52 protein-coding genes and 1 tRNA gene (2 of these 53 running past the window's edge) are annotated in these 56,560 nt (G+C 74.5%); 16 read left to right on the top strand and 37 right to left on the bottom strand.

All coding sequences use genetic code 11. The features are described from left to right. The 8 genes from rsmA to rsmI all read right to left on the bottom strand — a co-directional run. Positions 1-290: the start of a 16S rRNA (adenine(1518)-N(6)/adenine(1519)-N(6))-dimethyltransferase RsmA gene (gene rsmA / locus ACIQGZ_RS04715; RefSeq protein WP_402599983.1), read on the bottom strand. Its footprint begins 553 nt before the window's first position; the window shows 290 of its 843 coding nt (coding positions 1-290); it begins with the start codon at positions 288-290; its stop codon lies off the left edge, out of view. A 184-nt stretch (positions 291-474) separates the two neighbouring features. Continuing rightward, complete coding sequence (locus tag ACIQGZ_RS04710; RefSeq protein WP_402599354.1) at positions 475-792, bottom strand: hypothetical protein; 318 nt, start codon at positions 790-792, stop codon at positions 475-477. A 93-nt stretch (positions 793-885) separates the two neighbouring features. Then, positions 886-1,407: a hypothetical protein gene (locus ACIQGZ_RS04705; protein WP_402599352.1), complete on the bottom strand. Its 522-nt coding sequence runs from the start codon at positions 1,405-1,407 to the stop codon at positions 886-888. A gap of 28 nt (positions 1,408-1,435) precedes the next feature. Further along, positions 1,436-3,079, bottom strand: coding sequence for an alpha/beta hydrolase (locus tag ACIQGZ_RS04700; RefSeq protein WP_402599351.1), 1,644 nt, complete (start codon positions 3,077-3,079; stop codon positions 1,436-1,438). A gap of 107 nt (positions 3,080-3,186) precedes the next feature. Further along, positions 3,187-4,053, bottom strand: coding sequence for a TatD family hydrolase (locus ACIQGZ_RS04695; RefSeq protein WP_402599349.1), 867 nt, complete (start codon positions 4,051-4,053; stop codon positions 3,187-3,189). Between the two features lie 54 nt (positions 4,054-4,107). Then, on the bottom strand, positions 4,108-5,724 hold the full coding sequence (metG, locus tag ACIQGZ_RS04690; RefSeq protein ID WP_402599348.1) for a methionine--tRNA ligase: 1,617 nt from the start codon (positions 5,722-5,724) through the stop codon (positions 4,108-4,110). Between the two features lie 144 nt (positions 5,725-5,868). Beyond that, complete coding sequence (locus ACIQGZ_RS04685) at positions 5,869-6,360, bottom strand: hypothetical protein (protein ID WP_402599347.1); 492 nt, start codon at positions 6,358-6,360, stop codon at positions 5,869-5,871. 284 nt (positions 6,361-6,644) lie between these two features. Further along, positions 6,645-7,505, bottom strand: coding sequence for a 16S rRNA (cytidine(1402)-2'-O)-methyltransferase (gene rsmI / locus ACIQGZ_RS04680; RefSeq protein ID WP_402599346.1), 861 nt, complete (start codon positions 7,503-7,505; stop codon positions 6,645-6,647). Between the two features lie 91 nt (positions 7,506-7,596). Between rsmI and ACIQGZ_RS04675 the strand changes: the two genes are divergently transcribed. After that, positions 7,597-9,546: a phospholipid carrier-dependent glycosyltransferase gene (locus ACIQGZ_RS04675; protein WP_402599982.1), complete on the top strand. Its 1,950-nt coding sequence runs from the start codon at positions 7,597-7,599 to the stop codon at positions 9,544-9,546. Positions 9,547-9,559: 13 nt separating this feature from the next. On the opposite strand, the gene ACIQGZ_RS04670 is transcribed toward ACIQGZ_RS04675, so the two are convergent. The 5 genes from ACIQGZ_RS04670 to ACIQGZ_RS04650 form a co-directional block, all read right to left on the bottom strand. Continuing rightward, positions 9,560-11,179 carry a N,N-dimethylformamidase beta subunit family domain-containing protein gene (locus ACIQGZ_RS04670; RefSeq protein WP_402599345.1) on the bottom strand — a complete coding sequence of 540 codons (1,620 nt, stop codon included), beginning with the start codon at positions 11,177-11,179 and terminating at the stop codon, positions 9,560-9,562. Between the two features lie 110 nt (positions 11,180-11,289). Beyond that, on the bottom strand, positions 11,290-12,729 hold the full coding sequence (locus ACIQGZ_RS04665) for a glycosyltransferase 87 family protein (RefSeq protein WP_402599343.1): 1,440 nt from the start codon (positions 12,727-12,729) through the stop codon (positions 11,290-11,292). A gap of 171 nt (positions 12,730-12,900) precedes the next feature. Next, positions 12,901-13,608: a response regulator gene (locus tag ACIQGZ_RS04660; RefSeq protein ID WP_402599342.1), complete on the bottom strand. Its 708-nt coding sequence runs from the start codon at positions 13,606-13,608 to the stop codon at positions 12,901-12,903. Further along, positions 13,608-14,966, bottom strand: a complete 1,359-nt coding sequence (locus tag ACIQGZ_RS04655) for a sensor histidine kinase (RefSeq protein WP_402599341.1) — start codon at positions 14,964-14,966, stop codon at positions 13,608-13,610. Before ACIQGZ_RS04655 ends, ACIQGZ_RS04660 begins: the two co-directional genes overlap by 1 nt. 75 nt (positions 14,967-15,041) lie before the next feature. Continuing rightward, positions 15,042-16,463 (bottom strand): APC family permease, encoded by a 1,422-nt coding sequence (locus ACIQGZ_RS04650; RefSeq protein ID WP_402599339.1) that lies wholly within the window; start codon positions 16,461-16,463, stop codon positions 15,042-15,044. A gap of 204 nt (positions 16,464-16,667) precedes the next feature. Between ACIQGZ_RS04650 and ACIQGZ_RS04645 the strand changes: the two genes are divergently transcribed. Further along, entirely contained in the window at positions 16,668-18,188 is a 1,521-nt protein-coding gene (locus tag ACIQGZ_RS04645; RefSeq protein WP_402599337.1) for a DUF2079 domain-containing protein, read from the top strand. A gap of 5 nt (positions 18,189-18,193) precedes the next feature. Here ACIQGZ_RS04645 and ACIQGZ_RS04640 read toward each other — a convergent pair whose 3' ends face one another. From ACIQGZ_RS04640 to ACIQGZ_RS04625, 4 genes are all read right to left on the bottom strand, one after another. After that, positions 18,194-19,648, bottom strand: coding sequence for a penicillin-binding transpeptidase domain-containing protein (locus tag ACIQGZ_RS04640; RefSeq protein ID WP_402599981.1), 1,455 nt, complete (start codon positions 19,646-19,648; stop codon positions 18,194-18,196). A 26-nt stretch (positions 19,649-19,674) separates the two neighbouring features. Then, positions 19,675-20,997: an FtsW/RodA/SpoVE family cell cycle protein gene (locus tag ACIQGZ_RS04635; RefSeq protein ID WP_402599336.1), complete on the bottom strand. Its 1,323-nt coding sequence runs from the start codon at positions 20,995-20,997 to the stop codon at positions 19,675-19,677. A gap of 115 nt (positions 20,998-21,112) precedes the next feature. Beyond that, positions 21,113-21,790 (bottom strand): ABC transporter, encoded by a 678-nt coding sequence (locus ACIQGZ_RS04630; RefSeq protein ID WP_402599334.1) that lies wholly within the window; start codon positions 21,788-21,790, stop codon positions 21,113-21,115. Further along, a complete protein-coding gene (locus tag ACIQGZ_RS04625; protein ID WP_402599980.1) occupies positions 21,787-22,632 on the bottom strand; it encodes an ATP-binding cassette domain-containing protein in 846 nt (281 codons plus the stop codon). The genes ACIQGZ_RS04630 and ACIQGZ_RS04625 overlap by 4 nt, the downstream gene beginning before the upstream one ends. Before the next feature lie 362 nt (positions 22,633-22,994). Here ACIQGZ_RS04625 and ACIQGZ_RS04620 point away from each other — a divergent pair, with 362 nt between their 5' ends. The 5 genes from ACIQGZ_RS04620 (at position 22,995) to ACIQGZ_RS04600 (ending at position 28,139) form a co-directional block, all read left to right on the top strand. Beyond that, entirely contained in the window at positions 22,995-24,341 is a 1,347-nt protein-coding gene (locus tag ACIQGZ_RS04620; RefSeq protein WP_402599333.1) for a DUF2786 domain-containing protein, read from the top strand. Between the two features lie 19 nt (positions 24,342-24,360). Further along, entirely contained in the window at positions 24,361-25,701 is a 1,341-nt protein-coding gene (locus ACIQGZ_RS04615) for a VWA domain-containing protein (RefSeq protein WP_402599332.1), read from the top strand. A gap of 2 nt (positions 25,702-25,703) precedes the next feature. Beyond that, on the top strand, positions 25,704-26,588 hold the full coding sequence (locus tag ACIQGZ_RS04610; RefSeq protein ID WP_402599331.1) for a peptidase: 885 nt from the start codon (positions 25,704-25,706) through the stop codon (positions 26,586-26,588). 186 nt (positions 26,589-26,774) lie between these two features. Next, positions 26,775-27,605, top strand: coding sequence for a class II glutamine amidotransferase (locus tag ACIQGZ_RS04605; RefSeq protein WP_402599330.1), 831 nt, complete (start codon positions 26,775-26,777; stop codon positions 27,603-27,605). A gap of 114 nt (positions 27,606-27,719) precedes the next feature. Continuing rightward, the gene (locus tag ACIQGZ_RS04600; protein WP_402599329.1) at positions 27,720-28,139 is read left to right on the top strand and encodes a hypothetical protein; all 420 of its coding nucleotides are present in this window, start codon (positions 27,720-27,722) and stop codon (positions 28,137-28,139) included. Between the two features lie 45 nt (positions 28,140-28,184). On the opposite strand, the gene ACIQGZ_RS04595 is transcribed toward ACIQGZ_RS04600, so the two are convergent. The 11 genes from ACIQGZ_RS04595 to ACIQGZ_RS04545 form a co-directional block, all read right to left on the bottom strand. Then, positions 28,185-29,684, bottom strand: a complete 1,500-nt coding sequence (locus ACIQGZ_RS04595; RefSeq protein ID WP_402599328.1) for a SulP family inorganic anion transporter — start codon at positions 29,682-29,684, stop codon at positions 28,185-28,187. Positions 29,685-29,765: 81 nt separating this feature from the next. After that, positions 29,766-30,083, bottom strand: coding sequence for a hypothetical protein (locus tag ACIQGZ_RS04590; RefSeq protein ID WP_402599327.1), 318 nt, complete (start codon positions 30,081-30,083; stop codon positions 29,766-29,768). A 212-nt stretch (positions 30,084-30,295) separates the two neighbouring features. Then, a complete protein-coding gene (locus tag ACIQGZ_RS04585) occupies positions 30,296-31,069 on the bottom strand; it encodes an SDR family NAD(P)-dependent oxidoreductase (RefSeq protein WP_402599326.1) in 774 nt (257 codons plus the stop codon). A 399-nt stretch (positions 31,070-31,468) separates the two neighbouring features. Continuing rightward, positions 31,469-31,542 (bottom strand) — tRNA-Ala (locus ACIQGZ_RS04580). Positions 31,543-31,623: 81 nt separating this feature from the next. Then, positions 31,624-32,835: a gephyrin-like molybdotransferase receptor GlpR gene (glpR, locus tag ACIQGZ_RS04575; protein WP_402599324.1), complete on the bottom strand. Its 1,212-nt coding sequence runs from the start codon at positions 32,833-32,835 to the stop codon at positions 31,624-31,626. 154 nt (positions 32,836-32,989) lie between these two features. Continuing rightward, positions 32,990-33,592, bottom strand: a complete 603-nt coding sequence (locus ACIQGZ_RS04570; protein ID WP_402599323.1) for a GNAT family N-acetyltransferase — start codon at positions 33,590-33,592, stop codon at positions 32,990-32,992. A 14-nt stretch (positions 33,593-33,606) separates the two neighbouring features. Continuing rightward, the gene (locus ACIQGZ_RS04565) at positions 33,607-34,167 is read right to left on the bottom strand and encodes a molybdenum cofactor biosynthesis protein B (protein WP_402599322.1); all 561 of its coding nucleotides are present in this window, start codon (positions 34,165-34,167) and stop codon (positions 33,607-33,609) included. Continuing rightward, a complete protein-coding gene (moaC, locus tag ACIQGZ_RS04560) occupies positions 34,164-34,601 on the bottom strand; it encodes a cyclic pyranopterin monophosphate synthase MoaC (RefSeq protein WP_402599979.1) in 438 nt (145 codons plus the stop codon). Before moaC ends, ACIQGZ_RS04565 begins: the two co-directional genes overlap by 4 nt. Before the next feature lie 146 nt (positions 34,602-34,747). Next, positions 34,748-36,106 carry a gephyrin-like molybdotransferase Glp gene (gene glp, locus ACIQGZ_RS04555; RefSeq protein WP_402599321.1) on the bottom strand — a complete coding sequence of 453 codons (1,359 nt, stop codon included), beginning with the start codon at positions 36,104-36,106 and terminating at the stop codon, positions 34,748-34,750. 69 nt (positions 36,107-36,175) lie between these two features. Continuing rightward, positions 36,176-37,105 (bottom strand): UTP--glucose-1-phosphate uridylyltransferase GalU, encoded by a 930-nt coding sequence (galU, locus tag ACIQGZ_RS04550; protein WP_402599319.1) that lies wholly within the window; start codon positions 37,103-37,105, stop codon positions 36,176-36,178. Positions 37,106-37,115: 10 nt separating this feature from the next. Beyond that, entirely contained in the window at positions 37,116-38,033 is a 918-nt protein-coding gene (locus ACIQGZ_RS04545) for a GGDEF domain-containing protein (RefSeq protein ID WP_402599318.1), read from the bottom strand. Between the two features lie 93 nt (positions 38,034-38,126). Between ACIQGZ_RS04545 and ACIQGZ_RS04540 the strand changes: the two genes are divergently transcribed. Then, positions 38,127-38,774, top strand: a complete 648-nt coding sequence (locus ACIQGZ_RS04540) for a 5-formyltetrahydrofolate cyclo-ligase (RefSeq protein WP_402599317.1) — start codon at positions 38,127-38,129, stop codon at positions 38,772-38,774. 28 nt (positions 38,775-38,802) lie between these two features. Here the strand turns inward: ACIQGZ_RS04540 and ACIQGZ_RS04535 are convergent, their stop codons facing one another. Beyond that, positions 38,803-41,541, bottom strand: coding sequence for a penicillin acylase family protein (locus tag ACIQGZ_RS04535; protein WP_402599316.1), 2,739 nt, complete (start codon positions 41,539-41,541; stop codon positions 38,803-38,805). Positions 41,542-41,800: 259 nt separating this feature from the next. Here ACIQGZ_RS04535 and ACIQGZ_RS04530 point away from each other — a divergent pair, with 259 nt between their 5' ends. Continuing rightward, on the top strand, positions 41,801-43,288 hold the full coding sequence (locus ACIQGZ_RS04530) for a potassium/proton antiporter (protein ID WP_402599314.1): 1,488 nt from the start codon (positions 41,801-41,803) through the stop codon (positions 43,286-43,288). Positions 43,289-43,322: 34 nt separating this feature from the next. On the opposite strand, the gene ACIQGZ_RS04525 is transcribed toward ACIQGZ_RS04530, so the two are convergent. From ACIQGZ_RS04525 to ACIQGZ_RS04515, 3 genes are all read right to left on the bottom strand, one after another. After that, positions 43,323-43,727, bottom strand: a complete 405-nt coding sequence (locus ACIQGZ_RS04525; protein WP_402599313.1) for a RidA family protein — start codon at positions 43,725-43,727, stop codon at positions 43,323-43,325. A gap of 109 nt (positions 43,728-43,836) precedes the next feature. Continuing rightward, positions 43,837-44,583 (bottom strand): IclR family transcriptional regulator, encoded by a 747-nt coding sequence (locus tag ACIQGZ_RS04520; protein WP_402599312.1) that lies wholly within the window; start codon positions 44,581-44,583, stop codon positions 43,837-43,839. After that, entirely contained in the window at positions 44,580-45,683 is a 1,104-nt protein-coding gene (locus tag ACIQGZ_RS04515; RefSeq protein WP_402599311.1) for a sugar kinase, read from the bottom strand. The genes ACIQGZ_RS04520 and ACIQGZ_RS04515 overlap by 4 nt, the downstream gene beginning before the upstream one ends. A gap of 142 nt (positions 45,684-45,825) precedes the next feature. Here ACIQGZ_RS04515 and ACIQGZ_RS04510 point away from each other — a divergent pair, with 142 nt between their 5' ends. The 7 genes from ACIQGZ_RS04510 (at position 45,826) to ACIQGZ_RS04480 (ending at position 52,947) form a co-directional block, all read left to right on the top strand. Continuing rightward, positions 45,826-47,100, top strand: coding sequence for an alanine racemase (locus tag ACIQGZ_RS04510; RefSeq protein WP_402599309.1), 1,275 nt, complete (start codon positions 45,826-45,828; stop codon positions 47,098-47,100). Then, positions 47,100-48,710 carry an amidohydrolase family protein gene (locus tag ACIQGZ_RS04505; protein ID WP_402599307.1) on the top strand — a complete coding sequence of 537 codons (1,611 nt, stop codon included), beginning with the start codon at positions 47,100-47,102 and terminating at the stop codon, positions 48,708-48,710. Before ACIQGZ_RS04510 ends, ACIQGZ_RS04505 begins: the two co-directional genes overlap by 1 nt. Positions 48,711-48,805: 95 nt before the next feature. After that, a complete protein-coding gene (locus tag ACIQGZ_RS04500; protein ID WP_402599306.1) occupies positions 48,806-49,468 on the top strand; it encodes a bifunctional 4-hydroxy-2-oxoglutarate aldolase/2-dehydro-3-deoxy-phosphogluconate aldolase in 663 nt (220 codons plus the stop codon). Positions 49,469-49,725: 257 nt separating this feature from the next. After that, on the top strand, positions 49,726-51,033 hold the full coding sequence (locus tag ACIQGZ_RS04495; protein ID WP_402599305.1) for an MFS transporter: 1,308 nt from the start codon (positions 49,726-49,728) through the stop codon (positions 51,031-51,033). A gap of 67 nt (positions 51,034-51,100) precedes the next feature. Further along, positions 51,101-51,445: an FmdB family zinc ribbon protein gene (locus ACIQGZ_RS04490; protein ID WP_402599304.1), complete on the top strand. Its 345-nt coding sequence runs from the start codon at positions 51,101-51,103 to the stop codon at positions 51,443-51,445. A 105-nt stretch (positions 51,446-51,550) separates the two neighbouring features. Then, the gene (locus ACIQGZ_RS04485) at positions 51,551-52,420 is read left to right on the top strand and encodes an S-methyl-5'-thioadenosine phosphorylase (protein ID WP_402599303.1); all 870 of its coding nucleotides are present in this window, start codon (positions 51,551-51,553) and stop codon (positions 52,418-52,420) included. A gap of 182 nt (positions 52,421-52,602) precedes the next feature. After that, on the top strand, positions 52,603-52,947 hold the full coding sequence (locus ACIQGZ_RS04480) for a hypothetical protein (protein ID WP_402599302.1): 345 nt from the start codon (positions 52,603-52,605) through the stop codon (positions 52,945-52,947). Positions 52,948-52,961: 14 nt separating this feature from the next. Here the strand turns inward: ACIQGZ_RS04480 and ACIQGZ_RS04475 are convergent, their stop codons facing one another. The 5 genes from ACIQGZ_RS04475 to ACIQGZ_RS04455 form a co-directional block, all read right to left on the bottom strand. Next, entirely contained in the window at positions 52,962-53,216 is a 255-nt protein-coding gene (locus ACIQGZ_RS04475; RefSeq protein ID WP_402599300.1) for a hypothetical protein, read from the bottom strand. A gap of 135 nt (positions 53,217-53,351) precedes the next feature. After that, on the bottom strand, positions 53,352-54,323 hold the full coding sequence (locus tag ACIQGZ_RS04470) for a sigma-70 family RNA polymerase sigma factor (RefSeq protein ID WP_402599299.1): 972 nt from the start codon (positions 54,321-54,323) through the stop codon (positions 53,352-53,354). Positions 54,324-54,587: 264 nt separating this feature from the next. Further along, the gene (locus ACIQGZ_RS04465) at positions 54,588-55,241 is read right to left on the bottom strand and encodes a class II aldolase/adducin family protein (protein ID WP_402599298.1); all 654 of its coding nucleotides are present in this window, start codon (positions 55,239-55,241) and stop codon (positions 54,588-54,590) included. Between the two features lie 84 nt (positions 55,242-55,325). Beyond that, entirely contained in the window at positions 55,326-56,021 is a 696-nt protein-coding gene (locus ACIQGZ_RS04460) for a TetR/AcrR family transcriptional regulator (RefSeq protein WP_402599296.1), read from the bottom strand. 48 nt (positions 56,022-56,069) lie between these two features. Continuing rightward, positions 56,070-56,560, bottom strand: partial view of an MFS transporter gene (locus ACIQGZ_RS04455; RefSeq protein ID WP_402599295.1) — the 3' end only. It continues 727 nt past the right edge of the window; the window shows 491 of its 1,218 coding nt (coding positions 728-1,218); its start codon lies off the right edge, out of view — the gene reads right to left on this strand; its stop codon occupies positions 56,070-56,072.

Below are 56,560 nucleotides of genomic sequence, written 5' to 3'. Positions count from 1 at the left end.
AAGCGGTCGGCCCGCTCCGGCAGTCGGGCGGCGACGGTGCTGGGCAGGTGCTGGGCGAGGACCGGGTCGATCTCCACGGCGGTGACCCGGTCGGCGGCCTCCAGCAGGGCCAGGGTGAGCGAGCCGAGCCCGGGGCCGACCTCCAGCACCACATCGTCCGGCCGGACCTCGGCGGCCCGCACGATGCGGCGCACGGTGTTGGCGTCGATGACGAAGTTCTGGCCGCGCTGCTTGGTGGGCCGTACGCCGAGGACCCTGGCCAGCTCCCGGATGTCGGCGGGGCCGAGCAGGCGGCTGTTGTCCGGCTGCTGCTCGGCTCCGGACTGGTCGGCTGCGGGCTGGTCGGCGGCGGGGGGCGGCGTGTCGCCGGTGCGGCTGGGGCTGGTGCTCACCCCCCTAGGGTACGGACCTTCGCGGGGGCGCCCGTCCAGCCGCCCGTCCGGCCGCCCGTCCTGCGCCGCCGCCGCTACCGCCTCAGTCCGGGTAGCCGTCGTCGATGTGCTCGAAGTTCCGGGTGCCCAGGTCCTCGTTCCACTCATGGCCGTCGGCGCAGGCCCGGAGGTTGGCGGCACCGGTGGTGACCCGGTCGTGCATGCCCTGGAGGGCGGGCTTCCAGCCGGTGGCGACCTGGTCGAGGGCCGGGCCGATGGTCCAGCCGGTCATGGCCTGCGCCGCGGCGGCGGTCTCCCGGACGGCCTTGTCGTCCGGGGCCGCCATGTCCTGTGCGATGGCGTCGGCCGCGTGTGCGGACGCCCGCAGCTCGGCCGGGTCGACGTCGATGCCCTGCGACACGGTGGGTGCTCCTCTCGCTCCCGGGGCTCCCGCCCCCGGATCTGCTGCTCGGGGCTGTCTTCGGCCCCCGGCCGGCTCCTGCGGCTCCTGCGGCTACTGCGGCTGCTGGGTGGTGCCGGGCGGGATCACGCAGGGCGTACGGACGGAGAAGAGGTACCGGGTGGGGCTCACGGAGCCGGTGGCGAACGTGAACCGGGTCTCGTCGTCCCGGGCGTCCACCAGGGCGGTGCGGTAGTCGTCCTCGTACTCGCGGTACCCGGTGATCCGGTACCCCTCCTTCTCGAAGTCGGCCCGCAGCCTGCGGGCGACCTCCGTGTGCCGTGCCCGGGGCACCGGTGCGTAGACGGTGTAGTAGAGCGAGTAGCGCCCGTCGTGCGCCACCTCGTCGTTCCGCCCGACGCAGTCCTCGAAGACCGGATCGGCGCTCTGCCGGTCGAGCTCCACCCCGGACGCCTCGGCCATGCGGGCGGTGTGCTCCTCGGCCCACTGGACGGCGCGCTCCTTGCTCAGCTGCGGCAGCGGGTCGTTCTTTCCGTTGTCGGACATGCAGGCTCCGGTGGTGAGGAGGAGGACGGTGGCGCTCAGCACGCACCAGGCGGGCCTGACGTCGGCCATTGCGGGCTCCCGGCGGTGGAAGGGGCGGTCACCAGGGGACCAGCGGGATGTCGTTGCCCTGCTTGGGGACCTCGGTGGGAGGCACTCCCGCGATGATCCGCCCCTGGTTGTCGAGGCTTTCGCTGCCCTGGTCCCAGTAGCCGCTGTGGCCGTGGGTGTCGACGGTGAAGTTCCGGCCGCCGAAGGGCTCCTCGGCGGGGTTGTCGCCGAGGGTGAGGTCGGAGAAGTCGTCGATGATCGGGTCGTCGGACGCGGCGCCGACCCAGACGTGCGAGGGGTCCATGTGGAGGTCGTCCGCGTGGTCGACCGTCATGCCGGGGCTGCCGACGACCGCGATGTCATCGGCTCCGAGGCCGTCGCCGCCCGCCGCGGCCGCGCCGACCGCGGTCGAGCCGTAGCTGTGCCCGATCACGGTGATGTGGCCGTGGCGGTCGCCCTGGGCGGCGCGGGTGCCGGCGATGAAGTGCCGCAGGTCGGGGGCGGCGTCCTCGGCGCGCCCCTTACCGGCGACGCTGAGGTTGAGGTCGCCGCCGGACGCCTCGGGGGCGTCGTAGCCGAGCCACATCACCGTGGCGACCGGCTCGCCGTCGCTCCACTTCGTGGCGCTGTTCTGGAGTCTCCCGACCCGGTTGAGCTGGCCGTCGACGGAGTCCATCGTGGTGTTGGTGCCGGGGACGAGCACTCCGGTGTGGGCGGCGGTGTCCGGATTGCCCATCGCGATCACGGCCTGGCCGTCGCCGGCGGCCTTGTAGTCGAGGAGGTAGAGCCGCTTGCCGGGGTCGGTCTCACCGTCCCCCTGGTCCAGCCGGTCCTTGAGGACGTGGAGGTTCTGCAGCCGCTTGTTGCGGTCGTCCTGGGAGATGTGCTCGAAGTCCTCGGGGCCGCCGAACTCCAGGTCGTTGAGCTCCTGGTCCAGGGCGAGGCGGTTGGCGTCGTCGCGGACGTCGGTGGGCAGGCCGTCGGTGGCGCCGATCCGGGCCGGGTACAGGGTGCTGTACTCGGCGCGCTCGTCGGGGCTGAGGGCCTGCCACCACTCGGCGGCGTCCTGGGGGTCGTCGGGAATCTGGGGGTCCTGGAGCCCCAGCACCTTCATGGCGTCCCCGACGTCATGGGCCGCGTCGGAGGAGGCGCGGTCGTTGAACCGGTCGAGGATGTTGCTCTCCAGCGACGACAGGGCCTTGACCCCGTCGTCGCTGGCCTTGCGGGCGTCGTGCAGGGCGGTGTCGATCCAGCCCTGGATCTCGATCCGCAGGCCGCCGCGCTCCCGGGCGATCTCCCGGGCGTCCGGGTCGTTGTGCGGCAGCGAGGCGGCCCGCGCGTCGATGACCGTGCCGTCGTCCCTGACGGCGTAGCCGTTCTCCTCGGCCCGGCTCACCGCGTTGCGCAGGTCGGTCTGGGCCTGCTCCATCCGGAAGCGGGTGGTCTCCATGACCGTGCTGATGGTCATGGCCTCGGTCTGCACGATGCCGAGCCGGCTCTCGACGTCCTCCAGGTAGAACAGGGCGCTGTCCGCGTCGTCGCCCTTCCACCGCGCGTGCAGCGGGCCGGTCACCCGGGTGCGGTGGCGGGCCACGAGCCCGTCCATCTCCTCGGAGACCTTCAGCCATGCCTTGGCCGCGGACTCGAAGTCCACGAAGTCCTGCTTCATCAGGCGTGTGAAGTCGCTTCCCACCGTCAGGCTCCCCCGTCTCTCCCGCAGCCGCAGGGTCCGGTCGATCCTAGGTGGCGGCCGGTCAGTAGTCGAAGGCGCGGCCGGTCAGTAGTCGAAAGCACGGCCGATCAGTAGTCGAAAGCACGGGCTGTGTTGGCGGCGACGGCGGCGGCCAGCTCCTCCTCGGGGACGCCCTTGACCTGGGCCATCGCCCGCAGGGTGACCGGGATCAGATAGGGCGCGTTGGGGCGGCCCCGGTACGGCGCCGGGGTGAGGAAGGGCGCGTCGGTCTCGACCAGCAGCCGGTCCAGCGGGGCGGCGGCGAGCGCGTCGCGCAGCGGCTGGGCGGAGCCGAAGGTGACATTGCCCGCGAAGGACAGGTAGTAGCCGCGCGCGGCGCAGGTCCTGGCCATCTCGGCGTCGCCGGAGTAGCAGTGGAAGACGGTCCGCTCGGGGGCACCCTCCTCCAGCAGGATGCGCAGCACATCGTCGTGGGCCTCCCGGTCGTGGATGACCAGGGCCTTGCCGTGCCGCTTGGCGATGGCGATGTGGCGGCGGAAGGACTCCTGCTGGATCTCCACGCCCTCCGGGCCGGTGCGGAAGTAGTCCAGGCCGGTCTCGCCGACCGCGCGGACCTGCGGCAGCGCGGCCAGCGCCTCGATCTCCGCGAGGGCCTCCTCCAGGGCGCTGGTGCCGCCGGGGGCCCTGCGCTGCCCGCTCCAGCCGTCGGGGTCCCCGAGCACGATCCTGGGTGCCTCGTTGGGGTGCAGGGCGACGGCCGCCCAGACGGACTCGTGCCGGGCGGCGAGGTCGGCGGCCCAGCGGGAGCCGGGGATGTCGCAGCCGACCTGGACGACGGTGGTGACGCCGACGGCGGCGGCCTTGGCCAGGCCCTCCTCCGGGGTGCCGTCCTGCATGTCCAGGTGGGTGTGGGAGTCGGCGACCGCGACGGCCAGCGGCTCCGGCAGCGGCGGCGGCGCGGACTTGCTGCTCATGGGTGTGGGGTCCTTAGGGAGGGCGGTCCCGGGGGACCGGGCAGCCAGGCTTCCTTACTGGTCTTCCGACCGGGGCTTCTCCTCCAGGCGGGGGAAGAGGATGTCGCCCTTGGTGACGGTGGCGCCGGCCGGCAGCTGGCCCCAGCCGGCCGCCTCGGCGGTGCGCTGGGCGGCCAGCGGGCCAAGCGCGGCCTCGGCGCCCAGGGAGTCCCACAGCTTGCCGGCGGCGGTCGGCATCACCGGGTTGAGCAGCACGGCGAGGCCGCGCAGCGACTCGGCGGCGGTGTAGAGGACGGTGGCGAGGCGGGCCTGGCCCTCGGGCGAGGCGTCCTTGGCGACCTTCCAGGGCTCCTGCTCGGTGAGGTAGCCGTTGACCTGCTTGACGAAGTCGAAGACGGCCGCGATGCCGCCGGCGAAGTCGATCTGCTCACCGATCCGCTGGTCGGCCTCGGTGACGGCCTTGGCGAGGCCCGCCGCGACGGCCTGCTCGGCGGCGCCGGCCGCGGTGGCGGCGGGCAGCTGCCCGTCGAAGTACCGGCCGACCATGGCGGCCACCCGGGAGGCGAGGTTGCCGAAGTCGTTGGCCAGCTCGGAGGTGTACCGGGCGGTGAAGTCCTCCCAGGAGAAGGCGCCGTCCTGGCCGAACTGGATGGCCCGCAGGAAGTACCAGCGGTAGGCGTCCACGCCGAAGTGCGAGGTGAGGTCCTGCGGGGCGATGCCGGTGAGGTTGGACTTGCTCATCTTCTCGCCGCCGACCATCAGCCAGCCGTTGGCGACGACCCGCTTGGGCAGCGGCAGGCCCTGGGCCATCAGCATGGCGGGCCAGATCACCGCGTGGAAGCGCAGGATGTCCTTGCCGACCAGGTGCACATCGGCCGGGAAGGTGGCGTCGAACTTCTCCGGGTCGGCGCCGTAGCCGACGGCGGTGGCGTAGTTGAGCAGCGCGTCCACCCAGACGTAGATCACATGCGCCGGGTCCCACGGGATGGGGATGCCCCAGTCGAAGGTGGACCGGGAGATCGACAGGTCCTGGAGGCCCTGCCGGACGAACTGAAGCACCTCGTTGCGCGCCGACTCGGGCTGGATGAAGTCGGGGTTGGCCTCGTAGAACTCCAGCAGCCGGGGGCCGTACGCGCTGAGCTTGAAGAAGTAGTTCTCCTCCTTCAGCATCTCCACCGGGCGCTTGTGGATGGGGCACAGCTTGGCGCCGCCCTCGCCGTCCAGCAGCTCGCCGGGGGTCTTGTACTCCTCGCAGCCGACGCAGTACGGGCCCTCGTAGCCGCCCTGGTAGATCTCGCCCTTGTCGTACAGGTCCTGGACGAACTCCTGCACCCGCTGGGTGTGCCGCTCCTGGGTGGTGCGGATGAAGTCGTCGTTGGCGATGCCCAGGTGCTCCCAGAGCGGCTTCCAGGCCTCCTCGACGAGCTGGTCGCACCACTCCTGCGGGGTGACGCCGTTGGCCTCGGCGGTACGCATGATCTTCTGGCCGTGCTCGTCGGTGCCGGTGAGGTACCACACCCGCTCGCCGCGCTGGCGGTGCCAGCGGGTGAGCACATCGCCCGCGACGGTCGTGTAGGCGTGGCCCAGGTGGGGGCGGTCGTTGACGTAGTAGATCGGCGTGGTGACGAAGTACGCCGACGCCCCGTTGCTGTTGGTTCCAGTGGCCGCCATGACAGGAATCCTATCCGGGGCGGCGGGAATCCCCTCCGGCGGCCGGAGCGGCCCGCCTCCCCCGCAGAACGCCCCGGAACCGGTCCGCGCCCCGCTCCGCGCGCCGGGGAGGAGGGCGCGGAGCGGGGCGTGGACCAGCAGGTGTCAGCCCTCGGGGGTGCTGTGCATCCGGCGCTGGCGGCGGTGGAAGGGCAGGTGCAGCCAGCCGCGCCGCAGCCGCCGCGCGGCGGCCCGGTCCCGGCGGGCGCCCGCGGTGCGGCGGCCCTCGTCGGCGTCGGTGCCCGGGTGCGGGCCGGGGGCGGCCGGGTTGCGGGTCCAGGAGCGGCCGACCGCCGCCACCCGACCGGCGGCCATGATGCGGACGGTGTGGCCGCCGCAGCCGGGGCAGCTCGGCTTGAGCAGCGGCGAGGGGACGCGCACGCCGTTGGCGCGGTACTGACAAGTCAGGTGTCCGTCGCGGTCTGCGCGGTGCTCGATGTCGTACTCCTGCTCCCAGCCGTAGCCGCAGCTGAGGCAGGCGAAGGAGTACGCCTCGTGGGCGGTCTCGACCGGGCTCCCGGCGGCAGCGGTGATGGCGGCCGCCGGCTGCGGGTCCGCATCCGGCCTGCTCACAGGGTTACCGATGGTCTCGCTCATGACGGTCTCCCAGTGCCCTCCGGACGTTCGTCCGGTGCGGGTCTTTCCTCTTCATGCAATCCCCGGGGCGGGCCTCCGGATTCCCCGGTTGCCGAGACTTGGCCCGATGTTGGGAATTCCTGTACGAACCGCCCCTCGCGCCGCGTGGTTCCTTGGCCTTACCGGCCTCCGCTTTACCTTGCGGGCGCCCCACCGGCCCCTCGGCCCCGCTCCGCCGGGGGGCGCGTACCGGCGCGGAGGCCCGGTGCCGCCCGCGCACGCGCACCCGCCCCCGGCGTCACCGGTCAGGGGCGCGGGCCGCCGGCCGCGTTCTTGGCCGCCACCACGGCGTCGAACACCTCGCGCTTGGGCAGTCCGGCCGCCGCCGCCACCGCCGCGATGGCCTCCTTGCGGCGCTCCCCGGCCTCCTCGCGCACCAGGACCCGGCGGACCAGCTCCTCCGGGGCCAGCAGCGCCGGATCGACCGGCGGCGCACCCGCCACCACCACGGTGATCTCGCCGCGCACCCCGGCCGCCGCCCATTCGGCCAGCTCACCGAGCGGGCCGCGCCTGACCTCCTCGTACGTCTTGGTCAGCTCCCGGCAGACCGCCGCAGGCCGCTCGGCGCCGAACGCCTCCGCCATCGCGGCCAGCGCCTCGGCCAGCCGGTGCGGCGCCTCGAAGAAGACCATGGTGCGCGGCTCGGCGGCCACCTCCCGCAGCCGCCCGGCCCGCTCCCCGGCCTTGCGCGGCAGGAAGCCCTCGAAGCAGAACCGGTCCACCGGCAGCCCGGAGACCGCCAGCGCGGTCAGCACCGCACTCGGCCCCGGCACCGCCGTGACCCGCACCCCCGCCCGCACCGCCGCCGCGACCAGCCGGTAGCCCGGGTCGGAGACCGACGGCATGCCCGCGTCGGTGACCAGCAGCACCCGGGCGCCGCCGGTCAGCGCCTCCACCAGCTCGGCGGTGCGGGCCACCTCATTGCCCTCGAAGTACGACACCACCCGGCCGGCCGGGGTGATGTCGAGCGCCTGGGTGAGGCGGCGCAGCCGACGGGTGTCCTCCGCCGCGACCACGTCCGCCGTCGCCAGCTCCCGCGCCAGCCGGGGCGGCGCGTCCCCGACGTCGCCGATGGGGGTTCCTGCCAGTACGAGTAGACCTGTCACCTCCCCATCCTCGCAGCCCGGCCGGATCGGTCCGGACGGGACGGGTCCGGCTCTCATGACCCACCCCTACGATGTGCGGGTGAGCGGTGACATGGCGACAGGCGCCCGAGCGGGCGGGGACCCCACCGGCGGCGACGGCGCGGGCCCGGCGGACGTGCGTCCGGCCGGGGGCGCGGAGCTGCCCGGCGACGCGCCCGGCGGCGCGGTGCTCCTCGACGAGCGGACCGACCCGCCGGACGCCGGCGGCGAGGACCCCGCGCCGACCGGGCCGCCGGTCTCGGTGTGGCAGCGCGGCCTGGCCCGGTTCGGGTATGTCGCGCCGGACCGCAGCCCGCTGCGGGACCGGCTGGTGCCGCCGATGCCCGACGGCCCCGACCGGCAGCCGTCCGGCGCGCCGTCCCCGGTGCTGGAGCGGCTGCGCATCGGCATCCCCCCGGCGCTCTGGCTCTGGCTGTGCCGCTGGGCGGGCTGGCTGGGGCCGATCGCGGTGGCGGTCTTCGCCGGGGTGCTGCGCTTCGTGCACCTGGGCAGCCCCAACGCGGTGGTCTTCGACGAGACGTACTACGCCAAGGACGCCTGGTCGCTGCTGCACCTGGGGTACGAGGCCAGCTGGCCGGAGGACGCCAACAAGAGCATCATGGCGTCGCCGCAGAGCATCCCGCTGAACTCGCTCCAGGCGTCGTACATCGTCCACCCCCCGGTCGGGAAGTGGATCATCGGCCTGGGTGAGTGGGTCTTCGGCCTGCACCCCTTCGGCTGGCGGTTCTCGGTGGCGCTGCTCGGCACCCTCTCGGTGCTGATGATCGCCCGGATCGCCCGGCGGCTGCTGCGCTCCACCCTGCTGGGCTGCGTCGCGGGCCTGCTGCTGTCGGTGGACGGCCTGCACTTCGTGATGAGCCGCAGCTCGCTGCTGGACCTGGTGGTGATGTTCTGGGTGCTGGCGGCCTTCGGCTTCCTGCTGATCGACCGCGACCGCACCAGAGCCCGGATCGCGGACGCGCTGGGCGCCACCGCCGACCACCCGGACGCGGCCCCCGACGCCGCGCTCGCCGCCCGGCTGAAGCTCGGCTGGCGGCCGTACCGGCTGCTGGCCGGGGTGAGCCTCGGCCTGGCCTGCGGCACCAAGTGGAGCGGCGTCTACGTGGTGGCGTTCTTCGGCGTGATGGTGTTCCTGTGGGACGCCGGCGCCCGCCGGCTGGCCGGTGCCCGCCACCCGCTGCTGGTGGCGCTGCGCCGCGACGGCCTGCCCGCCGCGCTGTCGCTGGTGGGCGTCGCGCTGCTGGTGTACGTCGCCTCGTGGACCGGCTGGTTCGCCAGCAGCTCCGAGCCGGGGAAGGGCGGCTACTTCCGCGACTGGGCGGCGCACCGGGCCGGGCTCTCCTCGGAGTACGTCTCGCTGCCGCTGCTGGGCAAGCACAAGCTGCCGTTCCAGGTGGACATGACCTGGGTGCCGGACATGTTCCGCAGCCTGTGGCACTACCACTCCGAGGTGTACGGCTTCCACACCCACCTGGTGACCCCGCACATCTACCAGTCCAACCCGTGGAGCTGGCTGGTGCTGGGCCGCCCGGTCTCCTTCTTCTACGAGTCCCCGAAGCAGGGCGAGGCGGGCTGCCATGTGGCGACCTGCTCCCGCGAGGTGCTGGGCATCGGCACCCCGCTGCTGTGGTGGATCGGGATCGCGGCGCTGGTCTACTGCCTGTACCGGTGGGCGCTGCGCCGCGACTGGCGGGCCGGCGCGGTGCTGTGCGGGCTGGCGGCCGGCTACCTGCCGTGGTTCGCCTGGCAGGAGCGGACGATCTTCCTCTTCTACGCGGTGGTCTTCGTGCCGTTCCTGGTGCTGGCGGTCACCATGATGATCGGCGCGCTGATCGGTCCGCCGGGCGTTTCCGGGGACCGGCGGACGGTGGGGTCGGTGGTGGCCGGGGTGCTGGTGCTGGCGATCGTCTGGAACTTCCTGTACTTCTTCCCGATCTACACCGGGGAGACGATCCCGTTCACCTCCTGGCAGCACCGGATGTGGTTCAACTCCTGGATCTGACCGGCCCGGCCGGTCACGCCCGCTGCTTCGTCCCGTACACCTCGTGCAGGTTGTCGGTGGCGGGGTGGGTGTGCCCGGCGGGGCCGGCGGCGAAGGCCCGCAACACGTTCTCGGTGACCCGGGTGGTGAAGGCTCCGGTGCGGCCGTCGATGCCGTGCCGGACGCCATGCACGCTCTTGCCGGTGGCGGCCAGCGACTCCACCCAGCGCATGGTGCCGGTGGCGAAGACCCCGGCGCCGCCGGGGGTGGTGTAGTACGCCGAGTCGCTGTGGCTGTGGCTGCCGTTGCAGACCAGCGGCGAGTGGGCGATCACCTCGATCGGGCGGGGCGTCGGCTGGTCCGGGGTGACTCGGTCGTACTCGACGCCGACCAGGGCCTTGAAGGAGTCCCCGGCGCGCACTCCGGTCCCGGCGAACACCCAGTGGTCCGGCCGGGTGACCACATAGGGCGCCTCGGTCGGGTAGCCCTCGTACAGCACGCCGGTGAGCGGGCTCTCCGGGTCGGGGGCGGGCTCGCGGCGGAAGTCATTGGTGACCTGGGCGTGGTCGCCGCCGGACCAGTACGGGTCCTCGCGGTAGTCGGCCTTGTAGCAGACGACCATCCGGTGCGGGCCGGTCGCGGTGGGCTCCAGCCGGACGCGGCGGAAGCAGGTGTTGGCGCCCAGCACCGCCAGATTGCTGCCCGCGTCGCGGGCGCGGGCGACCAGCTCGCGCTGCTGTGTCGTCCAGTACTCGTCGTGGCCGAGCACCACCACCGCCGCCGCGCCGTGCAGCAGCCCGGGGCGGGTGGCGACGTCCACGCCCGTGGCGTAGGCGAGCGGGATGCCCAGGCGTTCGGCGAGGGCGACGGCGGGCTGCTCGTAGATCAGGAACTTGCCCGCGCCGTCCTTGGCGTACGGGCGGTCGAAGGAGACCGCCAGCGAGCGGCTGCGGAAGGCGCCGTCCGGGCCGTTGTAGAGGCTGTAGCCGCCCCACTCGTTGTACGCCTGCCAGGTGGCCGAGGCGTTCACCAGCACGGTCCGCCCGGCGGTAGACGCGGAGCGGACGGTGATCGGCACATAGCGCTGGGCGCTGCGGCCGTCGGCGTCCAGCCGCAGCAGGTAGCAGCCCTCCGGCCAGCCGTGGGTGGGCACGGTCAGGGTGCGCTCCCAGTCGGTGTGCACGGTGCGGGTGCGCCGCTCGAAGCGGGCGGCGGCCTGCTTGCGGCCCTTGGTGCGGCCGGACTGCCAGATCAGCCGGGCTTGGGCGCCGCCGTACCAGCCCATCCGGTACGCGCGGACCTCGAAGCCGGGCGCGGTGGTGGACACCCGCAGCCCGAACTCCTCCCCCGGCAGCACGCTCACCCGATCGGGGTAGCCCTCGATGGCGGACGGCGCACCCCGGCGGGTGATCCGCCAGTCGGCATTGCCGGGGTGGTCGTTCTCCGCCGCGGTCTGCGGCTGCCCGCTCTGCGGCCGCTCGGCGGGCGGCGGCGAGTTGCCGTGCGTACCGCCCTCGGCGCCGCCCGTGCCCGTCGAGCAGCCGGCCGCGGCCAGCCCTGCACCGGCCGCGGCCGCCATGCCGAGGAAACGCCGGCGGCTGGCCGGGGTCTCACCCATGGCTTCCTCGCCGTCACTGCCACGTCGTTCGCCCATGTCCGCGTCGCCTCCGAGGGAGACCCTAGGCGCTGCTCACACCGTCCGCCCGCCGGTCGGACGGCACCCACCGGCGTGTCGCGCCACCGGGTGCGGCAGTCGGCGTACGGCTAGCTGCCGACCCGTTCCGGCGTACGGGTGACGGGCAGCGGCCGTTCGGCGGCGGCCCGGCCGGAGCGGACGGCCAGCCGGGACCAGAGGGCGAGGATCGCCGGGAGCGCCAGGTAGCCGAAGCGCCCGGCCGGGGCCAGCAGGAAGGCCGTGGCCAGGCCCACCGCGAGCTGGTCGGCCGCGCGGACGGCGGTCAGCGGCGGGCGCAGCAGCAGCCAGCCGGCCACCGCGGCGCCGCTCAGGCAGAGCAGCACCAGGCAGACGACGTGCCCGCCGGGGCCGGTCTCCGCGATCAGCCGGCCCGGCAGCGGACTGCTGGCCGGGGTGCGCATCCGGGACATCCCGAGCGGGAAGCGGATCACCTGCTCCAGCATGGCGCGCGGCGCGGTGAGCGCGAACGGCACCACCGCGACGGCGCAGCCGGCCAGGGCGACCACCGCCGAGCGGGCCGCCGCGCGGCGGCCGTGGGCGGCCCAGAGCAGGACCAGCGCCACCGGCAGCGCGGGCCAGGCGGTCCACTTCAGCCCGCAGGCCAGCGCCAGGACCAGCCCGGCGCCGATCGGCCGACCCCGGCCCGCCAGGGCCAGGCCGAGGCAGCAGACGCCGATCAGCGGCAGGTCGACGCCGCCGACGGCGAGCGGCAGCGCGACCAGCGGCGAGGCGGTGAGGGCGGCCAGCGGCGCGGCGGGCGAGCCGCCGCCGCGCGGGCGCAGCAGCCGCCAGGTGACGGCCATGCAGAGCAGGAAGGCGGCGGCGAACCAGAGCCGGGCGTCCCCGAGCAGGCCGATCAGCCCGCCGTCGCCGCTGCCCACGGTGGCGCCGCCGCCGCCGAGCAGGGCCCGGGGCAGGCCGAAGAGGGCCATGGCGGGCAGGTAGGGGTTGTAGTCGCTGACGTGCACCGGGTGGGCCAGGTAGGGGCTGCCGGTGTGCAGCAGCAGTTGGGCGGAGCGCTCGACCACCCACACCTCGGACTGCCGGTGGCCCTGGAGGGCCAGGACCGCCAGCGGCAGGACGGTGGCTCCGGCCAGCGCGATCAGGGCGGCGGTCCGCCCGGCGCGGCGGCGGGGCAGCAGCGCCGCCGCCAGGGCGGCGAGGAGGTAGGCACCGGCGGCGAGGGTGCCCCAGGTGCGCTGGTTGGGCAGGCCGGAGGTCAGCGGGAAGACCGCCGCCCAGCCCGCCGCGACCAGGCAGGCCGTCACCTGCGCCCAGCGGCGGGCGGCCAGTGCGGCGGCGGCGGGGGGTGTCCGGTGGGTGTCGGTGGTGCGGCGCGGGGCGGGGACGGTGGCGGTGGCGGGGGCCGGTTCCGCGTCGCCGGGCTGCGGTGGTGCGCCCCGTACGGTACGGCGGACCCGGCTGCCGACTCTCTGCGCGGCGCGGACGGCGGCGGGCCGGGTGGGGGTCGCGGTGTTGGGGCGGCCGGGCAGTCGGGTCGTCACCATAGCCAGCGACGCTACGTGGTGCGGCGGTGCCGCGTCGTCACGCCGCAGGGGGCATCGGGCATCCCTCTGAGGGTTGATACCGGGGCCGTGATGCCGGGCTCGGGGGATGCCGGGCTCGGGGGATGCCGGGCTCGGGGGATGCCGGGGTCGGGGGATGCCGGGCTCTCGGGCTCAGCTGTCGGCGCCCGGCGGCGGGGTGAGCCCGTTCTCGTACGCGAAGACCACCGCCTGGGTGCGGTCGCGCAGGTCGAGCTTGGCCAGGATGCGGCCGACGTGGGTCTTCACCGTCTGCTCGGAGAGCACCAGCCGTTCGGCGATCTCGGCGTTGGACAGGCCCCGGGAGACCTCCTGGAGCACGTCCAGCTCGCGCTGGGTGAGGGTCGCGGCGGCTTCGGGGCGCAGGGAGCCGGAGCGCCGCCGCCGGGCGAAGTCCGCGATCAGGCGGCGGGTCACCGAGGGGGCGAGCAGCGCCTCGCCGCCGGCGACCACCCGTACCGCGTCGATGAGGTCGCGGGCCGGGGCGTCCTTGAGCAGGAAGCCGCTGGCACCGAGGGCGAGCGCCTCGTAGACGTACTCGTCCAGGTCGAAGGTGGTGAGGATGAGGATGCGCGGGGTGTCGTCGCCGGGCTCGTCGCCGACGATGCGGCCGGTGGCGGTGAGGCCGTCCATGCCGGGCATCCGGATGTCCATCACGATCACGTCGGGGGTCAGCTCGGCGGCGAGCTCGACCGCGCGCAGGCCGTCGCCGGCCTCCCCGACCAGCTCGATGTCGGGTGCGGAGGAGAGCAGCGCGCCGAGCCCGTCGCGGACCATCTCCTGGTCGTCCACCAGCACCACCCGGATGGTGCGCTCCACCGTGTGCCTCCCCGCTGTCGGCATCAGTCCGCCTCTTCCCGGGCCTCGGCCCGTATCGCGCGCCGGGGCGGCGGGGGCTGGCCCCGCCCTGCGGCACTGGGGTCGACCGGCAGTTCGGCGCAGACCTCGAAGCCGCCGCCCGCCGCCTGGTCGCGCGGTCCGGCCCGCAGGGTGCCGCCGAGCATGGCGACCCGCTCCCGCATGCCGACCAGCCCGTGGCCGCCGGCGGCGGCGTGCGGGGCGGGCGGCCGGCCGTGGCCGCGCCCGTCGTCACTGACCCGGACCAGGACGCAGCCGCCGCGCTGCACCACCTCGACCGCCACCCGGGCGCCGGGGGCGTGCCGGCCGGCGTTGCTGAGCGCCTCCTGCACGATCCGGTACGCCGAGACGTCGACCCCGGCCGGCGGGGTGCCCGAGGCCAGGGTGAGCGAGAGGTCGACCTGCATCCCGGCGCCGCGTGCGGTGTGCACCATCGCCGGGATCTGCCCGATGCCGGGCTGCGGGGCCAGCTCGATCTCCTCGTCCTCCGCGCGCAGCAGCCCGATGACCCGGCGCATCTCGGTGAGCGCGGTGGTGGACGCCTCGCGGATCGCGGTGAAGCTGCGCAGTGCCTGCGGCGGCAGCCCGGGGCTCTTGTACGGGGCGGCCTCGGCCTGGATGGCGACCATCGACATGTGGTGCGCCACCACGTCGTGCAGCTCGCGGGCGATCCGGGAGCGCTCCTCCAGCACCGCCTGCCGGGCCAGGTCGCGGCGGCGCTGCTCCTCGGCCTGGACCAGGCTGCGCTCGACCTCGCGGCGGGAGTGGATGGCCTCACCGAGCAGCAGCACCAGGGTGACCACGAAGCCGGCGACGGCCAGCACCAGCCAGGGCAGCCCGGTGAGCGGCACGGCGGGCAGCAGCACGACCAGCAGCACCACCGCGTCGGCGCCGATGGACACCCGGCGGCCGTAGGTGACGGCGCAGCCGAAGAGCAGCAGCAGGTAGGCGCCGCTGCCCGCCGCCGGCCAGGGCCAGAACGGCTCGGGCTGGCGCTGCGACTCCGCGAGGGCGGTGAGCAGCAGGCCCGCGCTGGCGACCCGCCAGGCGGTGAGCGGGCGGACGGGGGCGATCAGCAGCGGCAGCACCTGGAGGGCACCCAGTGCCCAGGCGAGGCCGAGCGGGACGAGGGTGCCGAGCTGGGCGACGGCGGCGACGGTCAGTACGCCGACGCCGGTGGCGGCGGGGACCGACAGCGCCATCCGCCAGAACGGGAAGGCGGGCCGGGCCAGCCGCATCGGCCGGTCCGGCGTGGCCCAGGCGGCCTGCCAGATCAGGGCGGCGGCGCGCCCGAGCCGCCCGAGAGCGCGGGCGCGGAGCAGCGGGGCGGTGGTGCGGTCCATGGTGGTGCAAGCGTAGGCGCCCGGTCGGACAGCCCAGCCGGGCCGGTCCAGCCGGACAGCTCAGTCGGGCCCGACTCAGCCGGGCCGGTCCAGCCGGGAGTGCCGCATGCCGTACCCCAGGTAGAGGACGGCGGCGCCGACCAGCCAGACGCCGAAGAGGGCGAAGGTGAGGCCGTGCAGTCCCTGGATCAGGTAGCAGCAGAAGGCGACGCTGGCCAGCGGGACGACCGGGTAGCCGGGCACCCTGAAGCCGCGTTCCAGTTCGGGGGCGGTGCGGCGCAGCACGATCACGCCGATGGAGACCACCGCGAAGGCGACCAGGGTGCCCATGCTGGTGAGGTCCGCGAGTACGTCCAGCGGGACGAAGGCGCCGAGCAGGGCGACTCCGGTGCCGACGGCGACGGTGTTCCAGGCGGGGGTGCCGGTACGCGGGGAGAGCCGGGCGAAGCGGGCGGGCAGCAGGCCGTCGCGGCCCATGGAGTAGAGGATGCGGGTCTGGCCGTAGAGGACGACCAGGGTGATGCTGAAGATCGACACAATGGCGCCGAGCGCGAACATGACCGACGGCCAGCTGCTGCCGGTGACCTGGCGCAGGATCTGGGCGAGTCCGGCCTCCTGGCCCCGGAACCGCTGCCAGGGCTGGGCGCCGACGGCGGTGAGCGCCACGGCGACGTACAGCACGGTGACGACGGCCAGCGAGGTGATGATCGCCAGCGGCATGGTGCGGCGGGGGTCGCGGACCTCCTCGCCTGCGGTGGAGACGGCGTCCAGGCCGATGAAGGAGAAGAAGATGCTGGAGGCGGCGGCGCCGATGCCGCCGATGCCCAGCGGGGCGAACGGCGTCAGGTTGCCGGCGTGGAAGCCGGTGAGGCCGACGCAGACGAAGAGCAGCAGGACGGCCAGTTTGACGGCGACCATGGCGGTGTTGACCCGGGCGGACTCCTTGGCGCCGCGTACCAGCAGTACGCAGCAGAGGGCGACCAGCACGGCGGCGGGCAGGTTGACGTAGCCGCCGTGGCCGGGTGGGCGGGCGATGGCGTCGGGGATGCCGAAGCCGAGGGTGTCGCGGCAGAACTCGTCGAGGTACTGGCCCCAGGTGACGGTGATGGCCGAGGCGGAGACACCGTACTCCAGCAGCAGGCAGGCGCCCACACCGAAGGCGACGGCCTCACCGAGGGTGGCGTAGGCGTAGGAGTACGAGGAGCCGGAGACCGGGATGGCGGAGGCCAGCTCGGCGTAGCAGAGCGCGGTGAGCCCGGCGGTGACGGCGGCGATGGCGAAGGAGAGCACCACGGCCGGTCCGGCTTCGGGCACGGCCGTGCTGAGGACGAAGAAGATGCCGGTGCCGACGGTGGCGCCGATGCCGATGCCGGACAGCTGCCACAGCCCGATGGAGCGGCGCAGCCGGGTGCCGGGGCCGGTACCGCTCTCGGCGATGAGGGTGGCGACCGGCTTCCTCCGCAGCAGGCGCCCGCCGAGGGTGGTGGTGCTTGCCAAGGCGCTGTCCTTTGCCTGCCGGTGGGGAGTCCGCGACCGACGGACCGAACAGAGGGGGATAAGACCATATCCCAGGAAAAAGCAGTCGATTCCCTACCGGTCGCCATGGACACTCACCGCTGAACCGATGCCCGATTTCCGGCAGATGTCCTGCTAATTTGCTCGGGCGGCCGAGGTGGCCCGGCCCCGCAGGGAGGGGGGACCGTGCGAAGCAGCAGCCGGTGCGCCGCCACGGCCGCCCTCTGCTCCGTACTGACCTGCGCCATCGGCCTCCAGGCGTGGTCGACCGCACGGCTGGGCGGCTTCGACCTGGGGATCTTCGACCAGGGCATCCGCGACTACGCCCGGCTGCGGCTGCCGCACTCCGCCATCAAGAACTCCCACCATGGCTTCCCGGCGGGCTTCTCACTGCTCGGTGACCACTTCTCACCGGTCCTGGCGCTGCTGGCCCCGCTGTACTGGGTGTGGAACGACCCCCGGGTGCTGATCCTGGCCCAGTCCGCGCTGTTCGCCACCGGGGTGCCCCTGGTCCGGCGGATCGCGGCCCGCTGCTTCGCGGGGGCGTCCCCCCGGGCCGTCGACTGCGCCGGGGTGGTCTACGCGCTGGGCTGGCCGCTGTGCACCAGCGCCGCCGCCGGGTTCCACGAGGTGGCCTTCGCGGTGCCGCTGACCCTGCTGCTGCTGGAGCGCGGCCAGGCCCGCCGGTACGGCGCCGTGGCGGGCTGCGCGGCGCTGCTGGCCTGCACCAAGGAGGACCTGGGGCTGCTGGTCGGCGGCTACGGCCTGGTGCTCGCCGTACGGGCGCGCCGGGCCGGGGACCGGGCGGGGGTCGGCAGCGGGCTGGCGCTGCTGGTGGCGGGCCCGGCCGCCTCGGCGCTGACCATCGGCCGGCTGCTCCCGGCGATGGGCGGGGTGCCGGGCTACTACTGGAGCTACGGCGCCCTGGGCCCCGACGCGGGCTCGGCGCTGACCCGGATCGCCACCGACCCGGCGGCCCTGCTGCACACAGCCACCACCCCGCTGGTCAAACCGGCGCTGCTGCTCTGGCTGTTCGGCACCTTGCTGCTGCTGCCGCTGGGCTCGCTGACCAGCCTGCTCGCCGTACCGCTGCTGGCCGAGCGGCTGCTGTCGGACAATCCCAACCACTGGCCGGTCACCCACCACTACGACGCGTTCCTCTGGCCGGTGCTGCTGGTCGCCGCCATCGAGACCCTGGGCCGGCTGCACCGCGCCGGCCGGCTCGGCAGGCTGACGGCGCGTCGGCTCGGCACCGGCGCGGCCCTGGGCAACCTCGCCGTGTTCTGCTGCTTCGGCCTGTACGGGCTGGCGAACCCGGGGCTCTGGGTGCCCTCGCCGGACCAGCGGGCGCTGCTGCACGCCGCCGCGCTGATCCCGACCGGTGCCTCGGTGGAGGCCGACAACGACATCGCCCCGCACCTGACCGCGCGCACCCGGGTCGTCCTCGTGGACGGCGTCCCGCGCGGATGCGGCTACGTCCTGCTGCGCGACCGCGTCCGGGCCTTCCCCTTCGCCACCGCCGGGCAGCAGCGGCAGCGGGTCCGGCTGCTGCTCGCCCACGGCTACCGGGTGGTGTGGCGCGGCAGCGGCGTGGTGCTGCTGCGCCGGACGACCCGGCAGCCGATCCCCGGCCTGCGCCGCCCCGGCGCCGTACCGACCCGGGACAGCCCGCCGCCGGACGTCGGCGGCAACCTCTTCCGGGGCTGACCGGCTCAGCCGCCGAGCACCGCCCGCATCACCTCGCGCGCGACGGGCGCGGCCAGCCCGCCGCCGCTGATGTCGGCGCGGCGGGCCTCGCTGTCCTCGACGACCACCGCCACCGCGACCTTCGCCACCGCCCCCGGCGGCCCGGCGTAGCCGATGAACCAGGCGTACGGCGTGCCGCTGTTGGCCACGCCGTTCTGCGCGGTGCCGGTCTTGCCGCCGACCACGGCGCCGGGGATCGCCGCGTTGCCGCCGGTGCCCCGGGTGACGACGTCCTCCATCATCGACCGCAGCTCGGCGGCGACCTGCGGGTCGACGGCCTGCCGGTAGACCTGCTCACCGATCAGCGAGACCACCGTGCCGTCGGCCTTGGTGAGCCGGTCCACCAGCCGGGGCCGCAGCACGGTGCCGCCGTTGGCGACGCCCGCCGCGACCAGCGCCATCTGGAGCGGGGTGGCCCGGGTGTCGTACTGGCCGATCGCGGAGAGGGCCAGCTGCGCCCGGTCCATCCGGGTGTCGAAGACGCTGCGGGTGACGCCGACCGGCACGGTGAGGCCGCCGTCGTTGAAGCCGAACGCCTCGGCGGCGCGGACCATGCGGTCGAGGCCCAGGTCGTCGGCCAGCTTGGCGTAGACGGTGTTGCAGGACACCGCCAGGGCGACCCGCAGGGTGGCGTCGGCGCAGCCGGGGGCCTCATTGGTGAGGTCGCGGCTGGAGCCGGGCAGCGGGTACGGGTCGGGGCTGTCCGTCGGGGTGTCCGGGTCGGGGTAGATCCCGGCCGTCAGCCCGGCGGCCGCCGTGACCACCTTGAAGGTGGAGCCGGGCGGATAGGTCTGCCGCAGCGCCCGGTTGAGCATCGGTTGCAGCGGGTCGGCCTGGAGCGCCGCCCACGCCGTACGGTCGGCGGCGCCCGACCCGGCGAAGCTCCCGGGGTCGTACGAAGGCGTGCTGACCAGCGCCAGGACGCGGCCGGTGGCCGGTTCGACGGCGGCCACCGCGCCGCGCTTGCCGCCCATCGCCCGGTAGGCGGCCTGCTGCGCGGCCCGGTCGATGGTGGTGACCACGTCGCCGCCGCGCTGCGGGGTACGGGTCAGGGCGACCCAGGGCGCGAAGCCGGCCAGCCGGGGGTCGCTGCCGGAGAGCAGGCCGTCCTCCACACCCTCCAGCAGCGTGTTGCCGTAGAGCTGCGAGGAGTAGCCGGTGACGGCGGCGTACAGCGGGCCGTCGGTGTAGGTGCGCCGGTACTTCAGCATCCCGCCGGTGGCCCGCGACCCGGTGATCTTCCGCCCGTCCACCAGGATGGCGCCGCGCGGCCGGGCGTAGCGGGCGATGGCCTGCCTGCGGTTGGCCGGGTTGTCGTCGTACGCCGGGGCCCGCACCACCTGCACCAGGGACGCCTGCACCAGCAGCGCCACGATCAGCAGCAGGCAGAAGGTGCCCGCGCGGCGACCGGTGCCGGCCATCCCCGGGCGGGCGCGCGGCGGCGGGCTCACCGCCGCACCGCCGGGGCGGGCCGCCGGGCGCCGTCGCTCATCCGGACCAGCAGCGCCACCATCGCCCAGTTGGTGACCACCGAGGAGCCGCCCTGGGCCAGGAAGGGCATGGTCATCCCGGTCAGCGGGATGAGGTCCAGCACGCCCCCGGCCACCACGAAGACCTGGAGCGCGATAATGCTCGCCAGGCCGATCGCCAGCAGTCGGCCGAACGGGTCGCGCAGCACGATGCCGGTCCGGAAGCCCCGACCGACCAGCACCGCGTAGAGCAGCAGCAGCGCCGTCAGCCCGGCCAGCCCCAGTTCCTCGCCGACGGTCGCCAGGATGAAGTCCGACTTGGCCGCGAAGCCGATCAGGATGGAGTGCCCCTGGCCGAGGCCCGTCCCCAGCAGGCCGCCCGCCGCGAAGGCGAACAGCGACTGGGCGAGCTGGCCCGCGCCCTGACCGGCCTCGATGGACGCCATCGGGTGCAGCCAGTCCTCCACCCGGCCGTGCACATGCGGCTCCAGCCAGCCCACCGCCAGCGCGGCCACCGCCGACAGCAGCAGGCCGATGGCGATCCAGCCGCTGCGGGCGGTGGCGACGTACAGCAGGACCACGAAGAGGCCGAAGAACAGCAGCGACGTGCCCAGGTCGGTCTCCAGCACCAGCACCAGCACAAACGCCACCCACATCAGCAGCACCGGGCCCAGCACCCGGCCGCTGGGCAGCTGCCAGCGCCAGATCCGGCGGCCGGTCAGCGCCAGCGCGTCCCGGTGCACCGCCAGGTACGCGGCGAAGAAGACCGCCAGCAGCACCTTGGCGAACTCGCCCGGCTGGATGGAGAACGCGCCGACCGTGATCCAGATGTGCGCCCCGTACACGGCCGGGAAGAACCCCGGCAGGATCAGCAGCACCAGCGCCCCCAGCGCGCTGATCCAGGCGTAGCGCTGGAGCACCTTGTGGTCGCGCACCGCCAGCAGCACCCCGATGAAGAGGGCCACCCCGATGGCCGACCAGAGCAGTTGGGTGGGGGCGGCCTGGCTGGACGGGGTCGCCCGGTCCAGCCGGTAGATGACGACCAGTCCGACGCCGTTGAGCAGCACCGCGATCGGCAGCAGCAGCGGGTCCGCGTAGGGGGCGCGCCAGCGGACGGTGGCGTGGGCCAGCAGCGCCGGCACCCCCAGCGCCGCCCCGTAGCCACCGGCGCCCTGGGGCACCACCCCGTCGACGGCCGCACCCACGTCGACATATCCGAACACGGACACGCCGACCGCGCCGATCAGCAGCAGCAGTTCGGTGTTGCGCCGGGTCGGGACGCGGTCGTCCGGTGGGGCCATGGACGCCTCTCGGTCGGTACGGGGGCGTCCGCCGCCTGCGGCGCTGGTCAGCGCGCCCGCAGGGGCCACTCTAGACAGTCATGTACTTATTGTCCGATCTTGTACGCCTCCTGGGTCAGGCGGGTGCCTCACTTCCCCGGCCCGCCAGCGCCACCGCCACCCACACCGCCGCCGCCGCGAAGACCGCCGCGCCCAGCAGCGGCAGCACCGGCTGCCCCAGCCGCCCGGTGGACGCACCGGCGACCAGCGCCCGGATCGCGGCGTTCGCCGGGGAGCCGGTGGCGACCAGCAGCGCCACCGACAGGCCCAGCGACAGCGGAATCCCGTACGCCGGACTCCGCAGCACCGGCCGGTTGCACAGCGCCCCCGCCCCGAGCCCCGTCAGCACCGCCGCCAGCGATCCCAGCACCCCCGCCACCAGCACCGGGCCCGCCCCGACCGGCCGCCCGCCCGAAGCCGGCGGCCCGCCCAGCAGCCACACCCCGGCGATCCCGAGCACCGCCAGCACCACGCCCGCGACCAGCGCCGCCAGCAGCTGCGCCAACTGCACCCGGCGCGGCCCCACCACCGCCGCCACACACGCCCGCGCCGCCGCCGGCTCGGCCGTCAGACAGCAGCGCGCGTACCAGGCCGTGACCGGCACCAGCAGCGCCGCCCCGAAACCCAGCGAGTCCAGCACCGGCTGGCCGGACTCCACCCCGATCCCCATCACCAGCGCGTACACCAGGAACGGCGGCAGCCAGCGCCGCGACCGGACCAGGAACTCCAGCTCGTACCGCAGCAGCGCCCTCACTCCGGCACCCCCGGCGGGCGCACCGAGCGGATGTGCACGGGCGGTTGCAACGCCAGCAACCGGCGCAGCAGCGCGTCGCCGTACCCCGCCGCGACCTCCAGCCGCACCCCGCCCGGGACCGGCGAGCGCACCGGGGCGCCCGGCAGCCGCTCCGGCAACCGCGCGTCGGCGGCCAACTCCACCTCCACCACCGCCATCGGCCCGCCGACGACCGCCGCCGCCTGCTCCCCGGACTCCTCCACCGCCCCGGCCCGCACCCGATAGCCGCAGCTCACCACCCCGGCCAGCCGACCCGGGTCGTGGTCCACGAACACCACCGTGCCCCCGGCCTCAGCCCGCTCCGCCGCCGCCGAGTCCAGCAGCGCCCGCGCGGCCTGGTCGAGCCCGGTCCACGCCTCGTCCAGCAGCAGCAGATCCGGCTCGGCCAGCAGCGCCTGGGCCACCGCGACCTTCTGACACGTCCCCTTCGACAACTGGTGCATGGGGGTGCCCGACCGATCACCGATCCCGAACCGCTCCAGCCACAGCCCGGCCCGCCGCACCGCCTCCGCCCGACTCAGCCCCTGGATCATCCCGAGATGCCGCAGATACCCCTCAGCGTCGAACGGCAGCGCCGGCGGAAAACGCTCCGGCACATACGCCGCCCGCCCCCGCCCACCGATCCGCCCCCGGCTCGGCGCCTCAAGCCCGGCGATCAAGCGGAGCAGCGTCGACTTCCCACTCCCGTTCGCCCCCTCGACCCGCACCAGCGCACCCGGCTCCAGCTCCAGCTCCAGATCCACCCCACGCAGAACCCACGGCCCCCCACGCCGATACCGCTTCCCGACCCCCTCCAGCCTCACACCCACCCCCAACGCCCCACCCCACCCCGGAAGTTCCCCCCGACCTCACCACCCCACCAACAGCCACCAACCCGCACCAACCCACCAACACCAACCACGCACGGACCTCCCTCCCCCACCGGGCGGAAGGGTGGCGGACGGGGAGGGGTGGGGGTCCCGGGCACTCTCCCTCCTTGCCCGCCTTCAGCGAGGAGGGGCCCATGGATCGACGTGGAGCGCCGACCGCGAGGAACGAGTGGTCGGCAGGCCGACAAGACCGGACGCCCGGGACCCCCACCCCGGACCGGCCGACACCCGCACCCACCCACACACCCCCACCCACCCCCACCCACGCCCCACCACGCCCCGCTTAAGCTCACCTCATGAGCACGCCCCCCGACCCGCCCACCCTCCTGGACCAGGTGCTCGGCAGCGTGATCTACGCCCCGGACGACACCCTCGACGACGCCGTCGACGCGGGAGCCTCCGCCCTCGCCGCCACCGGGCCCCGCTGGCCGGCCGTGAGCACCGCCCTCCTCGCCGCCGCCGACCAGCGCCTCCGCCGCGCCTGGGAACACGGCTGGCAACCCACCGACCTGGCCCGCATGGTGCGCCGCGACCTCACCCCGACCCACCTCGCCCTGGCCACCGACCTGATCGCCGCCGAGTCCCGCCGCTACGCCGAGCCCGACCTCTCCCCCCGCTGGACCGCCCAACTGCGCGAACTGGACGCCACCGTCCACTGGCAGGGCGACGACACCCACCTCACCCAGTTCGCCGCCCGCCACCGCCTGGACCGCTTCGGCACGGCCGGCTGCGCCCTGGAACTGCTCCGCCTGATCGCCCGCCTCCCCCGCATCACCCCGATCGCCCCACCCCCGCCCACCCACCCAACCCGCACCAAAACCAAAACCAAACCCACCGCACCCACCACCCCCACCCCCACCCACTCCCCCGCCGCGCCCCGCATCCTCAGCCGGGTCCGCGCCCTGCTGGCCAAGGCCGAAGCCACCTCCTTCCCCGACGAAGCCGAGGCCCTGACCGCCAAGGCCCAGCAACTGGTGGCCCGCTACAGCATCGACGAAGCCCTGCTCGCCGCCGGCCCCGACGGCGCCCCCGCCGACGGCCCCGGCGCCTGCCGGATCGGCGTCGAGGAGCCGTACGCCGCCGCCAAGGCCGTACTGCTCGACGCCGTCGCCACCGCCAACCGCTGCCGCAGCGTCTGGTCCAGCGACCTGGGCTTCAGCACCGTCGTGGGGTACGAACCCGACCTGGCCGCCGTCGAACTGCTGCACACCTCGCTGCTCGTCCAGGCCACCACCGCCATGAACCGCGCCGCCGACCAGCACCACCTGCGCGGCCGCTCCCGCCGCACCCGCGACTTCCGCCAGACCTTCCTGGTGGCCTTCGCCGGCCGCATCCGGGAACGCCTCACCGCCGCCGCCCACGAAGCAGCCGCCGAAGCCGCCGACGCCGACCAGAACCCCGACCCCACCCGACCAGCCGAGGAAGCCCGGACACCCCGAACAACCGCAGACCGCCTGCTCCCGGTCCTCGCCGCCCGCGAGGTCGCGGTGGACGACGCCACCGACCGGATGTTCCCCGCCACCACGACCAGCAGGCTGCGCGGCCGCGACCTGGCGGGCTGGGAGCACGGCACCGCAGCCGCCGACCGCGCCCACCTGCACCGCCCCGGCCGCCCCAACCCCCCTGACCATCACCTGATGTGACGATCACTACGATCTGCGGGTGATCACCAGACGACGGTCGGCGGCGGGCCTGCTCAGCATGCTGGCCGCCCTAATGATGCTCGGCGCACCTCCCGCGTCCGCCGACGAGACCACCGCCCAGGAACCCGCCAAGGAACCCCCCAAGGTCGAACTCGTCCTCGATGTCAGCGGCTCCATGCGCGCCGCCGACATCGGCGGGCGCAGCCGCATTTCGGTGGCCCAGCAGTCCTTCAACGAGGTGGTGGACGCCCTCCCGGAGGAGACCCAGCTCGGCATACGGGTGCTTGGCGCCACCTACCCGGGGAACGACAAGGCCCGGGGCTGCAAGGACACCCAGCAGATCGTGCCGGTCGGCCACGTCGACCGGGTCGAGGCCAAGACGGCCATCGCCACCCTGCGCCCGACCGGCTTCACCCCGGTCGGCCTGGCGCTCCGCGAGGCCGCCAAGGACCTGGGCACCGGTGAGACGACCCGCAGGATCGTCCTCATCACCGACGGCGAGGACACCTGCGCTCCGCCGGACCCCTGCGAGGTCGCCCGCGAGCTGGCGGCACAGGGCACCCACCTGGTGGTGGACACCCTCGGGCTCACCCTGGACGACAAGGTACGGCGGCAGCTCACCTGCATCGCCGCCGCCACCGGTGGCACGTACACCGCCGTGCAGAGCGGCGACGAGCTGACCGGCCGGATCAAGCAGTTGGTGGACCGGGCCGGCGACACCTACGACCAGACCCCGCAGCAGGTGTCCGGCGCCGACGAGTGCGCCACCGCGCCGCTGCTCTCGCCCGGTGTCTACGCCGACCGCGAGCAGTTCGAGGAGCACCGTTCCTACCGGGTGCCGGTCGCCCCGGGGCAGGAGCTGCGGGCCTCCGTCAGCGTCGCCCTGGACCGCACCCTGAACAAGGACTACGGCGTGCTGCTGCGCGCGATCACCACCGACGGCCGGGAGCTGGTACGCGGCACCGACGCGGGCAGCGGCCGTACGGACGTCCTCTCCACCGGCCTGCGCTGGTCCCCGGAAATCCCGGCGACCACCGACTCCGCCGACCTCACAAACCCCACCGACAGCACCGACAGCACCGACAGCACCGACCCGGCACCCCAGACCGAGGACCCGGCAACCCAGGACACCGTCTGCCTGGTCGTCAGCAACTCCTTCAGCGCCCCGGCCTCCGTCCAGCGCACCCCGGGCCTGCCGGTGGAGCTGACCGTCGACGTCGTCGCCGCCTCCCCCTCCCCCAGCGGACCCGACCTCGGGCGCGGCTGGGTCCTGCTGGCCGTCCTGGGCCTCGCGGGCCTGCTCACCGGCCTGATCACCGGCTGGCTGAACCGCTGGCGAATCGTCCGCAGGGAGAACTGACGATGCGTACCGCACCCCGCTCCACCCGAACGACGACCGCCAGGGCCGTGGCAACCGCAGCCGCCCTGCTCCCCCTCACCGGCGCCGCCCTGCTGCTGGCCGCATCCGCCACCCCGGCGGCGGCCGACAGCGCCTCGCCGAGCCCGTCCGACACCGGCGCGAGCTCGACCGCCCCCGTCACCAGGGCCGGCACCTCCTTCCTGACCGCCACCACGGTGCAGCCCGGCCAGCAGGTGCAGTTGTCGGCCTCGACCGGCGACTACCTGTACTGGTCGTTCGCCGCGTCCGCCGGGCAGACCGACAGCGTGGCCGTCACGGTCACCCTGCCGCCGTCCGCGAACCGGCACGGCGCCGCCACCTGGACCGTCGACGTCTTCGACGGGCTGCGCCGCCGCCAGGCGTGCACCACCGGCGCGCAGACCGCGACGGCCGCCGCCGAGGACACCACCCTGGCGCTCGGCTGCACGCTGCGGCAGGTGCGGTCCTGGGCCGAGCCGTGGTCCGGGGACCCGCTGCCGGGCACGTACTACGTACGCCTGTCGGTGACCGACCTGCCGGAGACCGATCTCGGACTTCCCATGCAGGCGGACATGCACATCACCGCCAAGGGCGGTGACGCGGAGCCGGAGGGCGGCGACCTCAAGGCGCCGCTGGTCCCGGCGGTCAACGCCGGGGCGACCCTCGCCCCGGGGGAGGTACCCTCGCCCGTCCCGTCCGCCTCGCCCGGGTCGGGCACTTCCGCCGCCGCGCCGGCCGAGGAGGACGACGGCTGGTTCTCCGGGCTGTCGACCCGCTGGTTCTGGACGGCGGGCGGCGGGGTCCTGGCCGCGCTGCTCGGCGTGGCGGGGTACTCCTTCGCCCGCCACCGGCACCACTGGTTCTCCTGACCGCAGCGCCCGCGCCCTCCTCGCCCACGCCGGGCGGGGAGGGCGCGGGCGTTCCCGTCCGAAGCGCGGCACCGGCCCCGCTGTGCCCATACTTGAAGCCGGACTCTCACCTCAGCAGCCCGCCGCAGCCGACACCGACCGGCAGCCAGCCGCCAGCCGCCAGCCGCCACGAGAGGAGTCGAGCGCATGTGCCGATGGCTCGCCTACTCGGGTTCACCGATCATGCTGGAGGACATCGTCTACAAACCCGCCCACTCGCTGATCGACCAGAGCCTGCACTCCAAACTGGGTGTCGAGACCACCAACGGCGACGGGTTCGGCATCGGCTGGTACGGGCACTACGACACCCCGGCGATCTTCCGGGAGATCGGCCCCGCCTGGAGCAACCGCAACCTGCGCGAGCTGACCACGCACATCCGGTCCCGGATGTTCTTCGCCCACATCAGGGCGTCGACCGGCTCGGCCGTCCAGCAGACCAACTGCCATCCGTTCCGCTCCGGGCGCTGGCTGTGGATGCACAACGGCATGATCGCCGGGTTCTCCGAGGTCCGGCGGGAACTGACCCTCGCCGTCTCCCCGGCGCTGTACTCCTTCATCGAGGGGTCGACCGACTCCGAGCTGATGTTCTTCCTCGCGCTCAGCCTGGGCCTCCAGGACGACCCGCCCCGGGCCGTCGCCCGGATGGTCGGCCTGGTGGAGGAGGTGGGACGCCGCCATGACATCGAGCACCCGGTGCAGCTGACCGTCGCGGTGTGCAACGGCGAGTCGATGTGGGCGTTCCGGTACTCCAGCGAGGGGCGCTCGCGGTCGCTGTTCCGCAGCACCGACATCGAGGGCCTGCGCGCCCTCTACCCGGGCAATCCGACCTTCCGCCGCACCTCCGACGACGCCCGGCTGATCGTCTCCGAGCCGCTGGGCGGCGTACCGGAGGCGTGGAGCGAGGTGCCGGAGTCGAGCTATGTGATCGCCCGCCACGGCCGCAACGAGATCCACCCCTTCGAGCCGATCGCCGCATGACATCTGTCATCCGGCTTCGGTGACGCACCGGCACTGCTCCGATCGGCGGCCGGACGGAAGACTCGTCCCCGGTAAGCCGGACCACAGCTCCGGCGCTCGGACCAGGGGGACGACATGACCACCGCCACCGCCGCCACGACCACCACGGCAGCCGTACCGGCCGCCCTCCCGGTCTGGTTCTTCGGCTTCGAGGGCGTGCTGGCCTCCTCCTTCGACATCTGCAAGGCGTACCCGCAGGCCGGCTGGCTGCTGGGCGCCCTGGCGATCGTCAACCTCACCGTCTCGCTGACCGTGATGCGGACCCGGGTCAAGCTGGCCAAGGCGATGTGGCGCGGCAAGGGCACCCGCAAGGTGGCCGTCGCCCTGGTGGCGCTGCGGCTCGGCGTCCACCTGGTCCTGAACGCCGCCGGGCTGGCCATCGCCTCCGTCACCGGACATCTGCTGCTGGCCGCCGTCATGGGCGTCGTGACGGTGTGGCTGCTCTGGTTCAGCCAGCGCACCGCGCTGCGCACCCTGGCGGCCCGTCAGCGCTGACCGGCCCACCCGGCAGCAGCACCCCCCACCACCGGCCACCACCGGTCACTGAGCCACGGGAGCGGCGGGGGCCACCGGGGTCGTGGGGGCGGCGGGCAGCGCTGCCACGTCCTGGGTGTTCTGCCGGGCGGCCCAGTCCTGCAACGCGGTACGGCAGGCGTGGTCCAGATACCGGAGCCCGGCCAGGTCCAGGGTGACGGGACGGTCCCGGGGCAGCCGCTCCAGGGTGGCGAGCATCCCCGGCAGCCGCAGGAAGGTCGCACTGCCGGAGAGGGTGACCCGGATCGCGGCACCCGGCTCGTCGGCCACCTCCACCTGGAGCTGGGAGGTCTCCCACGCGCACTTGACCACCGCCAGCAGCAGACCGAGCAGCACCCCTTCCAGCAGATCGGTCGCCATGACCGCCGACGCCGTCGCCACCAGCACCGCCGCCTCCCCCCGGTGCTCCCGCCACAGCACGGCCAGCGGCCCGACCGGGACCAGCTTGGCGCCCGCGTGGATCAGCACCCCCGCCAGCGCGGCCAGCGGGATCAGCCCCAGCACGCCGGGCAGCAGCGCCGCGAACAGCAGCAGCCAGCAGCCGTGCAGCACCCGGGACGCCCTGGTCCGCGCCCCGGCCCGGACATTGGCCGAGCTGCGTACGATCACCGCCGTCATCGGCAGCGCGCCCAGCAGCCCGCAGACGGTGTTGCCGATCCCCTGCGCCATCAGCTCCCGGTCGTAGTCGGTACCCGGGCCGTCGTGCAGCCGGTCCACCGCCGCCGCGCTGAACAGGCTCTCCGCCGAGGCGATCAGGGCGAAGGCCAGCACCGTACCGAGCATGCCGAGCCGGGCCGCCCCACCCGCGCCGTCCGCCCAGAGCGGCCGGACCGCCCCCAGCAGCCCATGCACCCCCGCCGTGGGCAGCCGCAGCGGTACGGCGGCCGTCACCACCGACGCCAGCACCACCGCGACCAGCGGCGCGGGCACCAGCCGCAGCCGGGCGGGCAGCCGCTGCCAGAGGACCAGCATCAGCACCGTCCCGGCGGCCATGGCCACCGGCACCAGGGCCGACGGCGTGCCGAGGGTACGGCGGACCAGCGCGGGCAGGCCCGTCAGAACGCCCAGGCCGCCGGGCGCGGGGACGCCCGCCAGGCCGTAGAGCTGCCCGGCGATCAGCACCAGACCGATGCCGGCCAGCATGCCTTGCACCACGGCGACGGAGATCGCCCGGAACCAGCGGCCCAGCCGCAGCGCTCCCATGGCCAACTGGAGCAGCCCGCAGCCCAGCACCAGTACGCCGAGCGCGGGCAGCCCGAACCGGGTGACGGCCTGGTGCACCAGCACGGCCAGGCCCGCCGCCGGGCCGGACACCTGGAGCCGGCTGCCGGGCAGCGGCCCGACGACCAGGCCACCGACGATGCCGGTGACCAACCCCAGTTCGGCGGGCACGCCGGAGGCGACGGCGACGCCGATGCAGAGCGGTACGGCAACGAGGAAGACGACCAGGGAAGCGGCGAGATCCTGCCGTGCGAAGGCAGGCCGGAAGGCGGGGTGACGAGCCATCGGGTCCTCACGGGGGGTGGGTTGGGGTGCGTTGGGGGGCGCTCACGGCGGCGGGCGGGCGCGCGGCCCACCCGGGCGCCGTCAGCAGCGCAGCACCCGCAACCCGACCGGCGCCGCGCACCGGCCCGCGCCCCGCGCCGTACGGGCAGCGGCCCGCCCCGCGCCGGACGGCACCGGCTCACCGTCCCCGGCGCACTCCCCGCACACGGTGGGACCGGCCGCCGCCCGGCACTGCACTGCTTCCCCCGGGCACGCCCGCAACTGCCCGGCCGCCGCCGCACCCGAGCCCCGCCAACCGTGTCCGGGCACCACCCCCGGCGCCGCGAGCAGCAGCACCGCGAACGCCACCAGCACGGCCGCGAACCCCGCCGAAGCGCGGGCGGGCGTCCCACTCCTCATGGCTCCGCCCTCTCCGGCCGCACGGTTCATCCCAAAAGCCATAAGAACACGAATCCCCCATACCACCCCCAAAGGGCACGCGGAACCACGCAACCAACCCCTCACCCACCTCAGCGGCGCGAGAACCCCGCACGGTCCACACCCGCACCCCCACCCCCAGCCCCCAACCCCCGCCCCGACATGGCTCCCCAACCGAGCGCGGGAAGCGCCCCTCACCCCGCCGAGAATCCCCCGTCCACAAAGATCGTCTGCCCGGTCACGTAGTCACACGCCTCCCCGGCCAGGAAGAGAGCAGCCCCCGCGAAGTCCCCCGGCTCCCCGTTCCGCCCGACCATGGTGCGCGCCGCCATGGCCTCCCGCCGCGCCGGGTCCTCGAAGACCGCCCGGGTCAGCGGGGTGCTGACGAAGCCGGGGGCGATCGCGTTCACCCGCACCCCGTACGCCGACCAGGCCTCCGCCTGTGACCTGGTCAGCGCCGCCAGACCGGCCTTGGAGACCCCGTACGCGCCGCTGTTGCCGAAGGCCCGGATCGACTGCTGGGAGGCGATGTGGATGATCCGCCCCCAGCCGCGCCCCGCCATCCCCGGCCCGAACCGCTGGCCGAGCAGGAACGGCGCGTCCAGATTGACGGCCATGGTCAGATCCCAGTCGTGGTCGCTCAGTTCGGCCAGCGGCGGGCGCAGGTTCACCCCGGCGGCGTTGACCAGGATGTCCGGCTCACCGAAGCGTTCGACCAGCCGGTCCGCGACCGCGAGCAGTCCGCCCCGGTCCCCGAGGTCCCCGCTGACCCAGTCCGCCACACAACCGAGCGCCGTCAACTCCGCCGCCGCCCGGCGCAGTCCGTCCTCGCCCCGCGCCACCAGGACCGTCCGCGCCCCCGCCCGGCCCAGCGCCTCCGCGATCCCCCGCCCGATGCCCGAACTGCCGCCGGTCACCACCGCCGTCCGGCCCCGCAGCGAGAAAAGGCCGTCCAGATATCCCGCCATGCCACGCCTCCAGCTCAAGACCCACACCAGCACCACACTCAAGCCACTCTCCCGAACCCCCCACCACCCCGACAAACCACAGCCCACCCGGCCAACCGGCCGCAGACCCGGCCCGCCGGCGCGCTCGGCCGGCAGCGCACAACTGCCCTTGGACCAGCGGCCACCCGCCGCGGCCGGGAGCGGAGCCCGACAACGCATGGATCGCCGCTCACCACCCCGGGCCGGCCCTGCTCGCCGGGCCGATCCGTGACGCGGTCTGCTGCCGGACGACTTCACGGCGCTGGAGGCATGGGCGGTAGGCATCGCCGAGGACGGGGGCTTGCCCCCGCAACACAGAGATCCCGCCCGATCTGATGATCGGGCGGGATCTCGGTCGACCGCTCGGAAGCGGCCGTTGGGTGGAGCTGAGGGGATTCGAACCCCTGACCCCCTCGATGCGAACGAGGTGCGCTACCGGACTGCGCCACAGCCCCAACGAGAAAGAACTCTAGCATCTGTCGGGGGGTGTTCGCGCACGCCCCCGGGCGGGTGGCAGGGCTGTGACCGGGGGTGGATCACTCGTTGGCGGCGCGGGGGCGGGGGTGGTCGACGGCGTCGTCGTCCGGGTCGGCGTACTGGTCGAAGAGCGGGGTACGTCCGCGCTGGGGGGCGGCCGGGGGCGGGGTCGCGGTCCGGCCGGCGCTCCAGGCGTCGGGGGCGTTCAGGTCCAGGCTGCCGGTGCTGCGGGGGGCCACCGGGGCGGTGACGTAGGTGGGCAGCGGGACGGGCACCGGGTCCCAGGAGTCCGGGTCGGCGGAGCGCTCCCGCAGGCCGTCCACCCACTCCTCGTGGTCGGTGGCCTCCACCAGCGCCTGCCGCTCGGCGGTCGGATCGGCGGCCGGGGGCGTCTGCGGCGGCTCGGCGGCGGCGGGGGCCGAGGCGGCCGGGCGCTCGGCGGGGTGCGCCGCGTCGTGCGGGCGGGCCGGGCGGCGGGGCTGGCCGCCGCCCGGCGGGGCCGGTGCCTGCGGACGCGGCCGGGGGCGCGGCGCGGCGGCGGCCGGGGCCGCCTCCTGGCGGCGGCGCTGCCGCTCCCGCTCGTGCAGTCGCTGGGCGGCCTCGGCGGCGCGGCGGCGGTCCAGCTTCACCTCGTACCGCAGCCGCTCCTGGCGGCGCAGCCGGCCGATGTACAGCGAGAGCAGTACGGCGGGCACCAGCGGCGCCCAGAGGAAGGCCAGGCCGCCGACCCCGGCCACGACCGCGCCCAGGGTGAAGGCGAGGAAGAGCAGGGTGACCATGCGGCGGCGACGTGCCAGCAGCCGGGCGCGGCGCTGGGCACCGGCTCGGGCCTCGCGCTCGGCGCGGGTCGGCCGGGCGGGGGCGGGCGGCGCCGGGTGCCGCCCGGCGGCGCGGGGCCGTACGGCACCGGCGGCCGCGAGGGCCGGGGCGGCCTCCTCGGGCACCCCGGCAGCGACACCGGAAGCGACACCGGCGGACACACCGGCCGGCACCCCGGCAGCCACACCGGCGGGCGGGCCGAGCGGGGCATCGGCAGGTAGGCCGGGGGCGCCGTCCGCCTCCCCGGCGGGGGATTCGTCGTTCCGATCGTCCAGGGACCGGGAGATGCGACGCTCCATCGCCGCCCGCCCGGACAGCAGGCGGATGGCGGTGCTGAAGCGTTCCGTCGGGCGCGCTTCGTTGAGCTCGTCCTGCCTGCGGAGCCACATCGGCACCAGGTAGGCAGCCCAGGCCCCTACGATGACCGCGTAGATGAGGCCGCTACTGCTCACGTCTCACACCGTAGGGGTGGTGAGTGGCGGCTGTCGCCAATTACTGCCGGTGTGTCGCACGATCAAGCTGATTCTCCGACTATTTTGTGCACCTGTATGGCGGAATGACGACGTGCCGATACGCTATTGAGACCATTTTCGAACAGGTATTCACTTACGGTGTGTGATCGGCCCGTCCCGCCCGCCAGCGCCCCAGGATGCCGTCCGGCACCTCCTCGGCGGTCAGCGCGTACACCAGGTGGTCCCGCCAGTCGCCGTCGATGTGCAGATAGCGCGGGCGCAGCCCCTCCTCCCGGAACCCCAGCTTCTCCACCACCCGCCGGCTCGGGATGTTCTCCGGGCGGATGCACACCTCCACCCGGTGCAGGCCGAGCACCGAGAAGCAGTGGTCGGTGGCGAGGGCGACGGCGGTGGGCATGATGCCCCGGCCGGCCACCGCCTCGTCGATCCAGTAGCCGATGTTGGCCGAGCACATCGAGCCCCAGGTGATGCCGCCGACGGTCAGCTGGCCGACCAGCCGGTCCCGGTAGGTGACCACGAACGGCAGCATCCGGCCGGCCGACGCCTCCGACCGCAGATAGCGGACCATCTGGCGGAACGTCGGCCGCGGACCCGCCAGCCGCCCCGGCGGGGGCGGCGGCACGGTGGCCTCCCAACGCCGCAGCCATTCGCGGTTGCGGATGCTGACCTCCCGCCAGGCGCCCTGGTCACGGGCTTTTATCGGCCGCAGGCCGATCTCCCCCTCGGTGAGGGTCACGGGCCAGACGGCGTTCAGCGGGTGCTCCGGTGCTGCGGTTCGGGATGCTGCGGCGGTTCGGGTTGGTGCTGCGGTTCGGGGTCGTGGTCGCCGCCGCGCACCTGGTCCACGGCGTGGGCGAGCAGCGGCGCCAGGACGGCCAGGCCGTCCCGTACGCCGCCGGTGGAGCCGGGCAGGTTGACGATCAGCGTGCGCCCGGCCAGGCCGGACAGCCCGCGGGACAGGGCGGCGGCCGGGACCTTGGCCGACCCGTACGCCCGGACGGCCTCGGCGATGCCCGGCACCGGCCGGTCGATCACCCGGGCGGTCATCTCGGGGGTGAGGTCGGTGGGCGAGATGCCGGTGCCGCCGGTGGTCAGTACGACGTCGTAACCCGCCGCGACGGCCTCGCGCAGCACCGCCTCCACCTGCTCGCCGTCCGGCACCACCCGGGGGCCGTCCACGGCGAAGCCCAGCGCGGCCAGCCCCTCGACCAGCAGCGGACCGCCCCGGTCGGCGTAGACGCCCGCCGAAGCGCGGTTGGAGACGGTGACGGCGAGCGCCCGGCGGCCGGGCTCCGGGTGACCGGTGTTCACCGGGCGCCCGCCCGGTGCCAGTCGCCGCTCCTGCCGCCGGTCTTCGCCTCGACCCGGATGGAGTCGATCACCGCGCCCTTGTCCACCGCCTTGACCATGTCGACCACGGTCAGCCCGGCGACCGCGACGGCGGTGAGGGCCTCCATCTCGACCCCGGTGCGGTCGGCGGTCCGTACGGTCGCGGTGATCTCCACCGCGTCGTCGGTGACGGCCAACTCCACCTCGACCCCGGAGACGGCGATCGGGTGGCAGAGCGGGATCAGCTCGGGGGTGCGCTTGGCGCCCATGATCCCGGCGATCCTGGCCACCGACAGGGCGTCACCCTTGGGCAGGCCCTCGCCGCGCAGCAGCTCCACCACGCGCGGGGAGACCAGCACCCGGCCGGACGCCCTGGCGGTCCGCACGGTGGCGGACTTCGCCGAGACGTCGACCATGCGGGCCGCCCCCGTCTCGTCGAGATGGGTGAGGCGGTCGGCCGGTGCGCCGTCCGGTGGGTTCGAGGTCACGTGCTCTCCAGGTGCCCGGTGCTGCTGGTCGAAGGTGCTGGGTGCCGGCGCTACGGTACCGGGCCGGCCACACCTCAGCTCGCGGGCGGTTCCTCCAGCAGCACCACGTCCAGCAGCGCACCCGGCCCGGTGGCGGTGGTCTGCTCGTCCACCACGATCAGGCAGTTGGCCTGGGCCAGCGCACCGACCAGGTGGGAGCCCGCGCCGCCGACCGGCTCCACCGTGCCGAGCCCGCCCCCGCCGTCCACCGGCGACCGGTAGCTGCCGCGCAGAAACTGCCGGCGGCCGGCCGGCGACCGCAGGACATCGGCGCAGACCGCCCGCACCACCCGGCGGTGCACCTGGCGCGCGCCCATCATGGTGCGGATCAGCGGCCGGACGAACAGCTCGAAGGAGATGTAGGCGCTCACCGGGTTGCCCGGCAGCGCCAGCAGCGGCACCCCGGCGCCGGGCCCGATCCGGCCGAAGCCCTGCGGCTTGCCGGGCTGCATCCGCAGCCGCCGGAAGTCCACCCGGCCGAGGCCCGCTCCGGGACCGTCGCCGGACAGCGCCTCCTTGACCACGTCATACGCCCCCACGCTGACCCCGCCACTGGTGACGATCAGGTCGGCGTGGTCGAGCTGCTCCACCAGTACGGCCCGCAGCCGGGCCGCGTCGTCCGGCACGGCGGCGATCCGCTCGACGACCGCGCCCGCCTCCCGGGCGGCGGCGGTGAGGGTGAAGCTGTTGGACTCGGTGATCCGGCCGGGGCCGACCGGCTCGCCCGGCTGCACCAGCTCGCTGCCGGTGGAGAGCACCACCACCCGGGGACGCGGATGGACCCGTACCGCCGCCCGCCCGACGGCCGCCAGCAGCCCGATCCGGGCCGGGTTGAGCACCGCGCCCGCCGTGAGCACCGTCCGGCCGGCCGCCACGTCCTCGCCCCGGCGGCGGATGTGGGCGCCGACCGGGACCGGGCGGTGCACCCGGACCTCAGCCGAGCTGTGCCGCGCCATCCGGTCGGCGGCCGCCCCGGTGCCGCTGCCGCCGTCGGTCCACTCCACCGGCGCGACCGCGTCGGCACCCGGCGGCAGCGGGGCGCCGGTCATGATCCTGGCTGTCCGGCCGGGACCCACCTCGGGCAGCTCGGCCGCCCCGGCGGCGATGTCGCCGACCACGGCCAGCACCGCGGGGTGCTGCCCGGTGGCCCCGCCGGTGTCGGCGCCGCGCAGCGCATAGCCGTCCATGGAGCTGTTGTCGAACGGCGGCAGGTCGACGGCCGCGACCACGTCCTCGGCCAGCAGGCAGTCCTGCGCGTCCAGCAGTGGCAGCTCGACCGGCGGCAGCGGCCGGACGCCCACCAGTACGTCCGCCAGGTGCTCGTCGACCGACCAGCTGCCATCCCCCGTCGGCGCCGCTCCGGTGGTGGAGCCTGTCGCCGTGAACCCCGTCATCGTCCTGCCGCTCCCGTCGCCTGCTGCGCCTTCGGCCCTGCGCACGCCTTGAGGCTTACGCCTTGAGGTTTACGCCTTGAGCTCCGTGCCGACGAAGTCCCGGAGCCAGCTACGGAAATCCGGGCCCAGGTCCTCACGCTCGCACGCCAGCCGGACGATAGCGCGCAGATAGTCCGCCCGGTCACCCGTGTCGTAGCGGCGGCCCTTGAACAGCACGCCGTGGACCGGCCCGCCGCCGGCCTCGCCGCTGGTCGCGAGGGTGCGCAGCGCGTCGGTGAGCTGGATCTCGCCGCCGCGCCCCGGCGCGGTGTTGTGCAGCACGTCGAAGACGGCCGGGTCCAGCACATAGCGGCCGATGACCGCGTAGTTGGAGGGGGCCTCGGCGGTGTCCGGCTTCTCGACCAGGTCGGTGACCTGGACGACCTCGCCGTCCTTGCCCGAGCCCTGCCAATCTATCGGCTTCACGGCGGCGCAGCCGTAGAGATGGATCTGCGCCGGGTCGACCTCGATCAGGGCGACCACCGAGCCGCCGAGGGCCTGCTGCACCTCGATCATGCGGGAGAGCAGCGGGTCGCGCGGGTCGATCAGGTCGTCACCGAGCAGCACCGCGAACGGCTGCCCGGCCACATGCTGCTCGGCGCAGAGGACGGCGTGCCCGAGGCCCTTGGGGTCGCCCTGCCGGACGTAGTGGATGGACGCCAGGGCGCTGGACTCGCGGACCCGCTGCAACTTGGCCTCGTCGCCCTTGGCGGTGAGCTGCTCCTCGAGCTCGTAGTTGCGGTCGAAGTGGTCTTCCAGCGCTCGCTTGTTGCGCCCGGTGACCATCAGCACGTCCGACAGACCGGCGGCGGCGGCCTCCTCCACCACGTACTGGATGGCGGGTTTGTCCACCACCGGCAGCATTTCCTTGGGGGTGGCCTTGGTGGCGGGGAGGAAGCGGGTACCGAGACCGGCGGCGGGCACTACGGCCTTGGTGATGTGAGGACGGGCGTTGGTCATGCCAGAGACTCTACTGAGGTGCCGAAACACCCAGCTGGGTGCGGGTTGAATCCTCGATCGGAGTACGCCTCGCGGCGGCCGGGTCGCGGTGGGCGGGCGCCCCGCGCCAGCAGTCGCCGCCGGCCCGGGTGGCGTCGCGCAGTGCGCGGTCGGCGGCGCGCAGCAGGGTGGCGGCATGGGCGCCGTCGCGGGGCAGCACGGCGATGCCGATGGCGGCGGTGAGGCCGTTGCCCGGCCGGGCGGCGGCGTCACCGGGCGCGCCGGGGCCACCGGACGGGCCGGGGGCGGTGCCGGGCGGCTCGGCGGGGAGCAGCAGCCGGTGGCGGCGGACCGTCCAGCAGAGCCGCTCGGCCACCTGGGCCGCGCCCTCCACCCCGGTGTCCGGCAGCAGCACCAGGAACTCCTCGCCGCCGTAGCGGCCCAGGGTGTCGGCGCGGCGCACCTCTATGGCGAGCCGCTGGGCCAGGTCGCGCAGCACGGCATGGGCGCGGTGGTGGCCGTGGGCGGCGCTGATCGCCTCGAAGCCGCTGATGTCGAGCAGCAGCACGGCGAGCGGACGCTCGCCCCGGGTGTGGCGGGCGACCTCGCGGTCCAGGGTGAGCTGGAGGTGGCGGTAGTTCCACACGCCGGTGAGGGGGTCGGTGACGGCGGTGCGCTCCAGGCCGGCGCGGGCCGCCTCCAGCCGCCGCACCCGCCGGCGCAGCTCGGCGGTGCGGGCGGCGCCGTGCCGGTGGCGCCGGCGCAGCCGGGCGGTGTGCACGCCCAGGGCCGCTGCGGTGGCGGACGTGGGCAGGCTGAGCGCCGCCAGGGCCTGGACCAGCACCGCCGTGGTCATGCCGAGCCGCCTCTCGTGATCGTGCCTGGTCAGATCGTGCCTGCTCAGATCGTGCCTGGTCAGATCGTGCCTGGTCAGATCGTGCCTGGTCACCGGCCGCCCCGGGTGTCGTACGGGGACGGCAGACTGGGCCGTACCGTGCCCGCGGCTGCCGCCGCCCCGGTCGAAAGTGAGAGCGGACCATTGATGGACAACGACAAAGCCGCTCTGAGGTCACGGCTGCTGGCCCGGCGAGTTTCGCTCTCCGCCGGGCAGCGGGAGAGCGCGGCCCGCGCGCTGGCCGCGCGGGTGCCGGCCCTGCTGGCGGAGGCGGCCGGGGGCACGGGCGCGAGCGGGGTCACGGGCGGGGTCACGGTGGCCGCGTATGTGCCGGTGGGGTCGGAGCCGGGCGGCCGGGCGCTGCCGGACGTGCTGCGCTCGGCCGGGGCCCGGGTGCTGCTGCCCGTACTGCTGCCGGACAACGACCTGGACTGGGCGGTCTACCAGGGCCCCGGCTCGCTGCTGGCGGCCGGGCGGGGGCTGCTGGAGCCGTCGGGGCCCCGGCTGGGCCCCGAGGCGGTGTGCGGGGCCGCCGTGGTGCTGCTGCCGGGGCTGGCCGTGGATGGCCGGGGGCTGCGGCTGGGCCGGGGCGGGGGCAGCTACGACCGGGTGCTGGCCCGGCTGGCGGCGGCCGGCTCCGGGGCGCGGCTGGTGACGCTGCTGTACGACGGGGAGCTGCTGGAGTCCGTCCCGGCCGAGCCGCACGACCGGCCGGTGGACGCCGTGCTGACCCCGTCCGGGCTGGTCCGGCTGCCCGTGCGGGACGGCGGGCCGGCGACGGCGGGCGAGGAGTAGCGGGGTCGCCGCTCCTCGCCCCCGCCGGTCATCCCTTGGTGAGCACCAGGTGGTCCTTGGTCGCCTTCTTCACCGCTTCCGGGGAGAACGCCCACGGCAGCAGCCGGCCGTCGATCCACAGCTGGGTCTGGTCGTTGTAGTTGGGGTGGTAGGCGTGGCCGGAGGCACCGCCCACGTTGATCCACTGCGAGGCGTCGAAGTTGCTGAGGTCGACCACCATCCGCATGGAGGGAATCCAGTCCACCTCATAGCCGGTGGCGGCGTTCCACCCGGTCGCGTCCACCGCCGCCGAGCCGCCGGAGAGCTGGTACGGACCCCGGTTGAGCAGCTTGTGGACGATGCCGGAGGCGAGGGAGGAGTCGTCGCTGCCCATCGTCTGCTCCTTGAGGGTCAGCGTGTGCAGCCGGCCCCAGCTCCAGGTGGAGATGGACTTGCTGAGCTTGGCGGTCAGCTCCTGCCGGGCGTCGGTCATGGCCTGGGCCAGCAGCGCGTCCCGGCCGTGGTGCACCCGGCCGTAGGCGTCGGTGTAGTCCCACCAGGGGCTCTTGGGGTCCTTGAGCAGCTGCCGCACGACCTCCATCCAGCGGTCGCCGCCGTCGGGCTGCGCGGTGCCGTCGTCCCGGACGCCGCACTCCTCGACCCGCTTGGGCTTGCCGCCCACCGCGTCGTCGGGCAGCGTCTCGTCGGCCTTCTGCTCGACCAGCTGGCAGTCGCCCTCGGCCCGCAGGTCGGCCGGGAACTTGTCGCCGAAGGCGCGCAGCAGCAGGTTGCGCCAGACGCCGTTGTAGTAGGCGGCGGCGGCGGAGCCGGAGTCCTGGTGGTAGTTCCAGTCCTTGAGCAGGTCCTGCGCGTCGCGGACGTAGGAGTCCTTGATGCCGATCTTCAGCAGGTAGGGCACCAGCGTCTTGGCCATCACGCTGGTGTTGTCCAACTGCATGTCCTGCATGTCGTCCGGCGAGATCTTGCTGCCGTTCTTCAGCTTGCTCTCGATCAGGTCGGTGATCTGCTTGGCGCGGGTGCCGTACTCCCAGTCCTTGGTGAGCAGGTACGGGTACGACTCGTCCACGACGGCCTGGTTGGCGGTCACGATGTAGCCGGACGGCGGGTCGTACGCCCAGGGGAGCGACTTGAACGGGATCGCCTTGTCCTTCCAGCGGTACGCCGGGTCCCAGCCGGGGGCCGGGTAGGTGCCGTCGAAGCGCTTGTCGCGGACCGGGATCATGCCGGGGGCCTGGTAGCCGATGTGGTTGTCGGTGTCGGCGTAGATGAGGTTCTGCGCGGGGACGGCGAAGTCCTTGGCGGCGTCGCGGAACTGGTTGAAGTTCTGCGCCCGGTCCAGCTTGAAGACCGCGTCCATGGTCTTGGCGGGGGTGAGCGCGGCCCAGCGCAGGGCCACGCCGTAGCCGGTGGTGCCCCGGTCGGGCGCGGCGTTGCCGACCGGCGCGTAGCTGCCGACCTTCTGGTCGGTCTCGCTCTGGTCGGAGATCAGCGGGCCGTTGTTGGTCTCCCGCACGGTGATCTCGACGTTCTTGCCTCCGGCGACCTTGATGGTCTCCTTGCGGACGGTGAACTTCTCGTCCTTGCCGTCGTAGAGGTAGGTGTCGGTGCCGGTGATCTTCTCCAGGTAGAGGTCCGCGACGTCCGGGCCGAGGTTGGTGAAGCCCCAGGAGATCTTCTGGTTGTGGCCGATGACCACGCCGGGCATGCCGGAGAAGGTGTAGCCGGTGGTGTCGAACGGGCAGGACGCGTCGACCGAGCGGCAGTGCAGGCCCATCTGGTACCAGATCGACGGCATACCCGGGCCCAGGTGCGGGTCATTGGCCATCAGCGGCTTGCCGGTGGTGGTCTTGCTGCCCGCGACCACCCAGGAGTTGGAGCCGATGCCCTGGCCGTTCGCGCCGAGCAGCTGCGGCACCGAGCCGACCTTGCCGGAGACGTCCTGCATCAGGCTGCCGACCAGCGCGCGGGCCTGGGTGGTGGTGTCGGGCTGCCCCCCGGCGGCGGCGCCGCTGCCGGAGTCCGCCGGGACGTAGCCGCCGGCGGCGACGGTGCCGGTCTTCAGGATGGTGCCGTTGCGGTCGTACGGGTAGGCGGGGTACAGCTGCCCGACCTGCTCGGTGCTGAAGTTCTCCTGGAGCAGCGAGCGGTCGATCTCGTCCTGCATGTTGCCGCTGAGGTCCCAGGCCATCGCCTTGAGCCAGGAGACGGAGTCGACCGGGGTCCACTTCTCCGGCGTGTAGCTGCGGTTGACGGCGCCGAGGAGGGTGTATTCCAGGGAGGCGGCGGAGCCGCCGGGGTGCTCGGCCAGCCAGGAGTTCACCCCTTCCGCGTAGGCCTGGAGGTACTTCTTGGTGGTGGCGGAGAGCTGCGTGTCGTACTCCTGCTGGGCCACCCGGGACCAGCCCATGGTGCGCAGGAAGGAGTCGGTGTCGACCTGGCTCTTGCCGAACATCTCCGACAGCCGGCCGGAGGTGATGTGGCGTCGGACGTCCATCTCCCAGAAGCGGTCCTGGGCGTGTACGTAGCCCTGGGCGCGGAAGAGGTCCTCCGGGGTGTCCGCGTACAGCTGCGGGATGCCGTTGGCGTCGCGCTCCACGTCGACCGGGCCGGACAGGCCGGCCACCCGGACGGAGCCGGTCACCTGGGGATAGGAGGCGCGGACGGTCCGCACGCCGAACCAGCCGCCGGTGGCGGCGCCGGCGACCAGCAGCAGGGCCAGCACGATCACGATCAGGCGAGCGCGCCGGAACTTCTTCGAGCGGGGCATCTGTGTCCTTGGCAGGGGGTCCTCTTCGGCGTACCTCCCGGGTGCGCCGGCCTGGGGCCCCACCCTAGGTGGATCGGCGGAACCGGCACGCACGTGGGGTCAGAGGGAGGTTACCGGGCCCGGCTGACCGTTCCCTCCATGTACCAAGAACAGGTAAACTGTTAGGCCGCATAACGATCCTTTTCCCGGCCGTACTTTCCGGCCTCCCGCAACACCAGCTGTGCCCGCCACGCCCGCCACTCCAGTGAGGTGCCCCTGCGTGACCGTCGACCGCCTCAACCTGCTGCTCCTGGTCTTCGCCGCCATCATGATCGTCGCCATGGCGGCCGTCCGACTCGCCACCCGCACCGGTCTGCCCAGCCTGCTGCTCTATCTCGGCATCGGCACCGCCATAGGGCAGGACGGCCTCGGACTGCACTTCGACAACGCCGCGCTCACCCAGGTACTGGGCTACGCGGCACTGGTCGTGATCCTCGCCGAGGGCGGTCTCGGCACCAAGTGGCAGGACATCCGGCCCAGCCTGCCGGCCGCCAGCGCGCTGGCCACGGTGGGCGTCGCGGTCAGCGTCTTCGTGACGGCGCTGGGAGCGCACTGGCTGGTCGGGCTCGACTGGCGGCTCTCGCTGCTGATCGGCGCGGTGGTGTCGTCCACCGACGCGGCGGCGGTCTTCTCGGTGCTGCGGCGGGTGCCGCTGCCCAAGCGGGTGACCGGGCTGCTGGAGGCGGAGTCCGGCTTCAACGACGCGCCGGTGGTCATCCTGGTGGTCGCCTTCGCCACCACCGAGCCGCTCGACTCCTGGTACGCACTGCTCGGCACTATCCTGGCCGAACTGGCGATCGGTCTGGTGATCGGCCTGGTGGTGGGCCGGCTCGGCGTCCTGGGGCTGCGGCACGTCGCGCTGCCCGCCTCCGGTCTGTACCCGATCGCGGTACTGGCACTGGTCGTTCTGGCCTACGCGGGCGGCGCGCTGCTGGACGGCTCCGGCTTCCTGGCCGTGTACGTCGCGGCGGTGATCCTCGGCAACGCCCGGCTGCCGCACGGCCCGGCGGTGCGGGGCTTCGCCGACGGGCTGGCCTGGGTCGCCCAGATCGGCATGTTCGTCCTGCTCGGACTGCTCGGCACCCCGCACACCATGCGGGACGCGCTGCTCCCGGCCATCGTGGTGGGGCTGGTGCTGGTCTTCGTCGCCCGGCCGCTGTCGGTGCTGCTGTCGACGCTTCCGTTCCGCATCCCATGGCGGGAGCAGGCGCTGCTCAGCTGGGCCGGACTGCGCGGCGCGGTGCCCATCGTGCTGGCCACCATCCCGCTGACGGCGGATGTGCCGGGCGCCCGCAAGGTCTTCAACGTGGTCTTCCTGCTGGTGGTCGTCTTCACCCTGATCCAGGGGCCGACGCTGCCCTGGGTCGCCAAACGGCTCAAGGTCTCCCGGCACTCCATCGGGCAGGACCTGGGCATCGAGTCGGCGCCGCTGGAGAAGCTGCACGGCCATCTGCTCTCGGTGGCCATCCAGGAGGGGTCCCGGCTGGTCGGCGTGGAGGTGGGCGAGCTGCGGATGCCGGCCGGTTCCGCGGTCACCCTGGTGGTCAGGAAAGGCACCAGCTTCGTCCCCGTGCCCGCCACCGTGCTCGGGCCCCGGGACGAGTTGCTGGTGGTCGCCACCGACCAGGTCCGTGACGCGGCCGAGCGGCGGCTGCGCGCCGTCGACCGCGGCGGCAAGCTGGCCGGCTGGCTGGGCACCCAGGGCTGACCCGGGCGCCCGGCGCCCCCGGGGCGCGCGGCCGTCAGTCCAGCACGGCCTGCGCGTCGATCTCCACCAGCATCGACTCATGCGGCAGCTCCACGAAGACGGTGGTGCGGCAGGGCTTCACGCCGGACCCCACATGGGCGTCGATGAACTCCCCGTACACCTCGTTCATCGGGCCGAAGTCCTCCCGCTTGGTGAGGTACACCCGGAACATCAGCACATCCGCCACCCGGGCCCCGCCGGCCTCCAGCACCGCGCGTACGTTCTCCAACGTGCGGCGGGTCTGCGCCCGGACGTCCCCCGGGTGCAGGTAGGCGCCGGTGGCCGGGTCCTGCGGGCCCTGGCCGGAGACCTGGAGCAGCGGCCCCTTGCGGACGCCCTGGGAGAACACCCAGGCGGGGGCGGGGGCGCCGTCGGTGCGGATCTCGGTCTTCTCGGTCATGCGGGGGTCCTCTCGGGTCGGCGGGGTTCGGACTGAGCGGGGTTCGGGGTGGGCGGGGTTCGGGGTGGGCGGGGTTCGGAGTGGGCGGGGTTCGGGTCGAGCGGCACGCTCAGGTGGGGGCCAGGCCGCAGTCGGCGGAGACGGCCGCTGCGGTCTCGCGGACCCGGGGCAGCAGCTCCAGCACCTGTTCGTACGTCAGCAACAGGTCCGGTACGGAGACCGACACCGCCGCGATCACCCGCCCGGTGGCGTCGCGGACCGGCGCCGCCACGCAGTTGATGAACGACTCGTGCTCCGCCCGGTCCGCCGCCCACCCCCGCCGGCGCACCTCGGCCAGCTCCGCGAGCAGCGCACCCGGCGTGGCCAGCGTGTGCGCGGTGAACGGGGTGTACTCGATCCCGGCCGCCACCCGGCGCCGCTCCGCCTCCGGCAGGTCGGCCAGCAGCACCTTGGAGACCGCCGCGCAGTGCAGCGGGGCGCGCAGCCCGATCCGGGAGTACATCCGCACCGGGTGCCGGGAGTCGTACTTGTCGATGTAGACCACCTCGCCGCCCTCGTACGCGGCCAGGTGCACGGTCTGCCCGGTCTCCGCGTTGAGCGCGGCCAGCTGCGGCGCGGCGACGGCCCGTACGCCGCGCTGCTCCAGCGCCAGGCCCGCCAGCGCGAACAGCTGCGGGCCGAGCCGGTAGCGGTGCGCGGCGTCGCGCTGCACCATCCGGGCGTCCTCCATCGGCCGCAGCAGCCGCAGCACGGTCGTCTTGTGCACGGCCAGCACGGCCGCCAGCTCGTCCAGGGTGCGCTCGCCCTCGCCCAGCTCGTGCAGCAGCAGCATGGCGCGTTCCACGGTCTGGCTCATCGGGCGCCTCCGGGCGGGTCGTTGTCGGCATTCGGGGGGCCCAGGGCCGGTGAGTCGATGCCGGCGGCGGTGACCCGGGTGGCGGCCCAGTCGGCGGGCGAGGCCGCCAGCAGCGCGTCCACGGCGGCGGGCGGGGGCGGCGGCGCGTGGTCGCCGGGGACGGTGAGGGCGGCGGCGGCGCAGAGGTGGCCGAGCCGCAGCCCGCGCCGCCGGTCCAGGCCGCGCAGCAGCGCCGTCAGATAGCCGGCCGCGAAGGCGTCACCGGCGCCGGTGGCCTCGACCACCTCCACCCGCAGCGCCGGTTCGGTGACCGTGCCGCCGTCGCGGGCGACGGCGGTGGCGGCGTGCTCGGCGTCCTTGACGACCAGGGTGGCCGGGTGCGGCAGCAGCGCGCGCAGGGCGGCCGGGTCGGCGGTGCCCAGTGCCTCGGCGGCCTCGTCGGCGCCGAGCAGCACCAGGTCGGCCGCGTCCAGCAGGCCGGGGAGCACCCCGGGGTCGCGCCCGTGCCACAGGGCGGGGCGCCAGTTGAGGTCCAGGCTGACGGTCCGTCCGGTGGGGCGGGGCCGGGCCAGCAGGGCGCGGAGCAGCGCCAGGCAGCTGTCCGAGAGCGCGGCCGTGATGCCGGAGAGGTGCACCAGCGGGGCGGCGGCCAGCAGCGCGGCGGCGGCGGGGTCGGCCAGCAGTTCGGGGCCGAGTGCGGAGGCCGCCGAGCCGCCCCGGTAGTAGTGCGGCCTGCTGCGGCCGGGGCCGGGGTCGTACGGATGTCCGCTGTACGGGTCGTCGGCGCCGGAGCCGACTTCCTTGAGGTAGAGGCCGGTGGGCCGGTGCGGGTCGACGGCGACGGCGGAGGTGTCGACGCCCCGGGCGGCCAGCTCCGCCACCAGGTGGCGGCCGAGGCCGTCCGCGCCGACTCGGCTGATCCAGGCGGCGGGCCGGCCCAGGGCGGCCAGCCCGCAGGCCACATTGGACTCGGCACCGCCCACCGTGCGGTGGAAGGCGGGTACGTGCTCCAGCGGGCCCGGCCGGTCGGCGACCAGCACGGCCATCGACTCGCCCACGCACACCGCGGCCGGGGGGCCGCCCGGTCTCCCGTCCGCCACCGGTGGTGCTCCCCTCGTCCGCGCCGCGATCGCGCGGCCGCATTGACCGGCGTCGGGCCCTGAGGTTAGATCACGGCGGGCAGAAAACGCAATGCTGGTTGCGAATGGTGCAACTTCCCAGGTCAGAAAGGGTTTTGGGCGGATGGCGGACCCGGCGGGGATCGACGAGGACCGGGTGGCCGCACTCGGGCGGGAGCGGCTGGACTGGCGGTTCAAGGCCGTCCCGGCCGCCGCCCACGGCAGCACGGTCACCGAGTACCTGGCGACCCGGCCGACCCTGGACGACCTCGGCACCCCGCTGCTGACCCTCGACGCCACCGCGCTCGGCCACAACCTGGACACCATGGCCGCCTGGTGCGCCGCCGCCGGGGTCGACCTCGCCCCGCACGGCAAGACCACCATGGCGCCCGCGCTCTGGCAGCGGCAGCTGGCGGCCGGCTGCTGGGGCATCACCCTGGCCAACCTGCCGCAGCTCCGGGTCGGCCGCGCCTTCGGCCTGCGCCGCGTCCACCTGGCCGGCGCCCTGCTCGACCCGGCCGGGCTCGCCTGGCTGGCGGCCGAGCTGGACGCCGACCCCGGCTTCGCCTTCACCTCCTGGGTGGACTCGGTGCGCTCGGTGCGGCTGATGGACGCGGCACTGCGCGCGGCCGGCGCCGGGCGCCCGGTCGACGTCTGCGTGGAACTGGGCGCCCCCGGCGGCCGTACCGGCGCCCGCAGCGCCGCCGACGCCCGGGAGGTGGCCCGCGCGGTGCGGGCCGCGCCCACCCTGCGGCTGATCGGCCTGGCCGGGTACGAGGGCGCTCTCGCCCATGACGCGGGACCGGCCGGACTGGCCGCCGTCCGGGGCTTTCTGACGGACCTGCTGGCGCTGTACGAGCGGCTGCGCCACGACGGGAGCTTCGAGGACGCCGACGAGGTCCTGCTGACGGCGGGCGGCAGCGCCTACTTCGACACCGTCGCGGAGGTGCTGGGCCGGGCCGCCGGGCCGGGCGTCCGGGTGGTGCTGCGCTCCGGCGCCTACCTGGTGCACGACGACGGCTTCTACCGGGGCCTCTCACCGCTCTCCCGGGGCGCCGGGCGGCCGCTGCGCTCCGCGATGCACGGCTGGGCCCGGGTGGTCTCCCGGCCGGAACCGGGCCTGGCGCTGCTGGACGCGGGCAAGCGCGACCTGCCGTACGACGAGGGGCTGCCGCATCCGCAGCTGGTGCGCGGCGGCGGTGCGCCGGGCGGCGCGGTCACCGCGCTCAACGACCAGCACACCTTCCTGCGCGGCGCGGCGGTGCGGATCGGGGACGTGGTCCGGCTGGGGCTCTCCCACCCGTGCACCGCGCTCGACAAGTGGTCGCTGATCCCGGTGCTGGACTCGGCGGACGCCGACCGGCCACGCGTGGTCGACCTGGTACGGACGTACTTCTGATGGCGGATCTGGTCTTCCGGGGCGCCACCGTGGTGGACGGCAGCGGCGCCCCCCGCCGCCGGGCCGACGTCGAGGTCACCGGCGGGCTGATCAGCGCCGTCACCGCGCCCGGCCGGGGCGGCGGCGGCCGGACGGCCGACGCCGACGGGCTGGTGCTGGCGCCGGGCTTCATCGACATGCACGCCCACTCCGATCTGCGGCTGCTGGTCGAGCCCGAGCACCCGGCCAAGGTGACCCAGGGCGTCACCTGCGAGGTGCTCGGCCAGGACGGGCTGTCGTACGCGCCGGTGGACGACCGCACCCTGGCCGCCACCCGCCGCCAGATCGCCGGCTGGAACGGCGATCCGCCGGGCTTCGCCTGGGACTGGCGCACCGTCGGCCAGTACCTGGACCGGCTCGACCGCTCCGGGATCGCGGTGAACGCCTGCTACCTGGTGCCGCACGGCTCGGTCCGGATGCTCGCCGTCGGCTGGGAGGACCGGCCCGCCACCCCCGCCGAGCTGGACCGGATGCGGCAGCTGGTCGCGGACGGCCTGCGGGAGGGCGCGGTGGGCATGTCCAGCGGCCTGACCTACACCCCCGGGATGTACGCGGGGACGGCGGAGCTGGTGGCGCTCTGCGAGGTGGTCGCGGCGTACGGCGGCTACCACTGCCCGCACCAGCGGTCCTACGGCGTGGGCGCGCTGGAGGGGTACGCCGAGATGGTGGAGATCGCCCGGCGGTCCGGCTGCCCGTTGCACCTGGCCCACGCCACGATGAACTTCGACGTCAACGCGGGCCGGGCGGGCGAGCTGCTGGCCCTGCTGGACGCGGCCGCCGCGGACGGCGTCGACCTGAGCCTGGACAGCTATCCGTACCTGCCCGGCTCCACCACCCTCGCCGCGCTGCTGCCCGGCTGGGCCGGTGCGGGCGGCCCCGACGCCACCCTCGCCCGGCTGCGCGACCCGGCCGCCCGCGCCCGCATCCGGCACGCCATGGAGGTGACCGGCAGCGACGGCTGCCACGGCGTGGTCACCGACTGGGCCACCGTCCAGATCTCCGGCGTACGCGACCCGGCGCTCGCGGACACGGTGGGCGCCACCGTCGCGGAACTGGCCGCCCGGCGGGGCACGGACGGCACCGGGGTCTTCCTGGAGCTGCTGCTGGCCGACCGGCTGGGCACCACGGTCCTCCAGCACGTCGGCCACGAGGAGAACGTGCGCGCGGTGCTGCGCCACCCGGCGCACACCGTCGGCAGTGACGGGCTGCTGGTGGGCGACCGGCCCCACCCCAGGGCCTGGGGCACCTTCCCCCGGCTGCTGGGCCGGTACGTCCGCGAGCTGGGCGTGCTCACCCTGGAGGAGGCCGTCGCCCGGATGACCGGCCGACCCGCCCGGCGGCTGCGGCTGCACCGGCGCGGTCTGGTGCGGCCCGGGTACGCGGCCGATCTGGTGCTCTTCGATCCGGCGACGGTGGCCGACACCGCCAGCTTCGAGGAGCCGCGCCGCGCCGCCGCCGGCATCCGGCAGGTCCTGGTCGGCGGCGTCCCCGTGCTCGACGCCGGGCGCCCCACCGGCGCCCGCCCCGGCCGCGCCCTGCGCCGCACCGCCGAGGGGACCCGGCCCCGGTGACCCCCGACAGCCCGGGTGACCCCGACGGCCCCGGTGACCCCGACAGCCCCGGTGCCCCCCGCCGGCCCCGACCCCGCCGAAAGGACACGCCCCCGGTGACCCCCGCCGACGACAACCCGCCCCGGACCGCCGCCGGGCCGCTCCCCGGGCTGGCCGCCGACCGCGTGATCGCCGTGGTGCGCGCCCCCCTGGTGCCCGACCCGCCGGCGCTCTGCGCCGCACTGGCCGCCGGGGGTATCCGCTGGGTGGAGTTCACCTGCACCACCCCCGGGCTGCCGGCCGTGCTGCGCTCCGCGACCGCCGCCGGCACCGGCTGCCGGATCGGCGCGGGCACCGTACTGACCGCCGCGCAGGCGCACGCGGTGCTGGACGCCGGGGCCGACTTCCTGGTGACGCCCGGCTGCCGCGCCCCGGTCGCGGCGGCGGGCCGGTCGGCCGGGGTGCCGGTGATCCTCGGGGCGCTCACCCCGACCGAGGTCGCCCAGGCGCTGGACCTGGGCGCGGCGGCGGTCAAGGTCTTCCCGGCGCGGGCGTTCGGCCCCCGCTACCTCAAGGACCTGGCCGGGCCCTACCCCGGGGTGCCGCTGGTCGCCTCCGGCGGGGTGAGCGCCGCCAACGCCGCCGACTTCCTGGCCCATGGCGCGCTGGCCGTCTGCGCGGGCACCGACGTACTGCCGCCGGACGCGGTCGCGGCGGGCGACTGGGCCGGGATCACCCGCCGCGCACTGGCCTTCACGGCAGCGCTCGCGTCCGGCTGAGCGGCGCGCGGTGACGGCCGCGCGCCACCCTCGGTAGAATGCGCCTACGTACGACCACGACTGGACTCTGTGACATCTGCCTGACGCAGAGCCGGCGCGACCGCTCGGCGGCCGTGGTCCGCGCCCCGGCCCGACCCTTCCGGCCGGCGGGCGGAGCCCTGGTATCTACCCCGGTCGGCGCACCTGAGGACGGCTCTCGGTGCGCCCGGGGCACAGCTGTACCCGGGCGCGCTACCAGGCAGCAGGAAGGACCGACCGTGACGGCTCGCCGAACGGTCGAAGGCGCGGGTTACGGCGCTCTGCTGCGCACCCCCGGCGCCTGGACGTTTCTCGTCCCCGGCTTCGCCGCCCGGCTGCCCTACGCGATGCTCGGCCTGGGCACCGTACTGCTGGTGCACCACACCCACGGCTCCTACGGCACGGCCGGCACCGTCGCCGCCGTGGCCGCCGTCGCACAGGCCCTGGTCGGGCCGCAGAGCGGCCGGCTGGCCGACCGGCTCGGGCAGGCGGCGGTGCTGGTGCCCGGCGTGCTGCTGCACGCCGTCTCGGTCACCGCGCTGATCGTGCTGGCGCTGAGCGGCGCGCCGGTCTGGGCGCTGTTCGCCGCCGCCGCGCCGGCCGGGGCCTCCGTACCGCAGATCGGCGCGATGGTGCGCGCCCGCTGGGTGGTGCGGCTGGGCGGTCCGGACGGGTCGGCGGGCGGGCCGATGCTGGGCACCGCCTTCGCCTTCGAGTCGGTGACCGACGAGTTCACCTTTGTGATCGGCCCGGTGATCGCCACCGCGCTGGCTACCGCCGTCGCACCGCCCGCCGGGCTGATCACCGAGGCGGCGCTCACCGTCGGCGGCGGCCTGGCCTTCGCCGCGCAGCGCCGTACCGCACCCGCCCGGCACCCCCGCCCGGCGGCGGGCGAGCGCCGGGCCTCGGCGCTGGCGGTGCCCGGGGCGCGGCTGCTGACGCTGGCCTTCCTGGGCATCGGCTCGGTCTTCGGCGCCGTACAGGTCTCGATGACGGCCTTCGCCGAGCAGGACGGGCGGCCGGGGCTGAGCGGCGTGGTGTACGGGGTCTTCGCCTGCGGTTCCATGCTCTCCGGGGTGCTGTACGGGATGGCCTCCTGGCGGCGCTCGGCGCAGCAGCGGATGGTGCTGGGCTACCTGGTGCTGGTGCTGGGCTGCTGCACGCTGTGGGCGATGCCCAACCTGGTCGCGCTGGCGGCGGCCGGTCTGGTCTGCGGGCTGGCCGTGGCGCCGAACCTGATCACCGGCTACACGCTGGTGGAGACGCTGGTCCCGGCGGACGCCAAGACCGAGGCGTTCACCTGGCTGACCGGCGCCATCGGGCTGGGCCTGGCGGTGGGCTCCACGGTCGCCGGGCAGCTGGCCGACTCGGTGGGGCCCTGGGCCGGGTTCCTGGTGCCGGTGGCGGGCACCGGGGCGGCCTTCGCGGTGCTGCTGGCGCTGCGCGGCCTGCTGGCCGGCCCGGCGGTCGGGGGCCGTACGGCGGCGCACGGCGGGGGGCCGGTGGAGGCGGCCACGACGCACCTCACATCGGCCGCGCTGGACTGAACGCGCGGAATGCCTCATCATTGAAGGTCGTTAGCACTCATCAGGTAAGAGTGCCAGGAGGAAGCAAGTGCCGACGTACCAGTACCAGTGCACCGAGTGCGGCAGCGGCCTGGAGGCGGTGCAGAAGTTCACCGACGACGCGCTGACCGACTGCCCGGAGTGCCAGGGCCGCCTTCGCAAGGTCTTCTCGGCCGTGGGTGTGGTCTTCAAGGGCTCCGGCTTCTACCGCACCGACAGCAGGTCGAGCTCCAGCAGCGCGGTGGGGGCCAAGCCCGCCGCGACGCCCGCCTCGGCGTCGTCGGGCTCCGGCACGGGCGGCGGCGACTCGTCGTCGAAGTCCGCGTCGAGCGGCAGCAGCGGCGGCTCGTCGAGCACCTCCTCCTCGGGCAGCAGCAGCACCCCCGCCGCCTGACCCGCGCATCCGCGGCGGCCCCGCCCGACCCCTCCGGGGGCCGGGCGGGGCCTTCGGTCTGTCCTGACGGACCCCGTCCCGACGGGCCCCGCTAGGCTTCCCACCATGGCGGACACCAGCAGCAACCGTACGGCCGGCTCCCCCGTGGACATCGCTCCGGTGGATGTCGGGGTGATCGGCGGCTCCGGCTTCTACGCCTTCCTGGACGACGTCACCGAGGTGGCCGTCGACACCCCCTACGGGCCGCCCAGCGACTCGGTGGTGGTCGGTGAGGTCGGCGGGCGGCGGGTGGCCTTCCTGCCGCGCCACGGCCGTGGCCACCACCTGCCGCCGCACCGGATCAACTACCGCGCCAACCTGTGGGCGCTGCGCTCGCTCGGCGCCCGGCAGGTCCTGGGGCCGTGCGCGGTGGGCGGGCTGCGCCCCGAGTACGGTCCGGGCACCCTGGTCGTGCCGGACCAGCTGGTGGACCGCACCTCGGGCCGGGTGCAGACCTTCTACGACGGCGTGCCGCTGGCCGACGGGCGGGTGCCCGCGGTGGTGCACGTCTCGCTGGCCGACCCGTACTGCCCGGTGGGGCGGCAGGTGGCCCTGACGGCGGCGCGCGGCTCCGACTGGGAGCCGGTGGACGGCGGGACGCTGGTCGTCATCGAGGGGCCGCGCTTCTCCACCCGTGCCGAATCGCGCTGGTACGCGGCGCAGGGCTGGTCGGTGGTCGGGATGACCGGGCACCCGGAGGCCGTGCTCGCCCGGGAGCTGGGGCTCTGCTACACCTCGATCTCGCTGGTCACCGACCTGGACGCGGGGGTGGAGACCGGCGAGGGCGTCACCCATGACGAGGTGCTGGCGGTCTTCGCGCAGAACGTGGGGCGGCTGCGCACGGTGCTGTTCGACGTGGTGGCGGGGCTGCCGGCCGAGCGGGACTGCATCTGCTCGCATGCGCTGGACGGGTTGGAGACCGGGCTCGGGCTCTGACGGCATCCCGCCGCACCCGCTGACCGGTCAAGCGATCCGGCCGGAATCACCCCTTGTGGGTGAACGGAGTTATCCATAGCCCGGGGTTTTCCACAGCTTCCGGGGTGGGGCTGGTGGGGGCGTGGCGGCGGGTCCACCGTGATCGGGACGTCCCTCGACGTCCCGAACCCAGGTGGTGTGCCATGAGCCCGACCCTTGACGCCGTCCCCGACCGCCCCCGGCACTCGACCGGCCGCCGTGCCGCCCCCGGGCGCGGGTCCGAGGTGCCGCCGCGCCGCGCCGTGCCGTCCTTCCCACCGATCCGGGCGGGCTGCGGTCGGCGGCACCGGCTGCGACAGGCCGTCCGGGGCCGACCCGGGCCGCTGGCGGCCGGCCTGGCGGCGGTGGCGGCGCTGGCCGTCGGGCCGCTGTACGGCACCGGCGTGCCCTCCGGCCGACCGGGCCCAGCGGGTGCGGCGGCGCCGCACTGCGTGGACGGCCACCGTACGGGCGGTGCGCCTGCGGGCGGTGGGCGGGTGGCCCGGTGAGCCCGGGAGTGCGGTCAGCCGTGGTGCGGGGGCTTCTGGCTCAGGTACCACTCCAGGTCACGGCCGCCGGTGGACTGCGGCGGGCCGCCCCAGCCGGTGTCGGTGTCGTCGGAGGTCTGGCGGTCCAGCGGGTCGTCGAAGACCAGCCCCGCCGGGAGCGGGCGGCGGGGTCGCGGCTGCTCCGCCCTGGTCAGCGGCGCCGTCTCCTGCTCCGGCTGCTGCTTCTGTTCCGGCTGCTGCTTCCGCTCGTCATCGCGGTCGTCGCTCATCGTCCTCGTCCTGCCGTCTCCGTGCCCGCCACGCCGCCTGCGGCGGCCACTCGCCCCCAGGGTAGGCGCCGACGCCCGCCGGGCAGCCGCGAGCCCCGGTGCGCGACGGGCGCGCCGGGGCTCGGGATCGGACGCTCAGGCTGCTTCGAAGCCCGAGTGGCTGGCCATGCGCTTGAGCTCGGCGAGGGCGTGCTTCTCGATCTGCCGGATGCGCTCACGGGTGAGGCCGTGCTGCTTGCCCACCTCGGTGAGAGTGCGTTCACGGCCGTCCTCCATACCGTAGCGGGAGCGGATGATGGATGCCGTCCGGTCGTCCAGTCGGCCGATCAGGTCGTCCAGCTGCTCACGCCGCAGCATCACCAGGACGGCGTCCTCCGGGGAGACGGCGGCGGTGTCCTCGACCAGGTCGCCGAACTGGGTCTCTCCCTCGTCGTCCACGGTCATATTGAGGCTGACCGGGTCGCGGGCCCAGTCCAGCACGTCCTTGACGCGCTCCTCGCTGCTGCCCAGCTCCGCCGCCACCTCGGCGGGCTCGGCCTCGCGGCCCAGTTCCTTGGACTTCTCCCGCTGCACCCGCCGTATCCTGCCGAGCTCCTCCACCAGGTGGACGGGGAGCCGGATGGTGCGGGACTGGTCGGCTATGGAGCGGGTGATGGCCTGGCGTATCCACCAGGTCGCGTAGGTGGAGAACTTGTAGCCCTTGGCGTAGTCGAACTTCTCGACCGCCCGCACCAGGCCGGCGTTGCCCTCCTGGATCAGGTCCAGCAGCGGCAGGCCGCTGCGCGGGTAGCGCCGGGCGACCGCGACCACCAGCCGCAGGTTCGAGCGGATGAAGACGTCCTTGGCGCGGTCGCCGTCGTCGGCTATCGCACGCAGCTCCTCCTCCGTGATGCCCTTGGGCAGCGCGCCCTCGTCGAGCAGGTGCTCGGCGTAGACGCCCGCCTCGATGCGCAGGGACAGCTCGACCTCCTGAGCGGCGTCGAGCAGAGGCGTCCTGGCGATCTCGTCGAGGTACATGCCGACGAGGTCGCGGTCGGCCTCATGGGTGGCCGGGCGGGCGCTACGCGTCCGGTCGGCCTTGTCGCGAACGACGGCACGGGTGGCCATGCGTGCTCCCTTGCTTGTATTGCCGGTGCTTGTGGTGCCGGTTTGCCTTCACTCTCCGGCGCGGGTCCGTCCCGGCCCCGCACTGACGTAACAATTCAACGGGCAGAATCCGGACATCATTCCCAGAGCGATCAATTTCTTGGACTGATGCAGTATCCTGACGGCTTTTCGCCTGGCAGTCGGACACACCGTACTCACACGGCCACGCACTGTGCGTCCGGCCCCCTCCATGGCATGCGCCTACCCAGGCGTCCGCCCTCCACTTCAACCAGAAGCCGGCCGCCGACCGTACCCGGCGAGCTTGGCGGCCACCCGCTCCAACTCCGCCTCGTCCAGCGCACGCGGCAGCCCCGCCGCCCGGGTGCGCAGATAGACATCGCAGAGCCACTCCAGCTGCTGGGCCAGCCCATAGGCGGCGGCCAGCGTGGCACCCGTGGTCACCGCGCCGTGGTTGGCCAGCAGGCAGCCACTCCTGCCCCCGGCCAGCGCGGCGGCCACCCCGGCCGCCAACTCCACGCTGCCGTAGGTCTGGTACGGCGCGATCCGCACCGGGCCGCCGAACATCGCGGCGTAGTAGTGCACCGGGGGCAGCTGCGAGAGGCCGTCCAGGCAGGCGGCGGCGGTGGCCGCCACGGAGTGGGTGTGCACCACGGCGGCGGCGCCGGTGGCCCGGTACGCGGCCAGATGGAAGGGCAGTTCACTGCTGGGCGGCAGGGGCGCCTCCACCGCGCTGCCGTCCAGCCGGTGAACGCCGATCAGCTCCGGTGTCAGCTCGTCGTAGTCCACGCCGCTCGGGGTGACCGCCAGCAGCTTCCCCTCCCGGACCGACAGGTTCCCGGCGGTGCCCACGACCAGCCCGTCGGGGCGCAGCCGCCGGGCATGGCGGACGATCTCGGTACGGGCTTCGGCGAGCAGCACGGCTCCCCCTACGGGGTCGGGGCCCGGGTGCGGCGCCCCGGGCCGGTCCGGTCGGCGCCGGGGGCCGCCGCCTCCGGCGTCGGGTCAGGCCGGTCGCCGGGCGGCGATCCGGGCCAGCAGCAGGTCCACCTGGGCGTCGGCGAAGGCGGCGTCGGCGGGCTCGCCCAGCACCAGGACGCGGTAGTACACCGGCGCGAGCAGGGCGTCCAGCGCTTCGGCCGCCTGCTGCTCGGTGGGTGCGTCCACGCCGAGGTCGGGCAGCAGCTCGTGCATCCGCCGCAGGTCGCGGGCCCGCTGCTCGCGCAGGAAGCCGTCCCTGACGGTGGCCGCCGCGCCGGGGTCCAGCTGCGCCTGGCCGATCAGGGTCTGGAGCACCCGCCCGGCGGGGGCGGTGCAGAGGAAGGCGCAGAAGGTGCGCAGATAGCTTCTGAGCGCATCGGCCGGCGCGGTGCGCTGCGGCTGCGGCTGCGGCTGCGGCTGCGGCCAGACCAGCTCCTTCTCGGCGTCCTGGAGCAGGTTGTCGTAGAGGATCTCGGCCTTGGACTTCCACCAGCGGTAGATCGTCTGCTTGGCCACTCCGGCGCGGGCCGCGATGCCCTCGATCGTCACCCCGTCGAAACCGCGCTCGGCCAGCAGGTCGTCGGCCGCGCTGAGCACCGCGACCCGGGCGCTCTCGCTGCGGCGGGCCGAGGCGGCGGACCGCTTGGCCCCGGGGGCGGCGGGGGGCCGGATGCTGTCGATGGCGCTGGGTCCTTCCGGGTTCGCGGGGTCGTTCGGCAAGGGTCGGGGGTGGGCCTCATTCTCCCACGCGCCCCTGGCGCCTCCCGCTCAGTCGGCGGACCGCCGGGAGCGCAGCGTCCCGGCGGCGACCCCGGCCGCGAGCAGGGCCACGCCCGCGCTGAAGACCACGCCGCCGATGCGCAGATTGGTCAGCTGGACGAGGACGCCGACGCCGACGACCGGGACCGACAACATCAGGTAGAGGATGGCGAAGAAGGTGGAGACGACCTCTCCCCGCTGCTGTGGCGGGGTGGCCGCGTTGATCGCACCCAGGCCGTTGCTCATCGCGACGCCGGTGCCCAGGCCGGTGAGGGCGGAGCCCACCACCAGCGGGGCGAGCTGCTCCGCGAGCAGCGCGACGGCGATCAGCACGGCGGCCGCCACCAGGCCCGCGCAGGCCGTCGGAAGGGCCGTGTCGGACCGCAGCCGCCCGGCGGCCAGCTGGCCCAGCGCGGTGCAGAGGAAGGCCACGGCGACGATCAGACCGGTGAGCGCCTGGTCGGTCAGGTGCAGCACCCCGCCGAGGAAGAGGCCGGTGA

Origin of the sequence: Streptomyces sp. NPDC092296, assembly GCF_044755465.1 — a bacterium.
Taxonomy (GTDB): domain Bacteria; phylum Actinomycetota; class Actinomycetes; order Streptomycetales; family Streptomycetaceae; genus Peterkaempfera.
Note: the sequence above shows the minus strand (reverse complement) of the source record. Positions and strands in the feature narration are given on the sequence as shown.

Bases quoted from the DNA above. Each gene is read 5' to 3' on its own strand.
- ACIQGZ_RS04635 (WP_402599336.1), bottom strand. From the start codon at position 20,997: ATGGCCCCACCGGACGACCGCGTCCCGACCCGGCGCAACACCGAACTG.
- ACIQGZ_RS04595 (WP_402599328.1), bottom strand. From the start codon at position 29,684: ATGGCTCGTCACCCCGCCTTCCGGCCTGCCTTCGCACGGCAGGATCTC.
- ACIQGZ_RS04585 (WP_402599326.1), bottom strand. From the start codon at position 31,069: ATGGCGGGATATCTGGACGGCCTTTTCTCGCTGCGGGGCCGGACGGCG.
- ACIQGZ_RS04525 (WP_402599313.1), bottom strand. From the start codon at position 43,727: ATGACCGAGAAGACCGAGATCCGCACCGACGGCGCCCCCGCCCCCGCC.
- ACIQGZ_RS04695 (WP_402599349.1), bottom strand. From the start codon at position 4,053: ATGAGCAGCAAGTCCGCGCCGCCGCCGCTGCCGGAGCCGCTGGCCGTC.
- ACIQGZ_RS04670 (WP_402599345.1), bottom strand. From the start codon at position 11,179: ATGGGCGAACGACGTGGCAGTGACGGCGAGGAAGCCATGGGTGAGACC.
- ACIQGZ_RS04590 (WP_402599327.1), bottom strand. From the start codon at position 30,083: ATGAGGAGTGGGACGCCCGCCCGCGCTTCGGCGGGGTTCGCGGCCGTG.
- ACIQGZ_RS04510 (WP_402599309.1), top strand. From the start codon at position 45,826: ATGGCGGACCCGGCGGGGATCGACGAGGACCGGGTGGCCGCACTCGGG.
- ACIQGZ_RS04480 (WP_402599302.1), top strand. From the start codon at position 52,603: ATGAGCCCGACCCTTGACGCCGTCCCCGACCGCCCCCGGCACTCGACC.
- ACIQGZ_RS04660 (WP_402599342.1), bottom strand. From the start codon at position 13,608: ATGCCGACAGCGGGGAGGCACACGGTGGAGCGCACCATCCGGGTGGTG.
- ACIQGZ_RS04520 (WP_402599312.1), bottom strand. From the start codon at position 44,583: ATGAGCCAGACCGTGGAACGCGCCATGCTGCTGCTGCACGAGCTGGGC.
- ACIQGZ_RS04475 (WP_402599300.1), bottom strand. From the start codon at position 53,216: ATGAGCGACGACCGCGATGACGAGCGGAAGCAGCAGCCGGAACAGAAG.
- galU (WP_402599319.1), bottom strand. From the start codon at position 37,105: ATGACCAACGCCCGTCCTCACATCACCAAGGCCGTAGTGCCCGCCGCC.
- ACIQGZ_RS04685 (WP_402599347.1), bottom strand. From the start codon at position 6,360: ATGAGCGAGACCATCGGTAACCCTGTGAGCAGGCCGGATGCGGACCCG.
- glp (WP_402599321.1), bottom strand. From the start codon at position 36,106: ATGACGGGGTTCACGGCGACAGGCTCCACCACCGGAGCGGCGCCGACG.
- ACIQGZ_RS04610 (WP_402599331.1), top strand. From the start codon at position 25,704: ATGCGTACCGCACCCCGCTCCACCCGAACGACGACCGCCAGGGCCGTG.
- ACIQGZ_RS04600 (WP_402599329.1), top strand. From the start codon at position 27,720: ATGACCACCGCCACCGCCGCCACGACCACCACGGCAGCCGTACCGGCC.
- ACIQGZ_RS04470 (WP_402599299.1), bottom strand. From the start codon at position 54,323: ATGGCCACCCGTGCCGTCGTTCGCGACAAGGCCGACCGGACGCGTAGC.
- ACIQGZ_RS04665 (WP_402599343.1), bottom strand. From the start codon at position 12,729: ATGGTGACGACCCGACTGCCCGGCCGCCCCAACACCGCGACCCCCACC.
- ACIQGZ_RS04640 (WP_402599981.1), bottom strand. From the start codon at position 19,648: ATGGCCGGCACCGGTCGCCGCGCGGGCACCTTCTGCCTGCTGCTGATC.
- ACIQGZ_RS04540 (WP_402599317.1), top strand. From the start codon at position 38,127: ATGGACAACGACAAAGCCGCTCTGAGGTCACGGCTGCTGGCCCGGCGA.
- ACIQGZ_RS04620 (WP_402599333.1), top strand. From the start codon at position 22,995: ATGAGCACGCCCCCCGACCCGCCCACCCTCCTGGACCAGGTGCTCGGC.
- ACIQGZ_RS04675 (WP_402599982.1), top strand. From the start codon at position 7,597: ATGGCGACAGGCGCCCGAGCGGGCGGGGACCCCACCGGCGGCGACGGC.
- metG (WP_402599348.1), bottom strand. From the start codon at position 5,724: ATGGCGGCCACTGGAACCAACAGCAACGGGGCGTCGGCGTACTTCGTC.
- ACIQGZ_RS04505 (WP_402599307.1), top strand. From the start codon at position 47,100: ATGGCGGATCTGGTCTTCCGGGGCGCCACCGTGGTGGACGGCAGCGGC.
- ACIQGZ_RS04485 (WP_402599303.1), top strand. From the start codon at position 51,551: ATGGCGGACACCAGCAGCAACCGTACGGCCGGCTCCCCCGTGGACATC.
- ACIQGZ_RS04705 (WP_402599352.1), bottom strand. From the start codon at position 1,407: ATGGCCGACGTCAGGCCCGCCTGGTGCGTGCTGAGCGCCACCGTCCTC.
- ACIQGZ_RS04605 (WP_402599330.1), top strand. From the start codon at position 26,775: ATGTGCCGATGGCTCGCCTACTCGGGTTCACCGATCATGCTGGAGGAC.
- ACIQGZ_RS04535 (WP_402599316.1), bottom strand. From the start codon at position 41,541: ATGCCCCGCTCGAAGAAGTTCCGGCGCGCTCGCCTGATCGTGATCGTG.
- moaC (WP_402599979.1), bottom strand. From the start codon at position 34,601: ATGGTCGACGTCTCGGCGAAGTCCGCCACCGTGCGGACCGCCAGGGCG.
- ACIQGZ_RS04655 (WP_402599341.1), bottom strand. From the start codon at position 14,966: ATGGACCGCACCACCGCCCCGCTGCTCCGCGCCCGCGCTCTCGGGCGG.